The sequence below is a fragment of the Serratia sp. SCBI genome, assembly GCF_000747565.1.
In the GTDB taxonomy this organism is placed as follows: Bacteria; Pseudomonadota; Gammaproteobacteria; order Enterobacterales; family Enterobacteriaceae; genus Serratia; species Serratia ureilytica.
Genome location: NZ_CP003424.1, coordinates 2,033,921 through 2,089,289 on the forward strand (window position 1 = coordinate 2,033,921; position 55,369 = coordinate 2,089,289).

A 55,369-nucleotide genomic window follows, 5' to 3' on the forward strand; every position below is an offset into this window, starting at 1 on the left:
GCCATCGCCAGCACCGCTTTGCCGCTCAGGTTCATGAAGGTGGTCGGCACCAGCAGGCGCACGTCGTTGCCCGCCAGGTTCAAACGGGCGGTATAACCGAAGAACTTGCTCTCTTCTTTCAACTGCTGATTGTGGCGCTGGGCCAGCAGATCGACGTACCAGGCGCCGGCGTTGTGGCGCGTCTGGGCGTATTCCGCGCCCGGGTTAGCCAGGCCGACTATCAATTTAATACTGCTCACTGAGTGATTCGCTATGATCAGGGTAATGGAAAGGGAGTTAGTCTACCTGTCGGGGCGGCGAATGACAAAATCCGATCTCCGCCGTCGTCGCAGGTAACAAAGACGAATGATTCATTAGCTGAATAATTCAATTTGTCCGCTAATTTTCAGCCGTGTGTTAAGAAGTGTCAATAATTCTTTACCATTTGTGATCGCCTCCGCAATCCCCTTGCCGCAGCAAGGGCTATACTTAACTTATCAAAGTGGGTTAACAAGTTGCAGCGTTATCCCGGTTGGCACATGGCAATCATGGAGGTGGCATATGAAACGTAGAAACGCGGACAGAATGGGCAACTTTTTTATGGGGCTGGGCCTGGTCGTGATGATCGGCGGCGTCGGATACTCCATTCTTGCTGAAGTATCGCAGTTCAATTTACCGCAATTTTTCGCCCACGGCGCCATCATGAGCATCTTCGTCGGCGCGCTGTTGTGGCTGGTGGGCGCGCGTATCGGCGGCCGCGAGCAGGTGGCGGATCGCTACTGGTGGGTAAAACATTTTGATAAACGGTGCCGCAACGATCAACATCGTTCGTCGCATTGATTAAAAAAGCAGAAGGGAAGCAAGAGCAGGGCAAGGGAACATCTGCCGTGCATTAAGGTTTGAGGTCATGTCGGACTACAAGTAGAAAACCCGTTGTTGCTCGCGCACCAACGGGTTTTTCTTTTTCTGCTGTCGGGCTCGCTATCTTTCCGGCACGGTGGGCGCCGCACCGGAAAGACGACGAATCAATGCTCGAACATCGCAGAGATCGACTCTTCGTTGCTGATCCGGCGGATGGCTTCAGCCAGCATGCCGGACAGGGTCAGAGTGCGAACGTTTTTCAGTGCCTTGATTTCCGGCGACAGCGGAATGGTGTCGCAGACGATCACTTCATCAATCACCGAGTTCTTGATGTTGTCCACGGCGTTGCCGGAGAAGATCGGGTGCGTCGCGTAGGCGAATACGCGCTTGGCACCGCGTTCTTTCAACGCTTCAGCCGCTTTACACAAGGTTCCGCCGGTGTCGATCATGTCGTCGACCAGCACGCAGTCGCGGCCTGCCACGTCACCGATGATGTGCATCACCTGAGAAACGTTCGCGCGCGGGCGACGTTTGTCGATGATGGCCATGTCGGTGTCGTTCAGCAGTTTGGCGATAGCGCGGGCACGCACCACGCCGCCGATATCCGGAGAAACCACGATCGGGTTTTCCAGATTTTGCTGCAGCATGTCTTCCAGCAGGATCGGGCTGCCGAACACGTTGTCTACCGGTACGTCGAAGAAGCCTTGAATCTGCTCAGCATGCAGATCCACCGTCAGAACGCGGTCAACCCCTACGCTGGAGAGGAAATCGGCGACAACCTTGGCGGTGATTGGCACACGCGCGGAACGCACGCGGCGATCCTGGCGGGCATAGCCGAAGTAAGGGATAACGGCGGTAATACGACCTGCGGAGGCGCGACGCAGGGCGTCGACCATCACAACCAGTTCCATCAGGTTGTCGTTGGTCGGGGCACAGGTGGACTGGATGATGAAAATATCACCGCCGCGTACATTTTCGTTGATTTGCACGCTCACTTCGCCGTCGCTAAAACGACCTACAGCGGCGTCACCAAGGCTGGTGTACAAACGGTTGGCAATACGTTGTGCTAGTTCCGGGGTGGCGTTACCAGCAAAAAGCTTCATATCAGGCACGAGAAGAACCTCAGGCTTGCGTCCAGAGAAGATATTGTCATGCGACATCGCCAAGGGGCAGTCGGCGACGCCGGCGCAATATACATACGGGTATGTAAAACTAAAATTGAGACCGCAGGCAGCGCAGGGATAACAGGGCCAGGTGTGCATGACCCTGCGCAGCGAAACGTTGAGCTACGACTCAAACCGCCCGGAACGGATGCGATGTAGTGGGGAGACGTTAACGCCGCGCGCTACAAAACCACACAACCACTCCGGGGCTTGATTTAACACCTGACGGGCGGCGATTTCTGTGTCGAATTCAGCAAACACACAAGCACCTGTGCCAGTCAGGCGTGACGGGGCGTATTCTAACAGCCATGAAAGAAGCTGTTCAACCTCGCGAAAACGTTTTCTTGCGATCGGTTCGCAATCATTTGCGTACGGCGCCTGCAACAGCTCACTTAAGGAGCGAACCGGGGTGTCCCTTTTCAATTCGGCGTCGCCGAAGATAACCGGCGTCGGGATGCCGACGCCGGGATGCGCCACCAGATACCATTTTTCCTGCGGCTCGGCCGGCTGCAGGCGCTCGCCGATGCCTTCGGCGAAGGCGGCGTGGCCGCGCACGAACACCGGCACGTCGGCGCCGAGGCTGAGCCCCAGCTCTGCCAGTTGGTCGTCGCCAAGACCGCAGCGCCACAATTCGTTCAGCGCCACCAGCACGGTGGCGGCGTTGGAGGAACCGCCGCCCAAACCGCCGCCCATCGGCAGGCGTTTGTCGATGCTGATGTCGGCGCCGCGCGGCGCGGTCTGCAGGCCGCGTTCATCGCAATAGCTTTGCAGCAGGCGGGCGGCGCGCACGATCAGGTTCTGCTCGTCCGGCACGCCCTCGACCGGCGTCAGCAGGTGAATGCGGTCGTCCTGGCGTGGGTCGATGGTCAGGGTGTCGCCGTAGTCCAAAAACTGGAACAGCGTCTGCAGCAGGTGATAGCCGTCTTCACGACGGCCGGTGATGTACAGAAACAGGTTGAGTTTCGCGGGAGAGGGCCACTGGCGGATCATTTGAGCGTCCAGTTATCCATCTTCAGCTTGATGCGCTGGTCGCCCTGCTGCAGCTCCAGGCGGTTCGGCAGCGTCGGCTGCACCTCGTTGCTGTAGCCCTGGTAATCCACTTTCCAGGTCTGGCCGCCTTGCTGGTAGGTCAGTTTGCTCAGACGATATTGGTCATCCAGCGCAAAATCGCTGGCTTCGCCCGGCAGGCCGAGCATCCACTGGCGCAGGTTGTTCAGCGGGATCGCCATGCCGGTCAGCTTGCGGATCATCTCTTCCGGGTTGTCGCTGACATAGCGTTTGCCCTGGTTGTCGGTCAGCTGCACCACGTTTTTCTGCACGTTGAGATCCATTTCCGTACTGCCCAGCGGGTTGGTCAGCAGCAGGCGGTAGCGCTCCGGCGAGAACTGCTGCCAGAAGAAGCGGGCGTAGACTTTTTTCTGATCAGACAAGTAGGCGAAGGAGCCGCGGGTCTGATAGGTGCTGAGCTGTTGCACCGCCTGCTCATGGGCGCGCCACTGCGGTGAGGTTGGGCTGGTGGCCGGGCCGGTCGGCTTGGTGGTGGTACAGGCGGCCAGCACCAGGCTGGCCAGCGGGATCAGACGGAGCAAACTAACTTTGCGTATTGGCATAACTTTCTCTTGTCCTTTTGTCCTTGCGGGCATGCGCGACGAAACCCGGATTCAGCGCTCACGCTAACGGGGCGGCGGCGACGCGTCAATTTTTTGCTGCATCGCGTTGAATCTTGCCGTTTTTGCCGGCGCAATGCCAACCCGGCGTGCGCGTCGGGGTCGCCATTAAGATTAACACAATCGGCTGAAGGCGGGGGAGGCGCGCCCGATAAGCGGTGCCGGAGTTGCGCAAACGCCGCCGTTGCGTACGCCGAATAGCGTGCGCGTTATCGCAAACTGCGCTAAAATTTAAGCAATCAACCTACCCTGTGACTATTTATCCTGCTGTATTTATTGCTTATTCATTAATTGATGTCATCTATGACAGCGATTGAACGGAAGATGCGGTTGTTACTTTTATTGATCCCGCGCATCAAGTAGAATGCCGTTCAACGAGAACCCGTACCAAGATAAGTATTACTCGAAGCAATGACCCTGCTGGCGTTAGGTATAAATCACAAAACCGCTCCGGTTTCTCTGCGTGAAAGGGTGACCTTCTCGCCAGAGTCCATCGATGAGGCGCTAACCAGCTTGCTCCAACAACCGTTGGTGCAGGGCGGCGTCGTGTTGTCCACCTGCAACCGCACCGAGCTGTACCTCAGCGTAGAGCAACAGGAACACATGCACGAGCAGCTGGTCGCCTGGCTGTGCGCGTATCACAACCTGCGCCCGGAAGAGGTGAAGAAAAGCCTGTACTGGCATCAGGGCAACGACGCGGTTAGCCATCTGATGCGGGTGGCCAGCGGGTTGGACTCTCTGGTGCTGGGCGAACCGCAGATCCTCGGCCAGGTGAAAAAGGCCTTCGCCGAGTCGCAACGCGGCCAGTCGCTGTCCGGCGAGCTGGAGCGGCTGTTCCAGAAATCCTTCTCCGTCGCCAAGCGCGTGCGCACCGAAACCGAAATCGGCGCCAGCGCGGTCTCCGTGGCTTTCGCCGCCTGTACCCTGGCGCGGCAGATCTTCGAATCGCTGGCCGATCTCAACGTATTGCTGGTGGGCGCCGGTGAAACCATCGAGCTGGTGGCGCGCCACCTGCGCGAACACAAAGTGCGGCACATGATCATCGCCAACCGCACCCGCGAGCGCGCGCAGCTGCTGGCGGACGAGGTCGGCGCTGAGGTGATCACCCTGCCGGAGATCGACGAACGCCTGGCGGACGCCGACATCATCATCAGTTCCACCGCCAGCCCGCTGCCGATCATCGGCAAGGGGATGGTGGAGCGCGCGCTGAAGGCGCGCCGCAACCAGCCGATGCTGCTGGTGGATATCGCCGTACCGCGCGATATCGAGCCGGAGGTCGGCAAACTGGCCAACGCCTATCTGTACAGCGTGGACGATCTGCACGCCATCATTCAAAGCAACCTGGCGCAGCGCAAAGCGGCGGCGGTGCAGGCGGAGTCGATCGTGCAGCAGGAAAGCACCAACTTCATGGCCTGGCTGCGTTCGCAGGGCGCGGTGGAAACCATCCGCGACTACCGTTCGCAGGCCGACCAGATCCGCGCAGAAATGGAGGCCAAAGCGCTGGCCGCCATCGCGCAGGGCGCCAACGTGGAGCAGGTTATTCACGAGCTGGCCCATAAACTGACCAACCGTCTTATTCATGCCCCCACCAAATCCCTCCAGCAGGCCGCCGGCGACGGCGACGTGGAGCGGTTGCAGTTATTACGCGACAGCCTCGGGCTGGATCAGCATTAGTTTTCTCTATTAACAGGGTTTATTACCACGCATGAAGCCTTCTATTGTTGCCAAACTGGAAGCGTTACAAGAGCGCCATGAAGAAGTGCAGGCGCTGCTCGGCGATGCCGGCGTCATCGCCGACCAAGACCGGTTCCGCGCGCTGTCGCGAGAATACGCGCAGCTGACCGACGTCAGCCGCTGCTTCCTGGAATGGCGTCAGGTGCAGGAGGATCTGGAGACGGCGGAAACGATGCTGGACGATCCGGAGATGCGCGAGATGGCGCAGGAAGAGCTGAAACAGGCGCGGGCGAGCAGCGAAGAGCTGGAACAGCAGCTGCAGGTGTTGCTGCTGCCGAAAGATCCGGATGATGAGCGCAGCTGCTTCCTCGAAGTGCGCGCCGGCACCGGCGGCGATGAGGCGGCGATCTTCGCCGGCGATCTGTTCCGCATGTACAGCCGTTACGCCGAAGGCCGCCGCTGGCGCGTCGAGGTGATGAGCGCCAATGAAGGCGAGCACGGCGGCTTCAAAGAAGTGATCGCCAAAGTTTCCGGCGACGGCGTGTACGGCCAGCTGAAGTTTGAATCCGGCGGCCATCGCGTGCAGCGCGTGCCGGAAACCGAATCCCAGGGGCGCATCCACACCTCCGCCTGCACCGTGGCGGTGATGCCGGAAGTGCCGGAAGCCGAGCTGCCGGACATCAACCCGGGCGATCTGAAAATCGACACCTTCCGCTCTTCCGGCGCCGGCGGCCAGCACGTTAACACCACCGACTCGGCGATCCGCATTACCCACCTGCCGACCGGCATCGTGGTGGAGTGTCAGGACGAACGTTCACAGCACAAAAACAAAGCCAAGGCGATGTCGGTGCTGGGCGCGCGCATTCGCGCCGCCGAGATGGCCAAGCGCCAGCAGGCCGAGGCGTCCACTCGCCGCAACCTGCTGGGCAGCGGCGATCGTTCCGATCGCAACCGCACCTACAACTTCCCGCAGGGGCGGGTGACCGACCACCGCATCAACCTGACGCTTTACCGCCTGGACGAAGTGATGGAAGGCAAACTGGACATGCTGATCCAGCCGATTGTGCAGGAGTATCAGGCCGATCAGCTGGCTGCGCTGTCCGCCGAGCAAGAGTGATGGATTATCAACACTGGCTGAAAGCCGCCGCCGCGCGTTTGACCCACAGCGACAGCGCCCGGCGCGACGCGGAAATCCTGTTGGGTTTCGTGACCGGCAAGGCCAGAACCTTCCTGATGGCGTTCGGGGAAACCCAGCTGACGCCGCCGCAGCAACAGCAGCTGGAGACGCTGCTGGCGCGCCGCGAACGCGGTGAGCCGGTGGCCTATCTGGTGGGCGAGCGCGAGTTTTGGTCGCTGCCGCTGTCGGTCTCGCCCGCGACGCTGATCCCGCGCCCGGATACCGAATGCCTGGTGGAACTGGCGCTGGCGCGCCTGCCGCCGCACCCCTGCCACTTCCTCGATCTCGGCACCGGCACCGGCGCCATCGCGCTGGCGCTGGCCAGCGAGCGCCCGGATTGTTCGGCAATCGGCGTCGATGTGCAGCCGGACGCGGTCGCGCTGGCGCAGCACAATGCGCACAAGCTGAAGATCGACAACGTTCGATTTTTACAGGGCAGCTGGTTTGCGCCCGTGGCCGGGCAACGCTTTGCGCTGATCGCCAGCAATCCGCCCTATATCGACGCCGCCGATCCGCATTTGTCGCAGGGCGACGTGCGCTTCGAGCCGGGCAGCGCGCTGGTGGCCGCCGAGCACGGGCTGGCCGATCTGGCCGCCATCGTGCGCCAGGCGCCGCACTATCTGCAGCCACAGGGCTGGCTGCTGTTGGAACATGGTTGGCAGCAGGGTGAGAGCGTGCGCGCGCTGCTGCAGGCCGCCGGATTTTCCGCTGTCGCCACCCACCGTGATTACGGCGACAACGATCGTGTGACGCTCGGCCAATGGCCGGGATAAGCGCCCCTCATAATAACGACGTCCGGGCCATCTAAGGGAGCATCATGACTGCATACACCGCGTTGAAACATTTCCATTTGCTGACGGTCGCCATCAGTATTACCTTGTTTGTGCTGCGTTTTTACTGGCAGTGGCGCCGCTCGCCGATCGTGGGGCGCCGCTGGGTCAAGATAGCGCCGCACCTGAACGATACGCTGCTGTTCGTCAGCGGCATCGCGCTGGTGGTGACGTTCGGGTTTTATCCGCTGCTGGGTATGGACTCATGGCTGACCGAGAAGCTGTTTGGCGTTATTATCTATATCCTGCTTGGCTACGTCGCATTGGGCAAGAAGACCAAAAGTCAGCGGCTGCGAACCGTGGCGTTCGTGCTGGCGTTGGGCTGTCTGTATCTGATAATTAAACTTGCCACGACGAAAATACCGTTTCTGATGGGATACCTATGAGTAGCATTGCTGATTTTGAATTTAACACCTCGCCGCTGAGCGAAGGGGTGATCCTGGTGTCGCAGTCGGTAAGGCGTGATTTCCCTGCCGCCGACGTGGAGCGCAAGCTGCAACAGCTGGTGGACGAAGCGCGCGCGGCGGTGCCGGCCGACATCACACAGGAGCAGCAACTGGATGCGCTCATCGAACTGTTCTACAAAACCTGGGGATTCGGCGGCGCCAGCGGCGTCTATCGCCTGTCGGACGCCATCTGGCTGGATAAGGTGCTGGAGGGGCGGCAGGGCACGCCGGTTTCGCTCGGCACCATCTTCCTGCATATCGCCAACGCGCTGGATTTGCCGCTGCTGCCGGTGATTTTCCCCACTCAGCTGATCCTGCGCGCCGATTGGCTGGATGAAGAGCTGTGGCTGATCAACCCGCTGAACGGCGAAACCCTGAGCGAACACCAGCTGGAAGTGTGGATCAAGGGCAACCTGGGACTGGGCGCCGAGCTGGAAGACGACGATCTCGACGAATCCGAGAACATCATGGTGGTGCGCAAGATGCTGGATACGCTGAAGGCCGCCCTGATGGAAGAAAAGCAGTTGGAAATGGCGCTGCGCACCAGCGAAACGGTGCTGTGCTTCGATCCGGAAGATCCGTACGAGATCCGCGATCGCGGGCTGATTTACGCCCAGCTGGAGTGCAACCATATCGCGATTTCCGATCTCAACTATTTTGTCGAGCAGTGTCCTGAAGACCCGGTCAGCGAAGTGATCAAAGTGCAGATCCATTCGATTGAGCCGAAACAGGTGACGCTGCATTAATTCAATGACTCCGTGCAGTTTGCAAGGCGACGGTTACAACCTTAACAAAGGCGAAAGCATGAAACAGAAAGTGGTTAGCATTGGCGACATCGACGTAGCAAACGACCTGCCGTTTGTGCTGTTTGGCGGTATGAACGTGCTGGAATCGCGCGATCTGGCGATGAGCATCTGCGAGCACTACGTCACCGTGACGCAAAAACTGGGCATTCCTTACGTTTTCAAAGCCTCTTTCGACAAAGCCAACCGTTCTTCCATCCACTCGTACCGCGGTCCGGGCCTGGAAGAAGGGATGAAGATCTTCGAAGAGCTGAAGAAAACCTTCGGCGTGAAAATCATCACCGACGTTCACGAAGCGGCGCAGGCGCAGCCGGTTTCCGAAGTGGTTGACGTGATCCAACTGCCGGCCTTCCTGGCGCGTCAGACCGATCTGGTGGAAGCGATGGCGAAAACCGGCGCGGTAATCAACGTCAAGAAGCCACAGTTCGTCAGCCCGGGACAGATGGGCAACATCGTCGACAAATTCAAAGAAGGCGGCAACGACCAGGTGATCCTGTGCGATCGCGGCAGCAACTTTGGTTATGACAACCTGGTGGTCGACATGCTGGGCATCAACGTGATGAAGAACGTGACCGGCGGCCATCCGGTAATCTTCGACGTGACCCACGCGCTGCAGACCCGCGATCCGTTCGGCGCCGCGTCCGGCGGCCGTCGCGCTCAGGTGGCCGAGCTGGCGCGCGCCGGCATGGCGGTTGGCCTGGCAGGGCTGTTCCTCGAAGCGCACCCGGATCCGAACAACGCCAAGTGCGACGGCCCGTCCGCGCTGCCGCTGGACAAGCTGGAGCCGTTCCTGGCGCAGATGAAAGCCATCGACGACCTGGTGAAGAGCTTCCCGGAGCTGGATACCAGCAACTAAGCGCTCATCGCCAAAAAAAAGCCCGACGAGTCGGGCTTTTTTACGTTTAGGCGCCGGTGTCCGCCAGCGCTTCCGGCAGCGTCGGGTAGAACTGCAGCCGGCCCTCGATCGGCTGCACCCGCGCGCGCGCCAGGGTTTTCAGCGGCTGGAACGGCACGTCGGTGATCACCAGCTTTTTATCCGCCGGCAGCACGTCGATAAAGCGACGCAGGGCGCTCAGGCCGCCGGCGTCGAGCACCGGCACCGCATCCCATTGCAGCACGATCGTCCGATAGCCCTCGCTGCGCGCCAACAGTTCGGTAAAGATGCGCTCGGCGGCTGCGAAGAACAGCGGGCCGTTCACTCGCAGCACCAGGCGGCCATCGTCGGCGCTCAGTTCGCTCAGCCGCGTCATGCGGGCGATACGGCGCATAAACAGCAGCGACGCCAGCACGATGCCCACGGTAATGGCGATCACCATGTCGAACAGCACCGTCAGCGACATGCACAGCAGCAGCACCAAAATATCGTCCTTCGGCGCCCGGCGCAGCAGGTAAACCACCTTGTGGGCCTCACTCATGTTCCAGGCGACCATCAACAGCAGCGCCGCCATCGCCGCCAGTGGCAGATAAGAGAGCCACGGCGCCAGGACCAGCAGTGCCAGCAGCACCAGCAGCGCGTGGATGATGGCGGATACCGGCGAGGTGGCGCCGGCGCGCACGTTGGCGGCCGAACGGGCAATCGCGGCGGTCGCGGTGATGCCGCCGAAGAACGGCGCGATGATGTTGCCCGCGCCCTGGCCGATCAGTTCGCTGTTCGAGTTATGCTTCTTGCCGGTCATGCCGTCGAGCACCACCGCGCACAGCAGCGATTCAATCGCCCCGAGCATCGCCATCGAAAACGCCGCCGGCAGCAGGGCGGAGACGGTTTGCCAACTGAGGCTGAACGGTTGCCCGCCGCCGCCCGGCAGATCCCAGGGCAGCAGCAGCTGCGGCAAGATAGGCGGGATGCCCTGGCCGCTGCTGCCGTCGGCCAGCAGGTAGCTGAAACGGGAGCCGATGGTCGCCACCGGGTGGTCAAACAGCGTCAGCAGCCCCATCAGCGCAGTGCCCGCCAGCAGCGCCGGCAGGTGGCCGGGCACGCGCAGGCCGAGTTTGGGCCAGAAGATCAGGAGCAAGAGCGTCACCGCGCCGATCAGGGTATCGCCGAGATCCAACGTCGGCAGCGCCTGCAGCAGGGCGTACAGCTTGCCGACGTAGTTTTCCGGCGTGTGCGCCAGCTGCAAACCGAAAAAGTCCTTAATCTGCATGGTGGCGATGGTGATGGCGATACCGGAGGTAAAACCGAGCGTCACCGGCAGCGGAATGTACTCGATCAGCCGGCCAAAGCGCGCCAGCCCCATCAGCAGCAGAAATACCCCGGAGATCAACGTGGCGACCAGCAGGCCGGCCAGGCCGAACTGCTGCGAGACCGGATAGAGGATCACCACGAAGGCGGCGGTGGGGCCGGAGACGCTGTAGCGCGAACCGCCGCTGACGGCGATGACGATGCCGGCGATGGCGGCGGTATACAGGCCATACTGCGGCGGCACGCCGCTGGCGATCGCCAGCGCCATCGCCAGCGGAATGGCGATAATGCCGACCGTCACCCCGGCGATGGCGTCTTTCAGCAACCGCGCCAGGCTATAAGGTTCCCGCCAGCAGGCGTCTATCAGCGCGCTGAAGGGGCGAATTTTGTTTATTTCATGGGTTTTCATCTACGGTGCGTACCAAATCTTCAAAAGTGAAAGGAATGGCGGGCCCGATGAGGTCCGTCTTGTCACGTGACAGATACCATACGCCTTTTGCTCAGCGGATTACCAGACCTGTATCAATTTGGCGCAGGAAATCAGAGAGTCGCCGTTTTATCCGGCGCTAAATGCCGCTGATGAGTAAGTCAGCCGCAGAATCTGCGGCTGAAAAGGAAGTGAACAATCAAGATTTTGACGGTTAACGCGGGGTGGGCAGGGATAAGCCGAGAAAATGGGCTAAAGTGCTCACCAGCAGCTGATGATCTTCTTTCTGCGGCGCGCCGGAAATGCTGATGCTGCCGACGCAGCCGAGGCCGGTCAGGGTGAGCGGGAAGGCGCCGCCGTGCACGGAATAGTCGCGTACGCTCAGCCCGTAACGCTCCTCCAGCGACGTTTGGCGCTGCTGCAGGCGCAGGCCGATAGCGTAAGAGCTTTTGTGAAAATGGTTCACCAGGTTGCGCTTGCGCCGCACCCAGTCGGCGATATCCGGCGTGGTGCCCGGCATGGCGTAATAAAACAGCGTTTGCCCGGCCAGCTGGATCTCGATGGCGATGCTCAGGCCGCGCCGCTCGGCGGCGGTTTTCAGCGCCGCACCCAGTTCCCAGGCGGTCGCGGCGTCAAAATGCGCAAACGCCAGCGTCGCTTCCTGTTCGCTGAGTGCGTGCAGTTCATCGTCGATATTCATGCGGTTCTCCCCAGATAACCCAAAGCACAGAGTAGCCTGAAGCGTTCGCCATGAGATAGACGGCTTAGCGATAAGATAGAACTGCTACTCTATTAATAGACCGTGTAAAATGGCCGCCGCCGAAGCGGAGACGACAGGGATGCGTTATTCAACGTCTGCATATTACCCCCTGGCGACACCGAGGAGCGCGCTGATTATTTATGACTTACATTGCGTCCATTTCTACCCTTTACAGCGACGCCTGCATCACTTACGCCACGCTGTCGATAAGCTATTTCCTGCTCAGCAAGAATGCCCCTTTTTCTTATCAATCCGCACGGTGGAAGCGCGTCGTCTTCGGCCTGCTGGCCGGCGTGGCGGTGCTGTACTTAAGCCAGGACCGCCTGGAGCTGACCGATAAGGTTCACTACAGCTTTGCGATGATCCCGATGATTTTGGTGACGTTCTTCGGCGGCGGCGTCAGCGGGCTGGTAAGCTTTCTGTTCGCTATGGCACTGACCGGCGGCTTCACTGTCGATAACCTGTTCATCGCCTCGATTGTCGCGCCGCTGCTGCTGTCGCGGGTGTGGCTGAAGAAATCCCATCGGGTGTTTTACCTGACGATCGGCGTCATCGCGCTGTATCGCATCGTTGTGGTGTGGCTGTTGGTGGACCTGAGCGGGCTGTGGCCGGATGTGTTGCTGTACCAGGCGGCTTCGGCGCTCTGTCTGGCGATTTGCTATCATGCGCTGAATTTCAAAGAGCGCCACATCTACGCCTATTTCGCGATGCGCGCGCGCGCCACGACCGACAGCGTGACCCACATCAACAACCGCGCCAGCGTCGATTATCACCTGATGCTGCAGCGCGCCGAACGTCGCCCGTGCGGGCTGATGATCCTCGATTTGGATAACTTCAAAAACATCAACGACACTTACGGTCACCCGGCCGGTGACGTGCTGCTGGCGAGCGTGGGGCGGCTGTTGCAAAACAGCGTGCGCAATGAGGACTTCGTCGGGCGCTACGGCGGCGAGGAGTTTATGGTGATCACCGCCAGCTACGATCCGCAGGTGATCGGCGGGGTGGCTGAGCGCATTCGCAGCGCGGTGGAAAGCTCGACGTTCTTGCTGAATGCGCACGACGAAGCGCACATCACAATGTCCATCGGCGTGTCGCTGTATCTGCCTGGCATGATGCTGGACAAGGCGATCGCCATGACCGACGAGGCCTTGTATGAGGCGAAGCGCAGCGGCAAAAACCGGGTGGTGACCAGCCGCGTGATGCAGCTGGCGCCGTTGGGCGCCGGATTCCCGCGCGAGTAAGCCGCCCCCGCCGCCACGGCGGGGGCGTTGGCTCAGGCCGCCAGCGTGTGTTCGCGGAACGCGTTCAGCAGCTCTTCGGTGAACGTCAGGCGTTTCTGGCGATCGGCCAGATCGAGCGTGAACTTCAGCTTGCTCGGGCCATCCAGGCGGTAAACCTGCGGATTGCCCTGCAACAGGCCGATCAGATAACCCGGGTCGACGCGGTTATTGTCGCCGAACTCGATAAAGCCGCCGCGCTCGTTGCTCTCGATGCGTTTGATCCCCAGCTTCTGCGCATGCAGCCGCAGCGCTGCGCACTGCAACAGGTTACGCGCCGCGTCCGGCAGTTGACCGAAGCGGTCGATCAGCTCGACCTTCAGCTCATCCAACTCACCGTCGTTCTTCGCGCTGGCGATGCGCTTATACAGCGACAGGCGGGTATTGACGTCGGGAATGAAATCTTCCGGCAGCAGCGCCGGCATGCGCAGCTCCACCTCGGTCTGGCTGTTGGTGAGATCTTCCAGCGACGGTTCGCGGCCGTTTTTCAACGCGTCGACGGCGCTTTCCAGCAGCTCCATGTAGAGCGAGAAGCCGACGGTGGTCATCTGGCCGCTCTGGTCTTCGCCCAGCAGCTCACCGGCGCCGCGGATCTCCAGATCGTGGGTCGCCAGCGCAAAACCGGCGCCGAGGTCTTCCAGCGAGGCGATGGCCTCGAGCCGTTTATGGGCGTCGGTGCCCATGGCTTTCGGGTTTGGCGTCAGCAGATAGGCGTAAGCCTGGTGGTGCGAACGCCCGACGCGGCCGCGCAATTGATGCAGCTGCGCCAGGCCGAAGCGATCGGCCCGCTCGATGATGATGGTGTTGGCGCTGGGAATATCGATGCCGGTTTCAATGATGGTGGTGCACACCAGCACGTTGAAGCGCTGGTGGTGGAAATCGTTCATCACCCGCTCCAGATCGCGTTCACGCATCTGGCCGTGGCCGATGGCGATGCGCGCTTCCGGCACCAGCTCAGCCAGGCGCTGCGCCGCTTTCTCGATGTTTTCCACGTCGTTGTAGAGGTAGTAAACCTGGCCGCCACGCAGCACTTCGCGCAGGATCGCCTCGCGCACCACCAGGCTGTCATATTCGCGCACGAAGGTCTTCACCGCCAGGCGTCGCGCTGGTGGGGTGGCAATGATCGACAGATCGCGCATGCCGCTCATCGCCATGTTCAACGTCCGCGGGATCGGCGTGGCGGTCAGCGTCAGGATATCGACATCGGCGCGCATCGCCTTGATGCGCTCCTTGTGGCGCACGCCAAAGCGGTGCTCTTCATCGACGATCAGCAGCCCCAAATCCTTCCAGCGCAGATCGCTCTGCAGCAGTTTGTGGGTGCCGATGATGATGTCCACTTTGCCTTCGGCCGCGTCGTCCAGCACCTGTTGCTGCTCTTTGGCGCTGCGGAAGCGCGACATCATCTCGATGCGGATCGGCCAGGTGGCGAAGCGATCGCGGAAGTTGTCGAAGTGCTGCTGCGCCAGCAGCGTCGTCGGCACCAGCACCGCCACCTGCTTGCCGTTTTCCACCGCCAGGAAGGCGGCGCGCATCGCCACTTCGGTTTTGCCGAAGCCGACGTCGCCGCACACCAGGCGGTCCATCGCCAGCGGCTGGCACATGTCGCTCAGCACCGCGTTGATCGCCTGTTCCTGATCCGGCGTGGTTTCGAACGGGAAGCTCTGGCAGAACAGCTGGTACTGCTCGCGGTTGTGTTTGAAGGCGAAACCGGCCTTGGCGGCGCGCTGGGCGTAAATATCCAGCAGCTCGGCCGCCACGTCGCGCACCCGCTCGGCGGCTTTCTGCCGCGCGCGCGTCCAGGCGTCGCCGCCCAGTTTGTGCAGCGGGGCGTTTTCGTCCGCGCCGCCGGCGTAGCGGCTGATCAGATGCAGCGATGACACCGGCACGTACAGTTTGTCCTCACCGGCATAAGACAGGATCAGGTACTCGGCCTTGATGCCGCCGGCCTCCAGCGTGGTCAGGCCGACGTAGCGGCCAACGCCGTGCTCCAGGTGCACCACCGGCTGGCCGGGATGCAGCTCCGCCAGGTTGCGGATCAGGGTATCGGTGTTGATGGTGCGCCGGTTGTCCTGCCGGCGACGGCTGACGCGCTCGCCGAGCAGATCGCTTTCGCAGATCAGCGCCCGCCGGCGCAGGCCGTCGAGGAAGCCGTGTTCGGCGGCGCCGACCATCATGTAACGGCCCGCGGTTTCCGCCTGATCGAGTCGTTGGATCAAGGCAGGCGCCAGCTTGATGCGGCCGAGCAGATCCTGCAGCGTTTCACGCCGCCCCTCGCTCTCGACGGAGAAGATCACGCTGCCGTCAAAACTTTCAATAAAGCGGCGCAGATTATCCAGCGGGGATTTATGCTGCGCCTGCACCGCCAGATCGGGCAGGGCATGGTAATCCAGATTGGTATTGCCCGCTTTGGCCGGCAGCTCATCGGTTTTCAGCGCGATGCGCGGCCAGGCTTTCAGCTCGCCGAACAGCGCATCAACGCGCAGCCACAGCGTATCCGGCGCCAGCAGCGGGCGCATCGGATCGACGCGGCGGCTTTCGAAACGCTGGTTGACGTCCTGCCAGAAGCGCTCGGCGGCGCTCTCCAGATCGCCGGTGTTGACGATCAGCGTATTGGCCGGCAGGTAGCTGAACAGCGACGGCAGCGGCTGGCTGAAGAACAGCGGCTGCCAGTATTCGATGCCGGCGGGCCAGGCGCTTTTGCTGACCTGCTGATAGATGTGCTCGGCGTCGCGACGCACCTCAAACTGCTCGCGCCACTGGCTGCGGAACAGCTCGATGGCGTTTTTGTCGGTAGGGAACTCGTGGGCCGGCAACAGATTGATGGCCTCGACTTCGCTCAGCGTGCGCTGGGTGTCGACGTCGAAGATGCGCAGGCTGTCTATCTCGTCATCGAAGAAGTCGATGCGGTAAGGCTCATCGCTGCCCATTGGATACAGGTCGAGCAGCGCGCCGCGGGTGGCGAATTCGCCGTGCTCCATTACCTGATCGACGCTGCGGTAGCCGGCTTGTTCCAGCTGCGCGCGCAGTTTGTCGCGCGACAGGCGCTGGCCTTTTTTCATCACCAGCGCATGGCCGTGCAGGAATTCGTGCGGGCAGACGCGTTGCATCAGGGTATTGACCGGCAGAATGATCACGCCGCGCGCCATGGTCGGCAGGTGATACAGGCTCGACAAACGGTCGGAGATGATTTCCTGGTGCGGCGAGAAGCTGTCGTACGGCAGGGTTTCCCAGTCGGACAGGGTGGTCACCATCTGATCGGTGAACTGTTGGATCTCGTCGCGCAGCCGCAGGGCGTTTTGCATGTCCGGCGCGATCAGCATCACCGGGCCAGGGTGACGTTCGACGATCTCGGCGCACTCCACGGCGCAGGCCGCGCCGGTCAGTTGCCCCAGCTGGCGCAGATCGCCCGCGCGATCGGGCAGAGAATAACGGGGGGATGAGGAACGGTTACGGCTATCGGAAGTGCTCATTCAGGTATCTTTAATCAATGTGTTGGATGGCGTCCCGGCACGGATAACCCAGCGCCTTTATGCTGTTTATAGTAGCCCAGCGGCCGGCAAACTGACACCGATAAAAGTGCCCTGTCTCGCAAGTTATTGGGTTGGCATTGCATGCAAGCGCGACGCCAAACAGGCGTCGCGAGGGGCGGAAACAGCGCAAGATTAGCGCTTCTGATATTCGTCAAACGACAGGTAATCCGTATTCAGGACAATCGACGCTTTGCGCGAAATGATTTTAGCCGGTATGCCTGCCACGATGCAGTTGGGCTCGATATCGCTGGTGACTACGGAGTTGGCGCCAATCGTCACATTGTCACCGATGGTGACCGGGCCAACGATTTTTGCTCCGGCGGCAATGGTGACGTTATCGCCGATAGTGGCGACGTCGTCCCGGCTTTTGAAGAGGTTGTTGCCGATGGTCACCCCTTGCAGGATGGTACAATTTTTACCAATTTTGACGTTGGGATGGATGACGATGCCACCGAAATGCGGGATAACCAGACCTTCACCGATGCTGGCCTGATGGGGAATTTCGATGCCATATTTTATTTGCAGGCGCTTCAGATTCTTTACCAGCAGGCGGAAGCAAATTCTCTCAACGATATTGCGTTTCCTGGAATGAAAATCACTGTGCAGCCTCAGCGTGAAAATATAGTTAAAGCCGATGTAGTTCTGTTGGAAAAGGGACTTGATTAGTCTTGCGACGCCGGACTTTCTGCTGGCGCGAAAGAAGTCGGCATAAATTTTATATTTTGTTTCCGTTCTCATTGATTGCCCTTGGGTTTAACCGATAACTATCATCAACTTCGTCAATGTTGGCAGATAGTAACATAGGCCGAAATCGCTGGCGATCCTGTGCGGGAGTCCCAGACTGAAACCCGTCGGATAACGGCATGTGCCAATAATGATGGAAAACGAGGGCGCGGCGGGTGCCCTGCGAGCGACAGGGGCAAATACGATTTCGCAGGCGACACTGTCATTTTCAGAAGAAACTGAGGCGGACCGGCAAAAACATTTTCGGCGACTCACCAAAACAGTCAAGGGTAAACAAGGGGTTATCCGCGATGGAAATGCCACATGCACATCGATGCAAGAATCGTAAAAATCTTTATTTTTCATTTAATTGTTTTCACGGCGACGATATAATCCGTGATCACTTTGCTTAAGCCACGGCTATCAAACGGATTTCATGTATCAACCTGTCGCGTTATTCATTGGCCTGCGCTACATGCGCGGGCGAGCCTCAGACCGCTTCGGGCGGTTTGTTTCTTGGCTTTCCACCATCGGCATTACGCTGGGGGTGATGGCGTTGGTCACCGTGCTGTCGGTGATGAACGGTTTCGAAAAGGATCTGGAGAACAACATTCTCGGCCTGATGCCGCAGGCGTTGGTCACCAGTCCGCAAGGATCGGTCAACCCGCAGCAGCTGCCGGCCTCCGAGGTGCAGAAGCTGCAGGGCGTCACGCGCGTTGCGCCGCTGACCACCGGTGACGTGGTGCTGCAAAGCGCTCGCAGCGTGGCGGTCGGCGTGATGCTCGGCGTGAATCCCGACGAGGCCGACCCGCTGACCCCGTATCTGGTCAACGTCAAGCAGCAACAGCTGCAGCCGGGCCAATACAACATCATCATCGGCGAACAGCTGGCGGGGCAACTTGGCGTCAAGCGCGGCGATTCGCTGCGCGTGATGGTGCCGAGCGCCAGCCAGTTCACGCCGATGGGCCGCATTCCCAGCCAGCGTTTGTTCACCCTCATCGGCACCTTCCACGCCAACAGCGAGGTGGACGGCTATCAGCTGTTGGTCAACCAACAGGATGCTTCGCGCCTGATGCGCTACCCGGCCGGCAACATCACCGGCTGGCGTCTGTTCCTGCAACAGCCGCTGACGGTCGATACCCTCAGCCAGCAGGCGCTGCCGGCGGGCACCGTCTGGAAAGACTGGCGCGATCGCAAGGGCGAGTTGTTCCAGGCGGTACGCATGGAGAAGAACATGATGGGGCTGTTGCTCAGCCTGATCGTGGCGGTGGCGGCGTTTAACATCATTACCTCACTCGGCCTGCTGGTGATGGAGAAGCAGGGCGAGGTCGCCATTCTGCAGACTCAAGGGCTGACTCGCCGCCAGATCATGTCGGTATTTATGGTGCAGGGCGCCAGCGCCGGCATCATCGGTTCGCTGCTCGGCACGCTGCTCGGCGTGCTGCTGGCCACCAACCTGAACAACCTGATGCCGATCCTCGGCGCATTGATCGACGGCGCTTCGCTGCCGGTGGCGGTCGATCCGCTGCAGGTGACGATCATCGCCGTGGTGGCGATGACGGTTTCCCTGTTGTCCACGCTCTATCCTTCATGGCGCGCTGCCGCCGTACAACCCGCTGAGGCTTTACGTTATGAGTAACCATCTTTTGCTGCAGTGTGACAACCTGTGCAAGACCTATCAGGAAGGCAACCTGCACACCGACGTGCTGCGCAACGTCAGCTTTGCCATGCAGCAGGGCGAGATGATGGCGATCGTCGGCAGCTCGGGTTCCGGCAAGAGCACCCTGTTGCACCTGCTGGGTGGGCTGGACTCGCCGACCTCCGGCGAAGTAATCTTCAAGGGCGAATCGCTGAACGCCATGTCTTCGGCGGCCAAGGCCGAGCTGCGCAACCGCCAGCTGGGCTTCATTTATCAGTTCCACCATCTGTTGCCGGACTTCACCGCGCTGGAAAACGCCGCCATGCCGCTCTTGATCGGCGGCGCCAAACCGGCGCAGGCGCAGGAGAAAGCGCGGGAAATGCTGGCGGCGGTAGGGCTGGAAAAGCGCAGCAAACACCGCCCGTCCGAGCTTTCCGGCGGCGAGCGTCAGCGCGTGGCGATCGCGCGCGCGCTGGTCAATAACCCGGCGCTGGTGCTGGCGGACGAACCGACCGGCAACCTCGACAAGCGCACCGCGGACAGCATCTTCGATCTGCTCGGCGAGCTGAACGTGCGTCAGGGCACCGCTTTCCTGGTGGTAACGCACGATCTGCAGCTGGCCAAGCGCCTGAGTCGCCAGCTGGAAATGGCCGACGGCCACCTGCAGGCGCAGCTGACCCTGATGGGGGCCAAGTAATGGCGGGAGCCTCACTGTCCTTCCTGACGGCCCTGCGTTTCAGCCGCGGCCGCAAACGCGGCGGCATGGTGTCGCTGATCTCGGTCATCTCCACCATTGGCATCGCGCTGGGGGTGGCGGTGCTGATCGTCGGTCTGAGCGCGATGAACGGCTTTGAGCGCGAGCTGAAGAACCGCATTCTGGCGGTGGTGCCGCACGGCGAGCTCGAGCCGGTCAATCAGCCGTTCAGCGGCTGGCCGTCGATTCTGCAGCGGGTGGAAAAGGTGCCGGGCATCTTGGCCGCCGCGCCGTACATCAACTTTACCGGCCTGATGGAAAACGGCGCGCAGCTGCGCGCGGTGGAAGTCAAAGGCGTGGATCCGCAGCAGGAGAGCCGACTGAGCGCGCTGCCGCAGTATGTGCAGGGCGACGCCTGGGCCAACTTCAAGCCCGGCGAGCAGCAGGTGATCCTCGGCAAGGGCGTGGCCGACGCGCTGGGCGTCAAGCAGGGCGCCTATGTCACGGTGATGATCCCCAACAGCGACCCTGAGATGAAGCTGCTGCAGCCGAAGCGTATTCGCCTGCACGTGACCGGCATTTTGCAGCTCAGCGGCCAGCTCGATCACAGCCTGGCGCTGGTGCCGCTGGCCGATGCGCAGCAGTATCTCGACATGGGTGACAGCGTCACGGGCATCGCTCTCAAGATGAACGACGTGTTCGCCGCCAACAAGCTGGTGCGCGACGCCGGCGAAGTGACCAACGCTTACATCTACATCAAGAGCTGGATCGGCAAGTACGGCTACATGTACCGCGACATCCAGATGATCCGCGCCATCATGTACCTGGCGATGGTGCTGGTGATCGGCGTGGCCTGCTTCAACATCGTCTCCACGCTGGTGATGGCGGTGAAAGACAAAAGCGCCGACATCGCGGTGCTGCGCACCCTGGGCGCCAAAGACGGCTTTATCCGCGCCATTTTCATCTGGTATGGGCTGCTGGCCGGGTTGCTGGGCAGCCTGAGCGGCGTGGTGATCGGGGTGATCGCCTCGCTGCAGCTGACCAACATCATCCGGGGCATCGAGAAATTGGTCGGTCACTCCTTCCTGTCGGGCGATATTTACTTCATCGACTTCCTGCCTTCCGAGCTGCACTGGCTGGACGTGCTGATCGTGCTGGCGACCGCTATCGTGCTGAGTCTGTTGGCCAGTTGGTATCCGGCGAGGCGCGCCAGCCGCATCGATCCGGCGCGGGTGCTGAGCGGACAATAAAACCCACGGGGAGGCAGCGATGCCGCCCCGTTTTTTTAGCCTGGGGATGGGTTATGTACTACGGTTTCGATATGGGCGGCACCAAGATTGAGTTGGGGGTGTTCGACGACAGCCTGCAGCGCATTTGGCAAAAGCGGGTGCCGACGCCGTGCGACGATTATCGGCAACTGCTGGCTACGCTGTGCGAGCTGACCCTCGAGGCGGATGCGTTTTGTGGCCTGCGCGGCAGCGTCGGCATCGGCATTCCGGGCCTGCCCAACGACGATGACGGCACGCTGTTTACCGCCAATGTGCCGGCGGCGATGGGGCGGCCGCTGCCGCGCGATCTGGCGGCGCTGATCGGGCGCGAGGTGCGGGTCGATAACGACGCCAACTGCTTTGCGCTGTCGGAGGCCTGGGACGACGAGTTCCGCCGCTACCCGACGGTGCTGGGCATCATCCTAGGCACCGGCGTAGGCGGCGGCCTGATCGTCGAGGGCAAGACGATGCCCGGGCGCAACTATATCGCCGGCGAGTTCGGCCATTTGCGCCTGCCGGTGGACGCGCTCGAGGTGCTGGGGCGTGATGTGCCTCGCGTCGCCTGCGGGTGCGGCCATCAGGGTTGCATTGAAAATTACATATCGGGCCGCGGTTTCGAATGGATGTACGCCCATTTTTATGGCCGGCGCTTGCCCGCCACCGAGATCATTGCGCATTATCAGGCGGGTGAGCCGCAGGCCGTGGCGCATGTCGATCGCTTTATGGACGTGCTGGCGATCTGCCTGGGTAACCTGCTGACGGTGCTGGATCCGCACCTGGTGGTGATCGGCGGCGGGCTGTCGAACTTCGACGCCATTTACCAGGCGTTGCCGCAGCGGCTGCCGGCGCACCTGCTGCGGGTGGCTCGGCTGCCGCGCATCGAGAAGGCGCGCTATGGCGACGCCGGCGGCGTGCGCGGCGCAGCGTTCCTCAATTTGGCTCGCCCAACGTAATGGGCGTTGCGGCCAGGCGTGAATGTATACAGCCAACAACGCCGCAACGTTCAGTAAGAAGGGTAAACAGGGAAAAGTAAGGAGAGAGTTAATGCACACTCGCCATCGGCTGTGTCAGTTTCGCAAGAGTAAGCATGTGCTGCATCAGCGCTTTCGTTCACGCATTTTTCACCGTGACACCATGGCGGCGGCCGAGCTGAAAAAGCCGTTTGTGGTGGTGTTGACCGGGGCCGGCATTTCGGCCGAGTCGGGCATTCGCACCTTCCGCGCCGCGGATGGGCTGTGGGAAGAGCACCGGGTGGAGGACGTCGCCACGCCGGAAGGTTTTCAGCGCGATCCGGCGCTGGTGCATGCGTTTTACAACGAACGCCGCCGCCAGCTGCAGACCGAGGACATTGCCCCGAACGCCGCGCACCGCGCGCTGGCGGATCTGGAAGAGTGGCTGGGGGACAACTTCCTGCTGGTCACGCAAAACATCGATAACCTGCATGAGCGCGCCGGCAGCAAGCGGGTGCTGCACATGCACGGCGAATTGCTGAAGGTGCGCTGCACCCAGTCGGGCCAGGTGTTCGAGTGGCCCGGCGATCTCAGCGTCGACGAGCGTTGCCACTGCTGCCAGTTCCCGGCGCCGCTGCGGCCGCACGTGGTGTGGTTCGGCGAGATGCCGCTGGGCATGGACGACATCTACCAGGCGCTGAGCAAAGCCGATTTCTTCGTCGCCATCGGCACCTCCGGCCACGTCTATCCGGCGGCCGGGTTCGTGCATGAGGCGCGGCTGGGCGGCGCCTACGCGATGGAGCTGAACCTGGAGCCGAGTCAGGTGGAAAGCCAGTTCGACGAGAAACACTACGGTCTGGCCAGCGAAGTGGTGCCGCGTTTTGTGCACAAATTCCTGGTGGGCAAGGTGGCGCGGGCCGATAAGCCCTAAAGACATCAGGGCGCAATGCGCGCCCTGATGGGATGGCGGGGCGCGTTAGCGCCCGGCTTTCAGCTTTTGGAAGTAGCTTTCGTACAGCGTGCTGGCGTCGCCGACGTCGTTTTGCCACTCGCCGTGCTCAATCACCGTCTTATCCGGGTAGAGAGACGGATCGTTGGCGATCTCCGGCGACAGCAGCTTCTTCGCCGCCAGGTTCGGCGTCGGGTAACCGATGGTTTCCGCCACCTGCACCGCGATTTCCGGCCGCAGCAGGAAGTCGATCAGCTTCAGCGCCCCCTCGACGTTGCGCGCGTTGGCCGGAATGGCCAGGCTGTCCATCCAGAAGATCCCGCCTTCCTTCGGCCAGACGATCTCCAGCGGCGTGCCGGCCTGGCGCGCCACGAAGGCCGAACCGTTCCACACCATGCCGACGTTGACTTCCCCTTCCATAAACGGGTTGCCCGGGTTGTCGGAGTTGAAGGCCAGCACGTTCGGCATCAATTTCTGTAGTTCGCGGTAGGCGGCTTCAATCTCTTTCGGATCGGTGGTGTTGCCCGAATAACCCAGCTTGAGCAGCGCCATCTGGAACACTTCACGCGCATCGTCGGTCAGCAGCAGGCGGCCTTTGTACTGCGGCTGCCACAGATCGGCCCAGGAGGTGACGGTGGACGGATCCTGCGCGTCGCTGTTAACGCCGATGGCGGTGGCGCCCCAGATGTAAGGGATGGAGTAGTCGTTGTTGGGATCGAACGGCTTGTTCAGCAGGGTAGGATCGAGATCCTTGAAGTGGCTGAGCTTGCTCTTGTCGATTTTTTGCAGCATGCCTTCCTTGCTCATCTTGGCGATGAAGTAAGTGGAAGGCACCACCAGATCGTACGCGCCGTCCTTGTAGGTCTTCAGCTTGGCGTACATGCTTTCGTTGGATTCATAGGTGGAATAAATCACCTTGATGCCGGTTTCTTTGGTGAACTGCTCCAGCAGACCCGGCGGGACGTATTCAGTCCAGTTATAGAAATACAGCGTTTTGCCGTCAGAGGCGTTTGCAGAGCAGAAACTCAGCGCCATCATCCCGGCTGCGAGCAGATGTGACCACTTTTTCATGCAGCGTATCCTTCAGCAGTAGTGAGCCGAACCCGTATGAGCCGCCGTTTTCGGCCGCGCCATACCCCAGAAAGGGCCATTATAGGGGCCGGGGCGGGGTGGGTAAAGGCGGTTATCCCAGCGGCAAATCAGCGGGTTAACCGAGTCAGGGCCATCACCAAAGGCCGCTTTCATATCATTGTGGTCAATGAAAGAGACGGGCGCCGCAGCGCCCGGCGGGAAGGATTACTCGGCCTTGGGCGAGCGATCGCGCATCACCCACTGGCTGGCGATCACCAGCGTCAGCGACAGCAGCAGCAAAATGGTGGCCAGCGCGTTAACCTCCGGCGAGACGCCGACTTTCACCATCGAATAGATCTTCAGCGGCAAAATCTCGTAGCTCGGCCCGGTGACGAAGGAGGAGACGACCACGTCGTCCATCGACAGGGTGAAGCTCAGCAGCCAACCGGCCGCCACCGCCGGCATCGCCAGCGGCAGAATGATTTTGCGCAGGATGGTGAACTCGCTTGCGCCGAGATCGCGCGCGGCTTCCAGCATCTTCACGTCGAAGCCTTTTAGGCGCGCGTAGACGGTCACGACCACGAACGGCAGGCAGAAGGTGATGTGCGAGAACAGCAGCGACCAGAAGCCGAGCGAAATGCCCAGCAACATGAACAGCACCAGCAGCGAGATGGCCATCACGATGTCCGGCGACATCATCACCACAAACAGCATGCCGCCGACGAACGGTTTGCCGCGGAAGCGGTAGCGGTACAGCGCCACCGCGGTCAGCGAGCCGATCAGCGTGGCGAAGGTGGCGGAGAGCACCGCCATGGTCAGCGAGTGGCCCGCCGCCTGCAACAGACTGTCGTTGTTGAGCAGCGTGCTGTACCACTTGGTGGTGAACCCTTGCCAGTTGATGCCAAAGCGCGAGGCATTGAAGGAGTTGACGATCAGGATGACGATCGGGATATACAGATAGGCGTATACCAGCGTCATAAAGCCGCCGCGCAGCAGACGTCCGATCATGCCAGATCCTCCTTCTTGTTCAGCAGGCGGGCGGCCCGGTAATAGACCAGCAGCAACAGCCCCATCACCAGCGTCAGGCAGATGCTGGTGGCCGCGCCGAACGGCCAGTCGCGGATATTGAGGAACTGGCTTTTAATCACGTTGCCGATCAGCAGGTTTTTGGCGCCGCCCATCAGATCGGCGACGAAGAACAGCCCCATCGCCGGCAGCACCACCAGCAGGCAGCCGGCGATAATGCCCGGCATGGTCAGCGGCACAATGATGCGGATAAAGGTTTGGAGCTTGCTGGCGCCGAGATCGCGCGCCGCCTCCAGGCAGGATTTATCGAGCTTTTCGATGCTGGAATAGAGCGGCATCACCATAAACGGCAGCAGGATATACACCAGGCCGAGGATCACCGCTTCCGAGGTGTACATGATGCGCAGCGGCTTGTCGATGACGCCGATCCACAGCAGCGCGTCGTTGAGGTAGCCGCGGGTGCTGAGAAACAACTTCAGGCCGTAGATGCGGATCAGCGAGTTGGTCCAGAAGGGCACGATCAGCAGAAACAGCAGCAGCGGCCGCACCTTCTGCGGCAAGCGCGCCAGAATAAAGGCGAACGGATAGCCGATCACCAGGCAGCACAGGGTGGCGATCAGCGCCATGTTCAGCGAGTGCAGCAGCACCTGGGCATACAGCGGATCGAACAAGCGCCGGTAGTTATCCAGCGTGAACACCATCTGTACCAGGTTGGCGTCATCACGGGTCAGGAAGCTGGCGCCGATGATCATCAGGTTCGGCATGAACACGAACAGCAACAGCCAGGCGACGACGCCGACGATCACCACATTCTGGAAGACTTTACGCGATTTCTTCATCGGCCAGCACCACCTCCCAGCTTTCGACCCAGGTCACCGCCATCTTCTGATTGAGCGAGTGATCGACGTCCGGATCGTCTTCGTTGAAGAACTCGCTGACCATCACCGTTTTGCCGTTCTCCAGCTCGACCACCGATTCCAGCGTCATGCCTTTGTAGTTGCGCTCACGCACGTAACCGATCAGCCCGTCGTGCTGCGCGCTGTCGTTCACTTCTTCCACCCGCAGATCCTCCGGGCGCAGCAGCACCTTCAGCTTTTGGCCCGGTTCTACCGGCAGATCGGCATAGATGTCGCACTCGCGGCCTTCCACGTTGGCGCGCACCCGCTGCGGATCGAGGCGTTGCAGGACCACCGCGTCGAAAATGTTGATCTCGCCGATGAAGCTGGCGACGAACAGGTTTTTCGGCTCTTCATAGATCTCACGCGGCGTGCCGTCTTGCTCGATGCGGCCTTCGCGCATCACCACGATGCGATCCGACATGGTCAACGCTTCTTCCTGATCGTGGGTGACGAACACGAAGGTGATGCCCAGCTTGCGCTGCAGCGCTTTCAGTTCGTTCTGCATCTGCTTGCGCAGCTTGTAGTCCAGCGCCGACAGCGATTCGTCCAGCAGCAGCACTTTCGGCTTGTTGACCACCGCGCGGGCGATGGCCACACGCTGCTGTTGGCCACCGGAGAGCTGGCCCGGCCGCCGCTTGGCGAAGGCATCCAGCTGCACCATGCGCAGCGCCTCTTCGACGCGCGGCGTCAGTTCGGCCGCCGGCACCTTTTGCATGCGCAGGCCGAAGGCGACGTTGTCGAACACCGACATGTGCGGAAACAGGGCATAGCTCTGAAACACGGTGTTGACGTGGCGATGCTCGGCCGCAATGGCGGTGATGTCCTGGCCGTCGAGCGCGATGCGGCCCCGATCGGCGTCTTCCAGACCGGCAATCAGACGCAGCACCGTGGTTTTGCCACAGCCGGAGGGGCCAAGAATGGTGAGGAATTCGCCGTGATTAATCGTCAGATCCAGATCGGCAATGATGGTTTTGCCATCGAACGCTTTGCTCAGGGCATGCAGTTCAACAAGGGCTGCTCGAGAGGATGTCTCAGTCATTTATCGTCTTACTCTATCCCGTGGGCTAATGCAGATAGAACCGCAACTGGAAAAGACTGCCGGAGCTTGCGGGCATGCCCGCGATTCAAAAGAAGCTCAAACCAGTTGCGCCAATGGAAATTTTTCGAGCGCGCATGATAGACGCTGAATGCCGGAATTGAAAGCCGATCCGGCCCAGATGCCGCGTTTTTCATCATGATAGCGACAAATGACCCTGTGATGACAGCGTTATTTCCCTCTGAAATCATCACAAAGATTAATGATATTGGCGAATTCTGGTTAAAAATGACCTGACGCAATATTTGATCCTGATCGGTTCAGCATAATGAAACGCGATATTCTGAGGGGCCGCTACCATGGATAAATTACTTGACCGCTTTTTCAACTACGTCTCTTTCGACACCCAGTCCAAAGCGAACGTAAAGCATGTGCCGAGCACCGACGGGCAGTTGAAGCTGGCGCGTGCGTTGCAGCAGGAAATGATCGCGCTCGGCTTCGAGCGGGTGTCGCTCAGCGAGCACGGCTGCGTGATGGGCACCTGGCCGGGCAACGTCGCCTGGCCGGTGCCGGCGGTCGGTTTTATCGCCCATCTGGATACTTCGCCGGATTTCAGCGGCAAACACGTCAATCCGCAGATCGTCGAGAACTATCGCGGCGGCGATATTGCGCTCGGTATTGGCGATGAAGTGCTGTCGCCGGTGATGTTCCCGATCCTGCACCAGATGTTGGGGCAGACCCTGATCACCACCGACGGCAAAACGCTGCTGGGCGCCGACGACAAGGCCGGCATTGCCGAGATCCTCACCGCCATGGCGCGCCTGCGCGCGCGCAAAATCCCGCACGGCGACATCCGCGTGGCCTTCACCCCGGATGAAGAGGTGGGCAAGGGGGCGCAGCTGTTCGACGTGGCGGCCTTCAATGCCGAATGGGCTTACACGGTGGACGGCGGCGGCGTCGGTGAGCTGGAGTGCGAAAACTTCAATGCCGCCTCGGTGACGATCAAAATCCTCGGCAACAGCGTGCACCCCGGCAGCGCCAAGGGCGTGATGGTCAACGCGCTGTCGCTGGCTACCCGCATTCATCAGGCGCTGCCGGCGGACGAAACGCCGGAGACCACCGAGGGTTACCAGGGCTTTTACCACCTCAGCAGCATCAAGGGCAGCGTGGAACGCGCCGAAATGCACTACATCCTGCGCGACTTCGAGCGCGAGGGATTCGAGGCGCGCAAACGCAAGATGGTGGAGATCGCCCGCGAGGTCGGCAAAGGCCTGCCGCGCGATTGTTATATTGAAGTCAGCATCGAAGACAGTTATTACAACATGCGCGAACAGGTGGCGGAGCATCCGCACGCGATCGCGCTGGCGCAGCAGGCGATGCGCGACTGCGACATCGAACCGGTGATGAAACCGATCCGCGGCGGCACCGACGGCGCGCAGCTGTCGTTCCGCGGCCTGCCGTGCCCGAACCTGTTCACCGGCGGCTACAACTACCACGGCAAGCACGAATTCGTGACGCTGGAGGGCATGGAGCAAGCGGTAGCGGTGATTATGCGCATCGCGGCGCTGGCCGCCGAGCGGGCGCGGTAAACACCTTCGTTCCCCGGCCGGCTTGCGCCGGCCCGCATTCCCTTTTCTGATACGCCCGGCGGGCTCTGCCTGCCCGCCGTTCTCTTCTTCTGCTCTCTTTATGACTCCCAGTCTCATGGTTGTTTCGTTCACCACACAACCCGCGGTGAGGGAATCCCATTATCCTTCGAGATAAAGTGCTGTTTATGCATACAGTATTGCTGTGTGCTTAACCGGTTTTACAGCTTCGGTGCGGTGAGCCCAGTGGCCAGGGGATGCTGGGGGAATGAGCGCTGTTAACCGCCATCAAACAGGACGTAAGAGGGTAACAATCATGGCAGAAGAAAAGAAAAAATGCTCAGGTGATTAACGGCGTTAACGACGATATTGCCGAACTGAAGTCGCTGTCTACGCTGCGCCAGCGCGTGGTCAGCGACGGTGAAATCGTCTCCAAATCGGCCAACGGTTTTCGGCTGGCAAATGGCAATACCGGCGTGATGCTGCGCAACGACGGCGAAGCTTTTTACTTACTGACAACCCCTGCCGGGCAAGCTCAAAACGGACAATGGAACACCTTGCGTCCTTTCGCTTTCAGCTTGGCTTCCGGCAGGGTTGCACTCGGTAACGGCGTTGATATTTCCGGTGGAGCGATGGTATCGCATAACGCGGGCATTCGGGCGGTGATAACTGGGCCAGCGCCGCTGATCAATGGGCAAATGTACTCTGCGCCTCCGGTATATACCGATTTCACCAGCGGCAACAAAACCACCACCATGATGATGGGCTCACGGGTTGTCGCCGGTAAAGAAGACTACGGTTTGCTTTCGTACCGCGATTGGCAAGGGAACTGGAACGAGCTGCAAGTGAGATCGAATAGCGAGCTTTCTGTCGGGCAGTTGGTAAAGCGTAACGCCAATGGTTGGATCGTGGCCGCAGGTAACTTCGACACTAATAATAATGCCGATCGTATTACCAACGCGATGCGTATACAGGGCAAGGGCGATCTGTTTGCCGACTTTTATCATTATGAACGCATCGGTCAGCACCACTTTGTGGGGCTGCACGTGGCTAACGGCGGGGCGCAAGGATGGTATGAATTCCGCAACGACGGCCACGCCTACGCCAACGGCGCATGGCACAGCAGCTCCGATGCCCGCATGAAAACGGACATCACCCAAATTGACGGCGCATTGGACAAGCTGGCTGGTATCGGCGGCTACACCTATCTCAAACAGGGCGTGCCGGAAGCCGGGGTGATCGCTCAGGAAGTGGAGAACGTGTTGCCGCAGTCGGTCACCCAAACCGAATTGAAGCTCAACGACGGCAGCGTGCTCAAGGATGCCCGGGGCATCAATATCAACGGTGTGGTGGCGCTGCTGGTTGAGGCGCTGAAGGAAGAGCGCTCACTTCGAGATGCCGAGCGCGAAGCATTTGAAGCTCGATTGGTTGCTTTGGAAAAAGCGATTGTGAACGCCTGATTAATAAAATTTTTGTAGGTTGTGCAGAGTATTAATCGATGGTGCTGCTGGTAATAAGCACTTAAGAATTTACTCTGCTGCCGAATAACGAAATAAAGGACTGACACATGAGTGGCGGAGATGGAAAAGACAGCCGTGGCCCAACTGGCGGTGTTAAAGGTGGGGCTTCAGATCAGGGGCCCAATGTAGGGCACGGTGGATCTATGGATATAAATATTCCTGGCATGGGGGATGTGCATATCGATGGAGTACACGGTTTAAATCCCGGTAAAGATAATAGTACCAACTGGGATGGTGGTAATGGGAACGGTAATGGTGGCAGGGACAGTAGCAGCAGTGGAGATTCCCAAGGAGCGGCAATACGGCGACAGGTTAACGCTATCAAAAATGACCCTAAAGTTAGTAATATACTGAAGGAGTTACAAAAAAAAGTACGTACGGTTACAACTTATGCAAAGGTAGCGTTGAAAAGTGTTGAGGCTGACGGAAAAATACAGGTGCAAGTTGGTGAAATTCGTACAGCCGATGAAGCCGCCGTCAGCAAGGCTATTTCCTCTGTCCCACAAGTTAAAAATGTACTTGGCGTGGGGTTGCCTGCTCAAGGCGGAATCGTGTTCGCTGGCAATATCGATACCAATCATAGAATCGGTAATTATCAGAGCGTACCCAACGGCAACAATAACGGCAACAATTCTGCCGCAGAGGATAAGGCGCCATTAGCCACCTATTCCGAGGTGCTTAATGGAACAATTCCTCCGGGTTTCTGGCTTGATAATAATAGGGTGATGACCGAAGTTACGGAACAGTATGAGATCAACGGCGGCGGAAAAGGGAGCGATCGCACAGGCTACCGGCAACGTAATGTCGAAGTGCCTTCTTTAACCTCAGCCTATCAACAATTTAAACAGGTAGAACGAGAAGTGGCCGAAGAGGCTCGTAGAGCCGAGGAAGCCCGTAAAGCTGAAGAAACTCGCAAGGCCGAGGAAGCCCGTAAAGCCGAAGAAGCACGTAAAGCTGAAGAAGCCCGCAAGGCGGAAGTCGCCAGAAAAGCGTTGTTCGCCAAAGCGGGGATTCTGGATGCACCGGCCTACTCTCCGGAAAAGCTAAAAGCGGCCAATGCGGCGTTGTCCGCCGCAGGCGCCATGGTGCTTAACCGTGCGCCTGCGATGCTGCAGACGTCGATGGTAGGGCAAGGTGTGATGACGACCACAAGCGAACTGGCCGGCTGGGCAGCGAGTGCGTCGTGGCGGGCGGCCTCCGAAGTCGGCAGTATACGCGCTGGCACCGCGGTCGCCGCCGGATCGGTGCTGGGGGCTTTTGCCCTCGGCTTTTACCCGACGGAGGCCGGAGCCGGGAGTGCCCAGGTGCCCGGGCGGGATGTCAATCTGTTTGCCCTTCAGGCGAGCCTGGCGGCGGCGGGCAGGGCGACCATCCAGCCCGGCATGACCTCGGTCGATTTGCCGGTGCGCGGATTTATCACCACTGACGATGACGGGAGACAGAGCGTTAACTTCGTCAGAACGGGCGTCGGCGGTGTATCGCCGAGTGTGCCGGTATTCAGACCTGTTCGCGATGAGCTGACGGGGCTGGACAAAATCACGCTGCCGGCGGTGGCGGGCGCGCCGGCCAGAACGATACTGATCAACCCGGTGCCGACCGGGCCGGCAGCGCCGGCGCATACCGGCAACGGCTCACCGGGGCCTAAGTCGCCAGTGCATACCGGCACCGGCATCAGGCAGGCGGACAGCATCGTGGTCACCACCTTCCCGGCGGATGTGGTGCAGGATCTGCAAGACTTTATCCTGTGGCAGCCGGATGCGCTGGAAACCGGAGTTGAAGCTGTCTATGTGATGGTGCGCAGTCCGAGATATACTCCGGGTAAAGTGAGCGGCAAAGGACAGCAAGTGGGAGACGGCTGGTTGAATTCAGCAGGTCAGGAACTGGGTTCCCCGGTTCCCCGTCAGATTGCGGACAAACTGCGTGGGCGGGAGTTTGCGAGCTTTGACGCGTTTCGTAAGGCGTTCTGGACTGAGGTGGGGAAAGATCCTGAGCTGAGCAAACAATTTATTCCAGCTAATAAAAAAACGAATGAGCCAAGGGTTGGCTCCACGTGCTAGAAATAAAGATACTGTTGGGGGGCGGCGTTCATTCGAACTTCATCATGATAAACTAATCAGTCAGGATGGTGGAGTCTATGATATGGACAATCTCCGTGTGCTTACACCTAAACACCATATTGACATTCATAGAGGTAAATAGTAATGGAACTGAAAAAAAACATCAGTGATTACACTGAAATTGAATTCAAAAAACTCATTGAAGCAATCATTAATTGTGACGGAGATGAGAAAACTCAAGATAACAACCTCGAGAGTTTTATCAATATTACTGAGCACCCTAGTGGTTCAGATCTAATTTATTATCCAGAAGGAAATAATAATGGAAGCCCTGAAGCCGTTATCGAAGAAATTAAGGAGTGGCGAACCAAAAATGGCAAGCCTTGCTTCAAACAAGGGTAACTACGTTTAATCATCTTATGATTAATAAATGGTGATGAGCATTTCATCTGCGTCCAGCAAACTAGCGTTTTTTGGGCGTTTTTTTCGCATTTCAATCAACTAATCTAGTTATCAGAAGGTGTTACGTAGTTTGAGTTAAACTCCGGGTAAAGTGAGCGCCAGAGGGCAGTAAGGGGGGCCGCTGGTTGCATAAAGCGGATCTGGAACTGGTTTCTCTTGTTCCAAGCCAAATCGCCAGTGCATACCGGCACCGGCATCAGGCAGGCGGACAGCATCGTGGTCATCACCTTCCCGGCGGATGTGGTGCAGGATCTGCAAGACTTTATCCTGTGGCAGCCGGATGCGCTGGAAACCGGAGTTGAAGCTGTCTATGTGATGGTCAGTGATCCGCTGGACTCGGGGTGTTTTACGCGTCAGCAACTGGATAAAAAGTACAAGCACGCGAGTGACTTTGGTGTTGCGGACACTAGAAAAAACAGAGAGACTCTGACTCAATATCGCGATGCGCTAGAGGCCCATTTGAATGATAAAGATACGGTAGAGAGAGGGACTTACATAAGAGAAAAAGACTCCAAAGTCTTTTTTAACTCAAGGACCAATAATGTTGTTGTAATTAGACGTGATGGATATTTCTCGACGGGAATGAAATTAAGCCCTGGGACGCCACAGTATAAAAACCATATGGAAAAAGGAGTACTGTTATGAGTATGAAGTTGATTGAAATCGCGCAGGCATTACTCGACTCTAAATTAACCGCTGATGAGTATGAGTCACAGTATCTTAATGTGTGGAGGAAAGAGCGCGATGACGGGACATTAAGAAATGATAGTAATGATGTTGGGTATTGTGCAGCAGAGCTTTTCAGCTTGGCGGATTGCTATACATCTTCCCCAAATCGGGATGGTAGCGATTTGGATGAGAATGAACTCAAGATAGAGGTAAAGAAAACGCTCGAGAAGTATAATTTTCTCAAAAAAGAGTAAGTTCTATATGTTTTATAAATGAATACGCACACTCTGCCATCACGACGATGATAAAGAGGGGGGGCTTCGCACCCAGTAAAGAAAATTTACTGGGTGTTTTTACCTACTCATGTTTGCTTATGGTGAGCATCAGTATTGTAGTCAGATATTCTAATATTGCTGATTTAGATGTGTCGAGACGTTTGCTTATCTGGAAATCTGCTGCGATAGATGCTGTCAGGCCGGAAAGAATGCCCTTTTAACATAGCGCATTTTTTTGCACTAATACCCCCAGTGCATACTGGGGAGGTAGTGACATCACATATCGATAAGGTACAGCGATGCAGACGGCCAGCATCACCTGGTTATTCACACGATGGAGGTTTTTGGGGATACACTTGGCCTTACTTATAACCACTCGAATTTAATGGGGTGGTTAACCGCCTGCTATACAAAATGCAGTAACCAGGTCTGCAACGCTCCACTCTTTGGTATCTGATACCTGGCCATCGCCTATTTCGATTAGGCGCAATTCGCCATTGGCATTTTTGGCGATATCGATCGAATAAAAAGGCGTTTTAATACGCGATGCGATCTGATGAACGATGTCAGGTATTTCACCATCGGCGGAAAAAACCTGGCCGTTAAGCGAAAAGTATCGGCGCTCACTGTCGTCAAACAAGTTTTCAAAGCGTCTTAAGCTAACGCCGCCTTCAAGCTCCCCTCTGTAATGCATAATCAGTTTAAGAATCTCTCTGATTTCAGCGGCATTGTGAGCTACCGAGCCTCGGGATGTGGTCAGCGATTTCACATAATCCTTAACAAAGTAGGCGGGCCAACAAAGTTGGGTGACCAGAGTGTCGAAATCTGTATCAGCCGTGGTGAGCACGGTCTCTGCGGTATATGACTTACATGGCTCATACCAGCCGGTTATATGGTGATTACGCAAATACTCATCCGGGGACTCAAGCATTTCCCCTCCATTAGCCGTTACCGCACGGTGCAACTGGCGATATTCCTCTGCATTCAACATCCAACCACGCCAGATTACCGGTACGCCTGGTTCAAAGCGGCCCGAAAAACGGGTTTTTCCTAATGCTGCGGCTTCTGAGGAAAGTAGAAAACAGCGTATTCCTCTATCTTTGGCGCAGGTAAACTCTTCGGCAAAATTTTCATCCGGTCTGCCTTGGTTTGAATAATCATCAGGATAAATAATTTGCATGGATAACACCTTGTATTAATTAGTATTGTAAGTAATTCAGTGAATGGCCTTAAAAATAACGTCAGTGGGACTGAGAAGCAATGGTTTGTTTGATTTCATGTGGTATGCATTACTTTCAAAATAATAATGATAGGAGCATTCGTGTGGTGGATAAATTGAGGTCTCGATAGAAACGTATTGTTGAGGGCGGGCCAGCTTTTTCCACCCTAAAGAAAAGGCCCGCATAAGCGGGCCGGTAGACATGTTCAACAGAGGCCACCGCCCCGAGAACTCAGTCGTTAAAGTACCAATAGCCGCTGTTGACCAGCGCGGTCAGCAGCGCCAGGAATGACGGGTCGTCCACCGCGTCGCCGAGCAGGGCGGCGTCGACGCTGAAGTGCTGGCACAGGGCGTCTGCGGCCTGCAGCTGGTCGGTGTCGATCAGTTCGCCGTTGACGAAGCAGCGATCGCCGACGCGCAGCACGCGCAACCCGCCCAGGCGCTGCAGCGCTTCACCCTGTTGCAGCAGTTCGTAGATTTCCCCGGCCTGATACGGCGGCTCCGGCGGCGCCAGATCCAGCTCGTGGCGCGATTGGGAGATAAACTCGCCGAACCAGTGCTGGAAGTGTTCCGGCTGTTGCACCAGATCCAGCATCATCTGCCGTAAGGCGTCCACTTCCTGCGGCAGGATCTCCGCCGGGTGTTCGCGCAGTTTAACGTCCGGATCGCCGTAGCGTTTGCTGCCCAGCTCGCGCGCCAGCACGTAATCGGCGAAGCCGCTCACCAGCTCGCGGCCGTTCGGCGCGCGGAAGCCCACCGAGTAGTTGAGCGCGTTTTCCAGCGCGTAGCCTTCATGCGGGAAGCCCGGCGGAATGTAGAGAATGTCGCCCGGCTCCATCTCTTCGTCGATGATGGCGTCGAACGGCTCTACCTGCAGCAGATCCGGATGCGGGCAGTGCTGTTTCAGCGGCGTTTTTTCCCCGACTCGCCAGCGGCGGCGGCCAGTGCCCTGAATGATGAACACGTCGTACTGATCGAGGTGCGGGCCGACGCCGCCGCCCGGCACCGAGAAGGAGATCATCAGGTCATCCATCCGCCAGTCCGGCAGTTGGCGGAACGGGCGCATCAGCGCTGCGGAAGGCTCATGCCAGTGGTCCACCGCCTGCACCAGCAGCGACCAGTTGTTTTCGCTCAGGTGATCGAAGCTCTCGAAGGGGCCGTGCGCGACCTGCCAACGGCCGTCCTGGTGGCTGACCAGGCGGCTGTCCACTTCGTTTTCCATCGCCAGCCCGGCCAGCTCATCCGGGGAGATCGGATCGATAAAGTTTTTGAAGCCGCGCTTCAGAATCACCGGACGTTTTTGCCAATAACGTTGCAAAAAATCGTTCCAGTCCAGGTCTAATTGATAATCCATGTTCTATTCCAGGAGAGAGGAGTGAGCCTGAGTGCGATTATAACGGAAGTTTGGCCCCGTGGATCGGGGCCGCAGAGGCATAATTTACTCGTTGTGGTGGGTGTCGTGCTGGCGGGCGAAGGTAACCTGCATGCGCGCGCCGCCGAGCGGGCTGTCGCTGATGACGATTTCGCCGTCGTATTGCTCGATGATCTCCGCCGCCACCGACAGGCCAAGGCCCTGGCCGGGACGCAGAGTATCCACCCGCTGGCCGCGCTGGAAGATCAGCTGGCGCTTGCTTTCCGGGATGCCCGGGCCGTCGTCGTCGATGACGAGGATGAGGTTTTTATCGGAATGCAGCGAGGTGATTTCCACGAACTCGAGGCAGTATTTGCAGGCGTTTTCCAACACGTTGCCCATCACTTCCATAAAGTCGTTCTTCTCGCCCATAAAGGTCACTTCCGGCGAGATGTCCAGCGTGATCACCACCCCTTTGCGCTGGTAAACCTTGTTCAGCGCCACCACCAGGCTGTCGAGCAGCGCCGGCACCGAGTGGATCTCGCGCGTCAGCACCGTCTGGCCGGAGTTGATGCTGGCCCGATGCAGGTAGTAACCGATCTGCTGAGAGATGCGCCCGATCTGATCCAGCATGATCGGCTCGGCTTCTTCGATGGTGGTCTGCTTACCGCTGCGCAGCGAGCGCAGGGTGCTTTGCAGCACCGCCAGCGGCGTTTTCAGGCTGTGGGTCAGATCCGACAGGGTGGTGCGGTATTTGGTGTAGCGCTGGCGTTCGTTGCGCACCAGAATGTTCAAATTGCGCACCAGGCCGCGCAGTTCGCTGGGCGGGTTCTCATCCAACTGATCGCGTTCGCCGTTCTCCAGCTCGCCCACCTGATTGACCAGCGCCTTGATCGGCCGCAGGCTCCAGTAAGCCGCCAGCCACAGCAGCGGCACCACCAGCAGCAGGTTGGCCAGCAGCACGTAGCTGAACCACTCCCACACCACGTCTGAGCGCTGCAGCTCCTGCGGAATGCTGTCGACCACCACGATGGTCAACGCCGGCAGCCGCGCCGTGGCGGCATAGGTATTGACCGCCACCGAGTGCGTCAGCGCGTTCTGATCGGTATCGTCATAATTCTTCAGCTGATCCTGCGCTTTGGGGTTGTCCCCCAGCACTTCGCTACTGATGCGGGTATCGGTGTCAATTTCGTAGAAGCCGGACTCCTCCAGCCATTCCTTGTTGATCAGCTTCTCCAGCTCCGGCACCTTGCGCTGGCTCCACAGCAGGTTGCCTTTATCGTCGTAGATAAACACCAGCGTGGGAAAATTGAGATCGATATCGGGAGGAATGGCGATGGTGAGCTTGTTGTCTTTCCACTGCGCCAGGCTGAAGAACAGGTTGCTTTCGCCGCGCAGCAGGCGGAAGGCGGTCTTGTCGAAGCTGACGATGTAGCCGACGACCGCCACCAAACCGTAAGAAAGCGACAGCGCCAGGATCACCCCGGCGGTCGCCATCAGGAAGCGGGCGCGCAGCGAAAACGGTTTTTTTATTCTTGTTGAACATCATGTTCACTTCGCGTCAAAACGATAGCCCTGGCCACGTACCGTGGTGATCACTTCATGCGGGTATTCCGCCTGCACCTTCTTGCGCAAGCGGCCCATCAGCACGTCGATGGTGTGGCTTTCGCGCAGTTCGGCGTCCGGGTAAAGCTGCAGCATCAACGAATCCTTGCTCACCACCTTGCCGGCGTTGCGGATCAGGGTCTCGATGATGGTGTATTCAAAGGCGGTCAACTTGATCTGTTGATCGTTGACGCTCAGTTCGCGGCGCGACAGATCGATCTGGAACGGCGGCAGCACGATCACCTGCGATGCCAGGCCGCTGTTGCGGCGCATCAGCGCCTGCATGCGGGCGATCACTTCTTCCAGGTGGAACGGCTTGGTGACATAGTCGTCGGCGCCGGCTTCCAGCACCGCCACTTTGTCCTGCCAGCTTTCGCGGGCGGTCAGCACCAGGATCGGCAGCTTGGTCTGGTGCGCGCGCCAACGGCGGATCAGGCTCAGGCCGTCTTCGCCCGGCAGGCCGAGATCGACGATGGCGATATCCGGCGCATGCTCCTGCAGGAAATAATCGGCTTCCTTGGCGTCTTCAGCCGCATCGACCTGATGGCCCATCTCGCGCATCTGAACGGAAAGGTGGTGGCGCAGCAAACCATTATCTTCAACAACCAGTACTCGCATGGCGAACTCCTGTGACTGTGCGGGTGAATGTCCTGTCACCCACGCGATAAAAGGGAACACGCTCTGCGGCGTGTCAGGGGATAACGCGGCCACCTGAACCATTTTGGCAAAAAATGCTGAGGTTATGGTAGGTATAACCCGCCCGGCCCGCAAGAGAGCCGAAGCAATGTATTAAAATAAGCGTTATCAATTTGTTCGCCGACATTATCGACAAGCTCTGATAAACGTCGGATAAACAGCGGCGGGGCAACGTTAAACGCAACTTAAACGCGTCGGGCATTGCCGCGAAAGGAAAGTGTGAACCGGAGCGCTTGATAAGCTTTAAAGGTACTAATAAGGTATTATTGAGGTATCGGCATATTTTCTCAGGAGCGATGGATGAAGCAATTAACCCAGGCAGAACGCATAGCGGGCGCATTTTACGGACAGATGCTGGGCGACGCGCTCGGCATGCCTTCCGAGCTGTGGCCGCGCGAGCGGGTTAAGCGCCACTTCGGCTGGATAGACGGCTTCCTCGATGGGCCGGCGGAGAACTCGGCCGCCTGTTACTTCAAGGCCGGGCAATATACCGACGATACCTCGATGGCGTTGGCGCTGGCCGATGCGCTGCTGGAAGCGGAAGGCGAGGTGGTGCCAGAACTGATCGCCCGCAACGTGATCCGATGGGTGGACAGTTTTGACGCCTTCAACAAGAACATTCTCGGCCCCAGTTCCAAACTGGCGTTGAGCGAGCAGAAAGCGGGCACGCCGATCGCCGCGTTGGAAAACAACGGCATCACCAACGGCGCGGCGATGCGCATTTCGCCTTTGGGTTGCGTGCTGCCGTCTGCGTCGCTGGAGGGGTTCTGTCAGCAGGTGTGGCTGGCCTCCAGCCCGACGCACAAATCCGACATCGCCGTCGCCGGTGCCGTGGCGATCGCCTGGGCGGTTTCGCGTGCGGTGGAGGGGGCGGACTGGGCCTCGATTCGTCTGGCGTTGCCGGGCGTAGCGGAGTATGCCCAGCGCCGTCAGGTGACGACGTTCAGCCCTTCGCTGGCGGCGCGTATCGAGTTGGCGTTTCAGGTGGTGGATGAGGCGGCCGATCCCGAACAGGCATCCGAGCGGATATATCAACTGATTGGCGCCGGGGTGAGCACCATCGAGTCGGTGCCGGCGGCGTTGGCGATGGTGCAGTTGGCGCAAACCGATCCTACCCGTTGCGCCGTGCTGTGCGCCAACCTGGGGGGCGATACCGACACCATCGGCGCGATGGCCACCGCTGTCTGCGGCGCGCTGCACGGCGCCGAAGCGATGGATCCTGCGCTGCTGGCGCAGTTGCAGCGGGTGAATCCACTGGACGTCGAGGCGTATGCCCAGGCGTTCGTGCGTTTTCGCCGCCGTCGGCAGGGCGAGGCGTAACGGATCAGCTTTCGCTGGTAAATTCGTACATGTCGCTGCGGCAGAAGCTTTCGCTGTATTCGATAGGCTTCTTGCGGTGGTCGAACAGCGTCTGGCGCACGATCAGCAGCGGCATCGGTTCTGATAATTGCAGCGCCCGGCGGATGTCGTCATCGGCCATGGCCGCGCTGACCTGGCTGCGCAGCGATCCCATCTCCACGTTACTTCGGCGGAAGTAGTCATAGAGCGAAATGCCAATCTCGTCGACGTTGGCAATCGCCGCCGCCACCACGTAGGACACCGCCACCGACATCGGCTGCCGATCGAGAAAGTGAATGCGTTTGAGTTGATAGATCGGCGTTCCGGTCGCCAGCTGGAGCTTTTCCGCCAGTTCGGCGCTGGCCGGCACCCGTTCGCGGCTGAGCCATTGCGTGTCCGGCCGGCGCCCTTGTTGCATCACCTCGCGCGAGAACCCTTTGACGTCCGCTAATGAATAGCGCAGCTTCGGCGCGGCCCGTTGCGCCTGGATGAAAGTGCCGTAACCGCGTGAACGGCCGATGATGCCGTCTTGCTCGAGACAGGCCAGCGCTTTGCGCACCGTGATGCGCGAGATGCCGAGCCGTTCGGTAAACAGACGCTCGCTGGGCAGGAAATCCCCCGCGTTCAGCAATCCTTGCTCGATGGCCTGGCGCACCGAGGCGTTAAAGCGCAAATACAGCGGCATCGCGCCCGCGCTGGCCAGATCCTGCAGCAGTTTTTCCAGCAGACGCTGGTTGGTCTCCTTGCTCATAGCCGACGGAAATCCTGTAGCCTCAATGCAATGGCTTATTTAAGGGGATTTCGCCGGGCAGCGCAACTGCCGCCGCCGAGAGGATGAAATAAGGTAGAGTAGTGTGCAATCGCCCCGAGTTTGGAGAAACAGACAGCCCATGAGTGACCACCCATCCTGCGCGGACGACGCGGCAATCCTGGCGGCCTTCACCCAGCAGCGTCAGCAGGGGCTGACCCGACGTTCGGCGCTGCATCAGGCCCTGTTGCGGCTCATCACCGCCGGGGAACTGCCGTGGCGGGCGAAGCTGCCGCCAAGCCGCGCATTGGCGCCCCGGCTGGGAGTGGCGCGCGATACGGTGGAGCAGACCTACGCGCGGCTGGAGGCGGAGGGATACATCAGCCGGGCGGTGGGGCGCGGCAGCTATGTTCGCTATCGCTGCGATACGCTGCTCGGCCGTGAACTGCTGGCGACGCAGGCGGGCCAGGAGGCGCGGCTGGCGGAACGCGAGCTAAGCGATCGCGGCCGGGCGTTGCTGGCGGTCAGCCATACGCCGCACACCAGCCGTCAGGCGTCGCTGACGCCCTCGCTGGCTGATCTGCGGGCGTTTCCCATCGATTCGTGGCTGCAGTGGGAAAAGCAGGCGCTGCGGCGGCACGGCGAGCGGCTGTTGGGGTATACCGATCCGCAGGGCTTGCCGGAGCTGCGTGCGGAGATCGCGCACTATTTGCAGCGGGAGCGGGGCGTCAAGGCGACGGCGGAGCAGGTGATCGTGGTCACCAGCTCTCAGCAGGCGCTGGCGCTGTGCACGCAGGTGCTGTTCGATCCCGGCGATGCGGTATTCGTCGAAGAGCCGGGTTACCAGGGGGCGAAAAAACTGGTGCAGTCGGCGGGGCTGCAGGCGCGGCCGATCGGCATCGATGAGCAAGGGCTGGACGTCGGGCAACTGATGCAGGCTTCGGGCGGCGGGCGGGGCGTTTACATCACGCCGTCCCATCATTACCCGCTGGGATACTCGCTGAGCCTCGAGCGGCGCCTGGCGCTGTTGCAGTGGGCCCAGCGCCGGCGGGCCTGGATCATCGAAGACGATTACGACGCCGAGTTCAACTACGATCGACAAACCAAGGCGGCGCTACAGGGGCTGGACAGCGGCGGGCGCACGCTGTATATCGGCACCTTCAGCAAGACGCTGTTTCCGGGGCTGCGCATCGGTTTCATGATCGCGCCGCCGCAGCTGGTGCGGCCATTGGTCGCCGCCAGGCAGTTTCAGGACGGCTACACGTCAGCACTGGCGCAGATGACGCTGTTCCACTGCCTGCACGAGGGCGGCTACGCCGAGCATCTGCGCAATATGCGCACGCTGTACAAGGCGAGGCTGGACGTCCTGTACGACGCGGTACATCGCCATCTCGCGCCCTGGACGCGCCCGGCCTTGCCGCAGGGTGGCCTGCAGCTGGTTTGCCCGCTGGCGGATGCGGCGACGGAGCGGCGGCTGGTGGCGGCGGCGGCCGAGCGGGGAATACGATTGTACGGCCTGGCGGATTTCTACACCGGCGCGCCGCAGCGCGGGGCGCTGGTGCTCGGTTTCTCGGCCTATGCGCCGGACGAGATCGTGCGCTTTATCGCCACGCTGGCGCAGGTGTTCAACGCGCTGCCGCGGGAAAACGGCGGTTAAAATTGGTCTGCTCGGCGTTTTGAATTGGTCCGTATTACACCGTCGCTGCGCGGTGTATCCTGCCGCTATTCGGTTATTTCCCTAATGGAAATAATATCTTAACCCCGTGAGGCGCTATGAACCCATCAAATCGTGAAGTGACTATCCGCAGAATCAATGGCGACGACAGAGCGCAATGGCTGGCGTTGTGGCAGGGCTATCTCGACTTCTACCGCGCCGACGTGGCGCCGCAGGTGACCGATCGCACCTTCGAACGGTTGGGGCAGGATGAACAGGTGTACGGGCTGGTGGCGGAGGATGCCGACGGCCGGCTGCTGGGGCTGATGAACCTGGTATTCCATCCGTCCACCTGGAGTGCGGTGGGCTATTGTTATATCGAAGATCTTTATGTGTCGCCGCAGGCGCGCGGCCATAAAGTGTCGGAAAAACTGTTCGAACAGGCGTATCGGCTGGCGGAGGCGCGCGGCAGCGATCGGGTCTATTGGATGACTCAGGAGTACAACGCGCCGGCGCGTTCGCTGTACGACAAAATCGGCAGAAGAAGTTCGTTTATCGTTTATACCCGTTAACCGCAGGAGGCGCGTATGGCAATGAATCGTTATGGTCAGCCGATTGGCGAACCGATGCCGGATTGGCAGCCGGCTCGCCGCCCGGGCGGCGCAACGCTCGGCGGGCGTTTCTGTTCACTGGCGCCGCTCGAGCCGCAGCGGGATTACGCCGCGCTGTACGATGCTTTCCAGCTGGCGCCGGACGGCCGCGACTGGACCTATCTGTCTATCGAACGGCCCGATACGCCGGCGGCGATGCTGCAGCATCTGGAGACGCTGCAGGCCAACCCGGGGCTGGTCAATCTGACGGTGTTCGACGCCGCCAGCGACGCGCCGATGGGGACGGTGGCGCTGATGCGCATCGACGAGGCCAACGGCGTGCTGGAGATCGGCCACGTCAGCTGGTCGCCGTTGATGAAACAGCGCTCCAGCGCCACCGAAGCCATCGCGCTGCTGCTGCGCTACGCCTTTGATACGCTGGGCTACCGCCGCTGCGAATGGAAGTGCGACAGCCACAACGCGCCGTCGCGCCAGGCCGCGCTGCGCTTTGGTTTCCGTTACGAGGGCAACTTCCGCTTTGCGGTGATCGTCAAGGGGCGCAGCCGGGATACCGACTGGTTCGCCGTCACCGCCGACCGTTGGCCGACGGTGCGGCAGGCGCTGGCGCGTTGGCTGAGTGCCGAGAACTTCGATGCGCAGGGGCGCCAGATAGCCCGGCTGCAGGTGTTGCGCGGCGAATAATAAGCAACAAGGCGGCCCGCGGGCCGCCTTGTCGTTGTGGGTCTAACGCGCTTACTTCAGCTCGTCGACCAGGGTGGTGGCGCGGCCGATGTAGTTGGCCGGGGTCATCGCCTTCAGACGGGTTTTCTCTTCTTCCGGCAGCGCCAGACCGTCGATGAACGCCTGCATGCCGGCGGCGTCCACGCGCTTGCCGCGGGTCAGCTCTTTCAGCTTCTCGTAAGGTTTCTCGATGCCGTAACGGCGCATCACGGTCTGGATCGGTTCGGCCAGCACTTCCCAGTTGTGATCCAGTTCGTCCAGCAGGTGCGCCTGGTTCACTTCCAGCTTGCTGATGCCCTTCAGGGTGGCCTGATAGGCGATCAGCGCATAGCCCAGGCCCACGCCCAGGTTACGCAGCACGGTGGAATCGGTCAGGTCGCGCTGCCAGCGGGAGACCGGCAGTTTGCCCGCCAGGTGGCCCAGCACGGCGTTGGCCAGGCCCAGGTTGCCTTCGGAGTTTTCGAAGTCGATCGGGTTGACCTTGTGCGGCATGGTGGAGGAGCCGATTTCCCCGGCGATGGTCTTCTGCTTGAAGTGGTTCAGGGCGATGTAGCCCCAGATGTCGCGGTCGAAGTCGATCAGAATGGTGTTGAAACGCGCTACGCAGTCGAACAGCTCGGCGATGTAGTCATGCGGTTCGATCTGGGTGGTGTACGGGTTCCAGGTGATGCCGAGCGAGGTCACGAACGCTTCGCTGAACTGATGCCAGTCCACTTCCGGGTAGGCGACGATGTGGGCGTTGTAGTTGCCGACCGCGCCGTTGATTTTACCCATGATCTCCACACGCTCCAGCTGGCGGTACTGGCGCTCCATGCGGTAAGCCACGTTGGCGAACTCTTTGCCGACGGTCGACGGCGTAGCCGGCTGGCCGTGGGTGCGCGACAGCAGCGGGATATCGCGGAATTCCAGCGCCAGCCCTTTCAGCGCATCGATGATTTTACGCCAGTAAGGCAGCACCACGTCCTGACGAGCGCTTTGCAGCATCAGCGCGTGCGACAGGTTGTTGATGTCTTCGGAGGTGCAGGCGAAGTGAATGAACTCGGACACCGCGTGCAGCGCAGGCACCGCCGCCACTTTTTCCTTCAGGAAATACTCGACCGCTTTCACGTCGTGGTTGGTGGTGCGCTCGATGGTTTTGATGCGCTGAGCGTCTTCTTCGTTGAATTCAGCGACGATTTTGTCGAGGAAAGCGTTTGCGTCGGCGTCAAAAGCGGGAACTTCCTTGATTTCTGCGCAGGCGGCCAGTTTTTGCAGCCAACGTACTTCAACCTGTACGCGGAATTTCAGCAGACCGTATTCGCTGAAAATGGGGCGCAGTGCGCTGACTTTATCACCGTAGCGTCCATCAACGGGGGAAACGGCGGTCAGTGAGGATAATTCCATCGGTAGCAACTCCTGGGATCGATTAACAATGAGCAACGATATTTTGCGCCTGCTTGAACAGACGATTACGGGAAAACATTAACTGCAGGCGGCTGCCGCCGACCTGTTGCCACAGCACGGCGGCGCGAATGCCGGCCAGCAGCGTGGCGCGAACTTTGGCCTGCACCTGCGGGTTCTGCAAGATTGCCGGTGAGCCGGTCACCTGGATGCGCGGCCCGAGCGGGCTGACCACGTCGACATAAATGCCGGCCAGCGCGCTGATGATGGTGTCCGACTCAAGATCGAAGTGCGCCAGCTGGCGCTCGAGCTGGCCGAGGCGTTCGCCGAGCGTGTTCATCGCCTGTTTGTTGGCGTTGAGCTTACGCTCCAGCACCATCAGGCTGATGGTGTAGCGGGTCAGTTCCGCGCCCGGCCCTTTGTTGTTGGCGTTAAGCACGCCCATCAGGGTTTCGAGGCCGACCATCAAATTGCGCTCCTCGCCGCCGAACACCGCCAGCGTAGAGGGTGGGTCCATCTGCAGCAGGCTTTTCAGCGAGGTGTGAAACGCTTCGCGGTCGCATTGCCCTTCATGGGCCAATTGCTGAACCAAACGCGCCGACTGGCTGATACCCGCCATGGCCAGCGTGATGTCATAATAATTCTTCGCCACGATGACTCCTGTAAACGCGGTGAACGGTACATGGCTTACTGTATAAGGTTGTGCGTATCGCCAGGGTAACGGCGGCGGCCGCGAACGGTAACGATCGGGCGTGGCTGTAACAACGATGACAACGAATGCCGCGGATCATGCCATAAAATTGAGGGTAAACCCAGCGTCTAATACGCCTGTGGCGAGGCGGATGCGCCGTGCGGCGCAGAACTGCGCAAATAGACGGCGAAAATCGCCGGTGGCGCGGCACGAACTTATTGTTGCGGCGGCAAATAAAGTGCGGCGGCTGCATCTATACTGCCAACGTGACCCCTCAAATAAAGACCTTTATATGCACGTAAAAAACAAGCAGCCGCTGCCGGCGGTGACGCTGGCGGCCATCGGCGTGGTGTACGGTGATATCGGCACCAGCCCGCTGTATACCCTGCGCGAATGCCTGACGGCGGAAGAAGGGATCACCCTGACGCCGACGTCGATCTACGGCTTTCTGTCGTTGATTTTCTGGCTGTTGACGCTGGTGGTGTCGATCAAATACGTCTGCTTCGTGATGCGCGCCGACAACGACGGTGAAGGGGGAATTCTGACGCTGATGTCGCTGGCGATCCGCAAGCTGGATGCGCGCTGGGTGCCGGCGGCGGTGCTGGTCGGGCTGGTGGGCGGCAGCTTCTTTTATGGCGATGGGGTAATTACCCCGGCCATTTCGGTGCTCTCGGCTATCGAAGGCCTGCAGATTATCGCCCCCGAGCTGGACAGCTTTATCGTGCCGCTGTCGCTGCTGGTGTTGACCGCGCTGTTCGCGATCCAGAAACACGGCACCGGCAGCGTCGGCAAACTGTTCGCCCCGGCGATGGTCATCTGGTTCCTGACGCTGGCGCTGCTGGGCATCGGTGGCATTCTGCATCACCCCGGCGTGCTGCGGGCGCTGAACCCTTACTGGGCGGTGAATTTCTTCCTCGAGTACAAGGCCGTGTCGTTCTTCGCGCTGGGCATGGTGGTGCTGTCGGTCACCGGCGCCGAAGCGCTGTACGCCGACATGGGCCACTTCGGCAAGAAACCGATCCGCCTGGCGTGGTTTACGCTGGTGGCGCCGGCGCTGGTGCTGAACTACTTCGGCCAGGGGGCGCTGCTGTTGGCCAACCCGGCGGCGATCAATAACCCGTTCTTCCTGCTGGCGCCCACCTGGGCGCTGATCCCGCTGCTGGTGATCGCCACGTTGGCGACGGTGATCGCCTCGCAGGCGGTGATCTCCGGCGTCTTCTCCCTGACGCGCCAGGCGGTGCGGCTGGGCTACCTGCCGCCGATGCGCATCATCTATACCTCCGATCAGGAGTCCGGGCAGATCTACATTCCGGTGGTGAACTGGCTGTTGTTCGCGGCGGTGTTGATCGTGATTATCAGTTTCAAACACTCCAGCAACCTGGCCTCGGCTTACGGCATCGTGGTGACCGGCACCATGCTGCTGTCGTCGATTTTGCTGAGCATCGTGGCGGTGAAAAACTGGGGCTGGCCGCGCTATCTGGGGGGGCTGATGCTGCTTGCCATGCTGTGCATCGACGTGCCGCTGTTCGGCGCCAACCTGATCAAACTGGCGACCGGCGGCTGGCTGCCGGTGGCGCTGGGGTTGATCATTCTGCTGATCATGCTGACCTGGAAGACCGAGCGCTCGCGCCTGATCCGCCGGCTGCGCGACAACCAGGAAGGGCTGACCGCGCTGATCGAGTCGCTGGAGAAGGCGCCGCCGAAGCGGGTGCCGGGCACCGCGGTGTTTATGGAGCGCACGCCGCATGCGGTGCCGCTGGTGCTGCTGCATAACCTGAAGCACAACAAGGTGTTGCATGAGCGCGTGGTGCTGCTGACTATCGTGACTACCGACATGCCGTATGTGCACAACGTGCAGCGGGTGGCGATCGAACAGCTGTCGACGAGCTTTTGGCGGGTGGTGGCGAGCTACGGCTGGCGCGAAACGCCCAACGTGACGGATATCCTTTATCGCTGCGGCCTGGAAGGGATGAGTTTCACCATGAACGAGACCTCGTTCTTCATGTCGCGCGATACGCTGGTATTGGGCAAGCGCCCCTGGTATCTGCGCGTGCGCGGCAAGGTGTTCCAGCTGTTGCAGCGCAACGCGCTGCGGGCGCCGGATCTGTTCGAAATCCCGCCAAACCGGGTGATCGAACTGGGGGCGCAGGTGGAATTCTGAATAAAAAAAACGCTGCGGTAAACGCAGCGTTTTTCTTGGGCGGCAGGCGAACTACGCCAGGCGCTGTTCGATGATGCCGCCGCCGAGGCAGATTTCGCCCTGGTAGAACACCGCCGACTGGCCGGGGGTGACGGCAGAGACCGGCTCGTCGAAACGCACTTCGATGCGTTCGTCGTCGAGCGGGGTCACGGTGCAAGGGATGTCCTGCTGGCGATAGCGGGTCTTCACCGTACAGCGGAACGGGCCGGTCAGCGGCAGGCGATCAACCCAGTGCAGCTGCTGCGCGATAAGGCCGACTGACATCAGGCGCGGGTGATCGTGCCCTTGCGCGACCACCAGCACGTTATTGGCCACGTCTTTATCCACCACGTACCACGGATCTTCGCTGCTGTCTTTCAGGCCGCCGATGCCTAACCCTTTGCGCTGGCCCAGGGTGTGATACATCAGGCCCTGGTGTTCACCGACGGTCTGGCCGTCGACGCTAACGATCGGGCCCGGCTGCGCCGGCAGGTAGCGGCCGAGGAAGTCGCGGAATTTGCGCTCGCCGATAAAGCAGATGCCGGTGGAGTCTTTCTTCTTGGCGGTGACCAGCTCCAGTTGCTCGGCGATGCGGCGCACCTCCGGCTTCTCCAGTTCCCCAACCGGGAACAGGCTTTGCGCCACCTGCTCGTGGCTCAAGGTATAGAGGAAGTAGCTCTGATCTTTGTTGCCGTCGACGCCGCGCAGCAGGCGGCTTTTGCCGTCCACGTCCTGGCGGCGCACGTAATGGCCGGTGGCGATGAAATCGGCCCCAGGTCTTCGGCGGCGAACTCCAGGAAGGCTTTGAATTTGATTTCTTTATTGCACAGGATGTCCGGGTTCGGCGTGCGGCCGGCCTTGTATTCTTCCAGGAACAGCTCAAACACGTTGTCCCAGTATTCCGCCGCAAAGTTCACCGTGTGCAGTTCGATGCCCAGCTTGTCGCAGACCGCTTGTGCGTCGGCCAGATCGGTCGCGGCGGAGCAGTACTCTTCGTCGTCGTCTTCTTCCCAGTTTTTCATGAACAGCCCAGCGACCTGATAGCCCTGTTGCTGTAACAGATAGGCGGTAACGGAAGAGTCGACGCCGCCGGACATACCGACGATTACTTTTTTCTGGCTGTTGTCTGACATGGGGATCTCACGAACTTGAACACGAACCGTGCTGATAAAAACAAGCGCAGGATTTTACCACGTTGCCCGCGCTGGCGCACTGTTCATCTTGTGCTGCCCGGCGCCCTCAATGCGGCCAGGCGAAGCTGCCGACCAGCGACAGCGGGTAGCGCTCCGGCTGCTGGTAGCTGCGAATGCTCTCGGCCACCAGCGCGGAACGCAGGTTGGGCGCCTGCAAAATCTCGTCGGCGCTCAACCACAGGCAGCGATCGATGTCGCTGTCGTGCGGCTCGGTCGGCAGCGGCTGTTCCAGCTCGATGACGAAGCAAAACCGCAGGAACGGCGTGCGATCCGGCGCAATCCATTGGTGCAGACGTAAAAACGCCTGCGGCGTGGCGCGGATGCCGGTCTCTTCCCACAGCTCGCGCTCGGCGGCCTGCACCAGCGTCTCGTCGGCTTCCAGATGGCCGGCCGGCTGGTTCCACAGCGCTTTGCCGTTGATGGTCTCTTCGACAATTAAAAATTTGCCGGCGGCGTGCACCACGCAGGCCACGGTGACGTGCGGTTTGAACATGCGGTCTCCTTACAGCGGTTTGTCGATGCGCCGATAGATATCGTCCAGCTCGGCGATGCGGGTGCGGTAGCTTTTGAGCAGACAGGCGGTGTCGCCACCGCACCGCTGGCGTTTTGCCAGCCAGGCCTGCTGGCTGTCCTGCATCGCGCCGCGCGCGCCCATGGCGAACAGGCCGCGCAGCAATTGGTATTGGGTGGCCATTTGCACATCCAAATCGTTCAGCGTGCGGTTGGCGCAGATGGCTTGCTCATCGCGGCTTGCCGCCTTGGCGCAGTCGAAGCTGGCGGCCTGGGCGGCGAACGGGGCCGCCAGAGCGGCGAGCAGCAGCGCGATCGGCGTGGATTTCATGGCGCCTCCATCAGTTATCGGTCTACAGAGAATCGATGCTTTTCCATTCACCAGGCTGCAGTGAGCCCAGCGAAAGATTACCCATACTGTAGCGAATCAGGCGCAGGGTAGGGAACCCGATATGCGCCGTCATGCGACGCACCTGGCGGTTTCGCCCTTCGAACAGGGTGATTTTCAGCCAACTGGTGGGGATGGATTTACGCTCGCGGATCGGCGGGTTGCGCGGCCATAGCCACTGCGGCTCGGCCACCAACTCAACACCGGCGGGTAGCGTCGGGCCGTCTTTCAGCGTAACGCCGCAGCGCAATGGCGCCAGATCGCTCTCCTGCGGCGCGCCCTCGACCTGCACATAGTAGATTTTGCCGGTGCGCTTGCCCGGCTGGGTGAGCTGCGCCTGCAGCTGGCCGTCGTTGGTCAGCACCAGCAGCCCTTCGCTGTCGCGATCCAGGCGCCCGGCGGCGTAAACGTCGGGGAAGGGGATGTACTCTTTCAGCGTGGCGCGGCCGGCTTCATCGGTGAACTGCGGCAGCACGTCGAATGGCTTGTTGAATAACACAATTCGACGCGGCCCCTCGGCGCGGCGGGTTTGGCGGCATTCGGCTTGCTGAATCGTTTAACGTTGTGATTTCTAACAGAGAATTTTTTCATAACAGTTGAGATTACGGATGATAAGCGCATTATAACCGAATCCGTTTCGGATTGGCGCGGACCGAATATTCAAGTAGTATCTACACGCATCTTACAAAGCATTAACAAAATTGCGCTTGAAGGAGAGGTTGATGGAAAGCAAAGTAGTTGTTCCGGCAGAAGGTAAAAAAATCACGGTTGACGCCCAGGGTAAACTGGTTGTTCCTCATAACCCGATCATCCCGTTCATCGAAGGCGACGGCATCGGCGTTGACGTGACTCCTGCCATGATCCACGTGGTTGATGCGGCCGTTAAAAAGGCTTACCACGGCGAACGTAAAATCTCCTGGATGGAAATCTACACCGGCGAAAAATCTACCCACGTTTACGGTAAAGACGTGTGGCTGCCGGACGAAACTCTGGACCTGATCCGCGACTACCGCGTCGCCATCAAAGGCCCCCTGACCACCCCGGTCGGCGGCGGCATCCGTTCTCTGAACGTGGCCCTGCGCCAGCAGCTGGACCTGTACGTGTGCCTGCGCCCGGTGCGTTACTACCAGGGCACCCCAAGCCCGGTGAAACAGCCTGAGCTGACCGACATGGTGATCTTCCGCGAAAACGCCGAAGACATCTACGCCGGCATCGAGTGGAAAGCCGGCTCCGCCGAAGCGGACAAAGTGATCAAATTCCTGCGTGACGAAATGGGCGTGAAGAAAATCCGCTTCCCGGAGCAGTGCGGTATCGGCGTGAAGCCATGCTCTGAAGAAGGGACCAAGCGTCTGGTGCGCGCGGCGATCGAATACGCCATCACCAACGACCGCGACTCCGTGACCCTGGTTCACAAAGGCAACATCATGAAGTTCACCGAAGGTGCCTTCAAGGATTGGGGCTATGAGCTGGCGCGCGAAGAGTTCGGCGGCGAGCTGATCGACGGCGGCCCATGGCTGAAGATCAAGAACCCGAACACCGGCAAAGAGATCGTGGTTAAAGACGTGATCGCCGACGCCTTCCTGCAGCAAATCCTGCTGCGCCCGGCGGAATACGACGTGATCGCCTGTATGAACCTGAACGGCGACTACATCTCCGACGCCCTGGCGGCCCAGGTAGGCGGTATCGGCATCGCGCCGGGCGCCAACATTGGCTCTGACTGCGCGCTGTTCGAAGCGACTCACGGCACCGCGCCGAAGTACGCCGGCCAGGACAAAGTGAACCCAGGCTCCATCATCCTGTCCGCAGAGATGATGCTGCGCCACATGGGCTGGTTCGAAGCGGCTGACCTGATCGTTAAAGGCATGGAAGGCGCCATCGCCGCCAAGACCGTGACCTATGACTTCGAACGCCTGATGGAAGGCGCTAAGCTGCTGAAATGTTCAGAGTTTGGCGACGCTATCGTTAAACACATGTAAGTGTGTTTGCGTTTGAATGAGAGCGGGAGCCTAAGGGCTCCCGTTTTTTATTGTTCAAATGAGCAAGCGATTTTAAGCGTTAGCCGATTCACGCACGACCAGCACCGGGCAATTGGCGTGGCGCACCACCGCGGTGGCATTCGAGCCGAGGAGGTAAGTCATTGCAGAAGGGCGGTTGGAACCCATCACAATAATCTCCGCGTTAAGCGCATCGGCGAGTTCCAGGATCTGATCTTTGGGATCGCCGACGGCGACATGCGTGGTCACTCGATCCTCGGGAACGCTGAATTGTTTTGCCGCTTTCGCCAGCCCCTCGGTCGCTATCGCAATGGTTTCATCTTTGGTTTCCACCGCCGCCGTGGCGGCAAAGCCGAAGGCCGCGTAGGTGGCGCGCGACGGGATCACCGCCAGGAAATGGACGTGGGAGTCTTCGAGCCTGGCGAGCGCGTTGACATGCGGGATGACCTGCTGTGTTAATTCCGGCTCGGTAATATCCACGGGAACCAAAATAGTTTTGTACATACTCCCTCCTTATCGTTTTAAAAAACTCCACTTATCGGATTATAGCCGTTCGACGCCGGGAAAGGGGAGATCCGTATGGCAAACCTGGCAACGTTGTCTGCTGAAATGTCAGGCGTTTATCGACGTTATCGTTAAACGCCAATGGGCGCGCTTACTGTTTGAATAGAAAGGGAGCCATCGGCTCCCTTTGTTTTAGCAGGCTCAGATTATCGGAACCTTAATGAGGGATTTCCGACACCTCTTTGACTTCCGTCTTGTTGATTTGCTGTTTGACGCCATTGGCGTCGGTATACCCGATCAACCCGGCAGAAGTCTCTTTCGGTTTGCCGTCACTGATGATCGTTCGGCCATCGTGGGTATGAATAGCGTAGCTGGTGCGTGTGCAGCCTGACAGTGCAGCGATGGCAACCAGCGCGATCGCGGGAAGAACAAGCGCTTTTTTCATTTGAAGCTCCTTTTAGTTATTCAACTCACTCATGTTTGCAATCTGGTCTCGATTGATCTGTTCCGTTTTGCCCGTTTCAGCATTTCGATAGGAGACCAATCCGGTATCTTTATCGATCTGGGGCTTGCCGTCGGTAATAATGGTTTTGCCGTCCGTCGTTTTGATCGCCTGATTGGAAGCGCAGCCCACCAGGGACATCAATGCTGTTGCCGCCAGCAGCGCGGCAAAGGGGCGTTTGCTTTTCATACCTACCATCTTGGTTACTTAAACAAATTTAATATCAGGAAAGTAAGTATAGGCAGATTTTCCAGATTGCCAGGGTTGAAAGCGCTTCTAATGGGATAAAAAATTAAGAATAACTTAATTTATTGATGGAGTGATTACTCGTTCGGATAACAAGGTTATCGATAGGTCAGGGTTTTCAGCTGTACGCCCCGCCTGGGGAGCTATGGCTTCATGTCATCATCGGCCCTCGATTCTCCGCATGCCGATGCTTGATACTCGCAATGTCTCTGGCGGTTTGGCGTTAATTCTGTATAAGTATGCGCCGGGGATCTTGTCGAATACCACGTTGATTTCAGCTGACTATCATCCATAAGGACAGGGATATGAAAATCACGCATTCAGGCTATAAAACCGGCGCCGCCACATTATTGGCGGCGATGCTCGCGCTGGCATTAACGGGGTGTGCCAAGAGCACCGCCCCCAGCCAAACCGATCCGGTGAATAAAGAGGTTGACGATCTTTTCGCCAACCTTGGCAACCCAAAGGCGCCGGGAAAAGAGGAATTACATTACCTGTCTCAGGTGCAAGCGGAGATCCAACGCCATTTTAAAGACGCCGAAACCTACTCAGGCAGAAGTTGTACATTAAGCATCAAGCTGGCGCCGGATGGCCTGCTGATCAGCATTCGGGCTGATCAAGGGGATCCGGAACTTTGCCAGGCCGCGATAAAGGCAATCGTCAATGCACGTTTGCCTAAACCGCCAACGGCCGCGGTTTACGAAGCGGTCAAAAGCAGCACGTTGGAATTTCGCCCGCAGTGAAAATAAACGGCACTGCGATGCCAGACAATTAAACCAAAGTCACAGGCCGTATTTTCATGCGGCCTGTGAGTATTGGGTTGTGCAATATTTCGTATAGCGCTTCCTCATGCTAAAGCCCGTTTTTTCGGCATTATTTCACGGCATGTGGCGCCACTCTCTACCGATACATCATCGCGCTCACGCGCTCGCTTCGGTCTTTAAAACCGTTGCTGCGCATCGTTACCACATAGTAGCGATAGTGGTGTTTCTGTGCGTATTCGCGCACCAGATCTTCGGCGAACAGGCCGCTGAAGGTGACGGTGGTGACGAACGTCAGCCCTTTCACTTCGTAGGTGCCGATCTCTTGCGGGGTGCCGATATACGGCGGCGGGAACACGGTTTTGTGGAACTGGCAGCCGGCCAGCAGCAGGGTAAACAGCAGGGCGGCGGAGATTTGCGGTATGCTCATCGGGAAATGCTTTCCTTCCTTGGCGTGTGTTTTGGTAACTCTATAATAGGATTACAAAATTCGACCGGGATGTAAAAACTATCCCGCCGCGGTTGCCGTTTCGTTGATGCGGTATCTCCGTTATCCATCAGAACGAGGATTAAAACATGTTTGTTCGCCAGGCCACCGACAGCGATGCCGCAGCCCTGATCGCCCTCGACAGCGTCGCCGAATACGAGCCGCAGCGCGCGGCGCAGATCCGCGCCTGGTGCGGGCAGGGCGTCTGTTATCTTGCCGAGGAGCAGGGCATGGCGATGGGATACGGTGTGCTGCACTATCACTTCTTCGGCTGCGGCTTTGTGGAGATGCTGATGGTCGGCGAGCGCTATCGCCGCCGGGGCGTCGGGCAGGCGCTGATTGCGGCGCTTAAGTTGCACTGCCGGCACCCGAAGCTGTTCACCTCCACCAATCACTCCAACCTGCCGATGCAGCGGCTGCTGTTGAACGCCGGGTTTGTCGCCAGCGGCCAAATTGACAATCTCGATGACGGCGATCCGGAGCAGGTCTTTTTTACCCCGCTGCGCTAATACAGCCGGACATCCACCGCCTGCTGTTGCAGCCAGGTGCTGACGTAGCCATAAGCGGCATAGAAGGCCAGCAGCGCGAAGATCAGCACGGAAAGCGAGGCCAAAAATTTGACGTCGCCCTGCTTCGAAAACTGATAAGCGCAAGAGATAAAGGCCAGCAGGCACAGCAGGGTGAAGGCGATGGCCAGCGTGGCGTAGAGAATAAGCATAACGAAACCCGTTCTTCCTTGTGAGCGCGGCAAGGATACCACAGACAAAAAAGGGGCCCAAACGGGCCCCGGTGCGATACGGCGCGAGAGGTTTACTCCGCCGCGTCGGGATGATTCTTGCCTTCTTCGATGAATTCTTCGTCGATCTCTTCGATGTTTTCCTTGCTGTCGCGGCCGGACAGGATGTTCCAGCAGGCGATGAACAGCGCGGCGATCAATGGCCCGATGACGAAGCCGTTAATGCCGTAAATCTCCATGCCACCCAGGGTGGAGA

Annotated in this window: 55 protein-coding genes and 3 pseudogenes (2 of these 58 cut by a window edge); 28 read left to right on the forward strand and 30 right to left on the reverse strand. The window is 59.4% G+C overall.

Annotation, left to right across the window (positions count from 1 at the left end; genetic code table 11):
* Positions 1-239, reverse strand: partial view of an aminoacyl-tRNA hydrolase gene (gene pth / locus SERRSCBI_RS09505; protein ID WP_033652046.1) — the 5' portion only. 352 nt of this gene lie to the left of the window's left edge; the window shows 239 of its 591 coding nt (coding positions 1-239); it begins with the start codon at positions 237-239; its stop codon lies beyond the left edge, outside the window.
* 301 nt (positions 240-540) lie between these two features.
* On the opposite strand from pth, the gene ychH reads away from it, so the two are divergent.
* The gene (ychH, locus tag SERRSCBI_RS09510; RefSeq protein ID WP_033642754.1) at positions 541-819 is read left to right on the forward strand and encodes a stress-induced protein YchH; all 279 of its coding nucleotides are present in this window, start codon (positions 541-543) and stop codon (positions 817-819) included.
* 185 nt (positions 820-1,004) lie between these two features.
* Here ychH and prs read toward each other — a convergent pair whose 3' ends face one another.
* From prs to lolB, 3 genes are all read right to left on the reverse strand, one after another.
* Positions 1,005-1,952 (reverse strand): ribose-phosphate diphosphokinase, encoded by a 948-nt coding sequence (prs, locus tag SERRSCBI_RS09515; protein ID WP_004941061.1) that lies wholly within the window; start codon positions 1,950-1,952, stop codon positions 1,005-1,007.
* 174 nt (positions 1,953-2,126) lie between these two features.
* Positions 2,127-2,993 carry a 4-(cytidine 5'-diphospho)-2-C-methyl-D-erythritol kinase gene (ispE, locus tag SERRSCBI_RS09520; protein ID WP_042784254.1) on the reverse strand — a complete coding sequence of 289 codons (867 nt, stop codon included), beginning with the start codon at positions 2,991-2,993 and terminating at the stop codon, positions 2,127-2,129.
* Positions 2,990-3,613 carry a lipoprotein insertase outer membrane protein LolB gene (gene lolB, locus SERRSCBI_RS09525; RefSeq protein WP_025302493.1) on the reverse strand — a complete coding sequence of 208 codons (624 nt, stop codon included), beginning with the start codon at positions 3,611-3,613 and terminating at the stop codon, positions 2,990-2,992. Before lolB ends, ispE begins: the two co-directional genes overlap by 4 nt.
* Positions 3,614-4,081: 468 nt before the next feature.
* On the opposite strand from lolB, the gene hemA reads away from it, so the two are divergent.
* Genes hemA through kdsA form a run of 6 tightly spaced genes read left to right on the forward strand, consistent with a single transcriptional unit; the run spans position 4,082 to position 9,456 of the window.
* Positions 4,082-5,344: a glutamyl-tRNA reductase gene (hemA, locus tag SERRSCBI_RS09530; RefSeq protein ID WP_019454778.1), complete on the forward strand. Its 1,263-nt coding sequence runs from the start codon at positions 4,082-4,084 to the stop codon at positions 5,342-5,344.
* A gap of 31 nt (positions 5,345-5,375) precedes the next feature.
* A complete protein-coding gene (prfA, locus tag SERRSCBI_RS09535; protein WP_042784257.1) occupies positions 5,376-6,461 on the forward strand; it encodes a peptide chain release factor 1 in 1,086 nt (361 codons plus the stop codon).
* A complete protein-coding gene (prmC, locus tag SERRSCBI_RS09540; RefSeq protein ID WP_042784258.1) occupies positions 6,461-7,294 on the forward strand; it encodes a peptide chain release factor N(5)-glutamine methyltransferase in 834 nt (277 codons plus the stop codon). Before prfA ends, prmC begins: the two co-directional genes overlap by 1 nt.
* Positions 7,295-7,338: 44 nt before the next feature.
* The gene (locus SERRSCBI_RS09545; RefSeq protein WP_033642758.1) at positions 7,339-7,737 is read left to right on the forward strand and encodes a SirB2 family protein; all 399 of its coding nucleotides are present in this window, start codon (positions 7,339-7,341) and stop codon (positions 7,735-7,737) included.
* Positions 7,734-8,543: an invasion regulator SirB1 gene (sirB1, locus tag SERRSCBI_RS09550; protein WP_033642759.1), complete on the forward strand. Its 810-nt coding sequence runs from the start codon at positions 7,734-7,736 to the stop codon at positions 8,541-8,543. Before SERRSCBI_RS09545 ends, sirB1 begins: the two co-directional genes overlap by 4 nt.
* Before the next feature lie 58 nt (positions 8,544-8,601).
* Positions 8,602-9,456, forward strand: coding sequence for a 3-deoxy-8-phosphooctulonate synthase (gene kdsA, locus SERRSCBI_RS09555; RefSeq protein WP_004941087.1), 855 nt, complete (start codon positions 8,602-8,604; stop codon positions 9,454-9,456).
* 46 nt (positions 9,457-9,502) lie between these two features.
* Here the strand turns inward: kdsA and dauA are convergent, their stop codons facing one another.
* The gene (dauA, locus tag SERRSCBI_RS09560) at positions 9,503-11,191 is read right to left on the reverse strand and encodes a C4-dicarboxylic acid transporter DauA (RefSeq protein WP_042784260.1); all 1,689 of its coding nucleotides are present in this window, start codon (positions 11,189-11,191) and stop codon (positions 9,503-9,505) included.
* A gap of 232 nt (positions 11,192-11,423) precedes the next feature.
* Positions 11,424-11,909 carry a heme-degrading domain-containing protein gene (locus SERRSCBI_RS09565; RefSeq protein WP_042784262.1) on the reverse strand — a complete coding sequence of 162 codons (486 nt, stop codon included), beginning with the start codon at positions 11,907-11,909 and terminating at the stop codon, positions 11,424-11,426.
* 200 nt (positions 11,910-12,109) lie between these two features.
* Between SERRSCBI_RS09565 and SERRSCBI_RS09570 the strand changes: the two genes are divergently transcribed.
* Complete coding sequence (locus SERRSCBI_RS09570; protein WP_042784263.1) at positions 12,110-13,210, forward strand: GGDEF domain-containing protein; 1,101 nt, start codon at positions 12,110-12,112, stop codon at positions 13,208-13,210.
* 32 nt (positions 13,211-13,242) lie between these two features.
* Here SERRSCBI_RS09570 and mfd read toward each other — a convergent pair whose 3' ends face one another.
* Complete coding sequence (gene mfd, locus SERRSCBI_RS09575) at positions 13,243-16,716, reverse strand: transcription-repair coupling factor (protein ID WP_042784264.1); 3,474 nt, start codon at positions 16,714-16,716, stop codon at positions 13,243-13,245.
* Positions 16,717-16,908: 192 nt separating this feature from the next.
* Positions 16,909-17,514, reverse strand: a complete 606-nt coding sequence (locus SERRSCBI_RS09580) for a serine O-acetyltransferase (RefSeq protein WP_025302502.1) — start codon at positions 17,512-17,514, stop codon at positions 16,909-16,911.
* A 136-nt stretch (positions 17,515-17,650) separates the two neighbouring features.
* Between SERRSCBI_RS09580 and SERRSCBI_RS24700 the strand changes: the two genes are divergently transcribed.
* From SERRSCBI_RS24700 to cobB, 6 genes are all read left to right on the forward strand, one after another.
* Positions 17,651-17,848: a hypothetical protein gene (locus tag SERRSCBI_RS24700; RefSeq protein ID WP_156965094.1), complete on the forward strand. Its 198-nt coding sequence runs from the start codon at positions 17,651-17,653 to the stop codon at positions 17,846-17,848.
* Between the two features lie 87 nt (positions 17,849-17,935).
* Complete coding sequence (lolC, locus tag SERRSCBI_RS09585) at positions 17,936-19,138, forward strand: lipoprotein-releasing ABC transporter permease subunit LolC (RefSeq protein ID WP_042784265.1); 1,203 nt, start codon at positions 17,936-17,938, stop codon at positions 19,136-19,138.
* Entirely contained in the window at positions 19,131-19,835 is a 705-nt protein-coding gene (gene lolD / locus SERRSCBI_RS09590) for a lipoprotein-releasing ABC transporter ATP-binding protein LolD (protein WP_042784266.1), read from the forward strand. The genes lolC and lolD overlap by 8 nt, the downstream gene beginning before the upstream one ends.
* On the forward strand, positions 19,835-21,082 hold the full coding sequence (lolE, locus tag SERRSCBI_RS09595; RefSeq protein WP_004941124.1) for a lipoprotein-releasing ABC transporter permease subunit LolE: 1,248 nt from the start codon (positions 19,835-19,837) through the stop codon (positions 21,080-21,082). The genes lolD and lolE overlap by 1 nt, the downstream gene beginning before the upstream one ends.
* Before the next feature lie 53 nt (positions 21,083-21,135).
* Positions 21,136-22,053 carry an N-acetylglucosamine kinase gene (gene nagK / locus SERRSCBI_RS09600; RefSeq protein ID WP_042784267.1) on the forward strand — a complete coding sequence of 306 codons (918 nt, stop codon included), beginning with the start codon at positions 21,136-21,138 and terminating at the stop codon, positions 22,051-22,053.
* A 91-nt stretch (positions 22,054-22,144) separates the two neighbouring features.
* Positions 22,145-22,981 carry a Sir2 family NAD+-dependent deacetylase gene (gene cobB, locus SERRSCBI_RS09605; protein ID WP_042784268.1) on the forward strand — a complete coding sequence of 279 codons (837 nt, stop codon included), beginning with the start codon at positions 22,145-22,147 and terminating at the stop codon, positions 22,979-22,981.
* A 45-nt stretch (positions 22,982-23,026) separates the two neighbouring features.
* On the opposite strand, the gene potD is transcribed toward cobB, so the two are convergent.
* The 5 genes from potD to SERRSCBI_RS24705 all read right to left on the reverse strand — a co-directional run bounded on the left by potD (position 23,027) and on the right by SERRSCBI_RS24705 (position 27,333).
* The gene (potD, locus tag SERRSCBI_RS09610) at positions 23,027-24,070 is read right to left on the reverse strand and encodes a spermidine/putrescine ABC transporter substrate-binding protein PotD (protein WP_033642768.1); all 1,044 of its coding nucleotides are present in this window, start codon (positions 24,068-24,070) and stop codon (positions 23,027-23,029) included.
* A gap of 225 nt (positions 24,071-24,295) precedes the next feature.
* Positions 24,296-25,078 carry a spermidine/putrescine ABC transporter permease PotC gene (gene potC, locus SERRSCBI_RS09615; RefSeq protein WP_033642769.1) on the reverse strand — a complete coding sequence of 261 codons (783 nt, stop codon included), beginning with the start codon at positions 25,076-25,078 and terminating at the stop codon, positions 24,296-24,298.
* Positions 25,075-25,935: a spermidine/putrescine ABC transporter permease PotB gene (gene potB, locus SERRSCBI_RS09620; protein ID WP_033642771.1), complete on the reverse strand. Its 861-nt coding sequence runs from the start codon at positions 25,933-25,935 to the stop codon at positions 25,075-25,077. The genes potC and potB overlap by 4 nt, the downstream gene beginning before the upstream one ends.
* The gene (gene potA, locus SERRSCBI_RS09625; RefSeq protein ID WP_042784270.1) at positions 25,919-27,034 is read right to left on the reverse strand and encodes a spermidine/putrescine ABC transporter ATP-binding protein PotA; all 1,116 of its coding nucleotides are present in this window, start codon (positions 27,032-27,034) and stop codon (positions 25,919-25,921) included. Before potA ends, potB begins: the two co-directional genes overlap by 17 nt.
* Positions 27,035-27,042: 8 nt before the next feature.
* Positions 27,043-27,333: a hypothetical protein gene (locus tag SERRSCBI_RS24705; RefSeq protein WP_127897190.1), complete on the reverse strand. Its 291-nt coding sequence runs from the start codon at positions 27,331-27,333 to the stop codon at positions 27,043-27,045.
* A 57-nt stretch (positions 27,334-27,390) separates the two neighbouring features.
* On the opposite strand from SERRSCBI_RS24705, the gene pepT reads away from it, so the two are divergent.
* The 6 genes and pseudogenes from pepT to SERRSCBI_RS09655 all read left to right on the forward strand — a co-directional run bounded on the left by pepT (position 27,391) and on the right by SERRSCBI_RS09655 (position 33,579).
* Entirely contained in the window at positions 27,391-28,620 is a 1,230-nt protein-coding gene (gene pepT, locus SERRSCBI_RS09630; RefSeq protein ID WP_033642773.1) for a peptidase T, read from the forward strand.
* 341 nt (positions 28,621-28,961) lie between these two features.
* Positions 28,962-30,077, forward strand: a complete 1,116-nt coding sequence (locus SERRSCBI_RS09635; RefSeq protein WP_042784271.1) for a tail fiber domain-containing protein — start codon at positions 28,962-28,964, stop codon at positions 30,075-30,077.
* A 107-nt stretch (positions 30,078-30,184) separates the two neighbouring features.
* Positions 30,185-32,336: pseudogene (locus SERRSCBI_RS09640) on the forward strand (S-type pyocin domain-containing protein).
* A gap of 2 nt (positions 32,337-32,338) precedes the next feature.
* Entirely contained in the window at positions 32,339-32,596 is a 258-nt protein-coding gene (locus SERRSCBI_RS09645; protein WP_042784274.1) for a bacteriocin immunity protein, read from the forward strand.
* Between the two features lie 216 nt (positions 32,597-32,812).
* Positions 32,813-33,301, forward strand: a complete 489-nt coding sequence (locus SERRSCBI_RS09650; RefSeq protein ID WP_232230761.1) for a colicin D domain-containing protein — start codon at positions 32,813-32,815, stop codon at positions 33,299-33,301.
* Positions 33,298-33,579 (forward strand): colicin immunity domain-containing protein, encoded by a 282-nt coding sequence (locus SERRSCBI_RS09655; protein WP_033640608.1) that lies wholly within the window; start codon positions 33,298-33,300, stop codon positions 33,577-33,579. The genes SERRSCBI_RS09650 and SERRSCBI_RS09655 overlap by 4 nt, the downstream gene beginning before the upstream one ends.
* Positions 33,580-33,994: 415 nt before the next feature.
* Here the strand turns inward: SERRSCBI_RS09655 and SERRSCBI_RS09660 are convergent, their stop codons facing one another.
* The 4 genes from SERRSCBI_RS09660 to phoP form a co-directional block, all read right to left on the reverse strand.
* Positions 33,995-34,780, reverse strand: coding sequence for an ATP-grasp domain-containing protein (locus SERRSCBI_RS09660; RefSeq protein ID WP_049866674.1), 786 nt, complete (start codon positions 34,778-34,780; stop codon positions 33,995-33,997).
* Positions 34,781-35,051: 271 nt separating this feature from the next.
* Positions 35,052-36,173, reverse strand: coding sequence for a cupin domain-containing protein (locus tag SERRSCBI_RS09665; protein ID WP_004941161.1), 1,122 nt, complete (start codon positions 36,171-36,173; stop codon positions 35,052-35,054).
* 84 nt (positions 36,174-36,257) lie between these two features.
* Positions 36,258-37,667, reverse strand: coding sequence for a two-component system sensor histidine kinase PhoQ (gene phoQ / locus SERRSCBI_RS09670; protein ID WP_049866675.1), 1,410 nt, complete (start codon positions 37,665-37,667; stop codon positions 36,258-36,260).
* 54 nt (positions 37,668-37,721) lie between these two features.
* Positions 37,722-38,393, reverse strand: a complete 672-nt coding sequence (gene phoP / locus SERRSCBI_RS09675; RefSeq protein WP_004941169.1) for a two-component system response regulator PhoP — start codon at positions 38,391-38,393, stop codon at positions 37,722-37,724.
* 378 nt (positions 38,394-38,771) lie between these two features.
* Between phoP and SERRSCBI_RS09680 the strand changes: the two genes are divergently transcribed.
* Positions 38,772-39,791, forward strand: coding sequence for an ADP-ribosylglycohydrolase family protein (locus SERRSCBI_RS09680; protein ID WP_042784277.1), 1,020 nt, complete (start codon positions 38,772-38,774; stop codon positions 39,789-39,791).
* 4 nt (positions 39,792-39,795) lie between these two features.
* Here the strand turns inward: SERRSCBI_RS09680 and SERRSCBI_RS09685 are convergent, their stop codons facing one another.
* A complete protein-coding gene (locus SERRSCBI_RS09685) occupies positions 39,796-40,560 on the reverse strand; it encodes a GntR family transcriptional regulator (protein WP_042784278.1) in 765 nt (254 codons plus the stop codon).
* Positions 40,561-40,699: 139 nt separating this feature from the next.
* On the opposite strand from SERRSCBI_RS09685, the gene SERRSCBI_RS09690 reads away from it, so the two are divergent.
* The 3 genes from SERRSCBI_RS09690 to SERRSCBI_RS09700 all read left to right on the forward strand — a co-directional run bounded on the left by SERRSCBI_RS09690 (position 40,700) and on the right by SERRSCBI_RS09700 (position 43,503).
* Entirely contained in the window at positions 40,700-42,214 is a 1,515-nt protein-coding gene (locus SERRSCBI_RS09690; RefSeq protein ID WP_042784280.1) for a PLP-dependent aminotransferase family protein, read from the forward strand.
* Between the two features lie 116 nt (positions 42,215-42,330).
* Entirely contained in the window at positions 42,331-42,783 is a 453-nt protein-coding gene (locus SERRSCBI_RS09695) for a GNAT family N-acetyltransferase (RefSeq protein WP_033652064.1), read from the forward strand.
* 15 nt (positions 42,784-42,798) lie between these two features.
* Positions 42,799-43,503, forward strand: a complete 705-nt coding sequence (locus tag SERRSCBI_RS09700; RefSeq protein WP_042784281.1) for a GNAT family N-acetyltransferase — start codon at positions 42,799-42,801, stop codon at positions 43,501-43,503.
* A gap of 51 nt (positions 43,504-43,554) precedes the next feature.
* Here the strand turns inward: SERRSCBI_RS09700 and purB are convergent, their stop codons facing one another.
* Both purB and hflD read right to left on the reverse strand, forming a co-directional pair.
* Positions 43,555-44,925: an adenylosuccinate lyase gene (gene purB, locus SERRSCBI_RS09705; RefSeq protein WP_042784282.1), complete on the reverse strand. Its 1,371-nt coding sequence runs from the start codon at positions 44,923-44,925 to the stop codon at positions 43,555-43,557.
* 22 nt (positions 44,926-44,947) lie between these two features.
* Complete coding sequence (gene hflD, locus SERRSCBI_RS09710) at positions 44,948-45,574, reverse strand: high frequency lysogenization protein HflD (protein WP_033642780.1); 627 nt, start codon at positions 45,572-45,574, stop codon at positions 44,948-44,950.
* A 331-nt stretch (positions 45,575-45,905) separates the two neighbouring features.
* Here hflD and kup point away from each other — a divergent pair, with 331 nt between their 5' ends.
* Entirely contained in the window at positions 45,906-47,774 is a 1,869-nt protein-coding gene (gene kup, locus SERRSCBI_RS09715; RefSeq protein ID WP_033642781.1) for a low affinity potassium transporter Kup, read from the forward strand.
* Positions 47,775-47,825: 51 nt separating this feature from the next.
* On the opposite strand, the pseudogene mnmA reads toward kup, so the two are convergent.
* From mnmA to rluE, 4 genes and pseudogenes are all read right to left on the reverse strand, one after another.
* A pseudogene (gene mnmA / locus SERRSCBI_RS09720) lies at positions 47,826-48,925 on the reverse strand (tRNA 2-thiouridine(34) synthase MnmA).
* 106 nt (positions 48,926-49,031) lie between these two features.
* Complete coding sequence (locus SERRSCBI_RS09725; protein WP_004941205.1) at positions 49,032-49,478, reverse strand: NUDIX hydrolase; 447 nt, start codon at positions 49,476-49,478, stop codon at positions 49,032-49,034.
* A gap of 9 nt (positions 49,479-49,487) precedes the next feature.
* Positions 49,488-49,826, reverse strand: coding sequence for a lysozyme inhibitor LprI family protein (locus tag SERRSCBI_RS09730; protein ID WP_033652068.1), 339 nt, complete (start codon positions 49,824-49,826; stop codon positions 49,488-49,490).
* Positions 49,827-49,848: 22 nt separating this feature from the next.
* Positions 49,849-50,474: pseudogene (gene rluE / locus SERRSCBI_RS09735) on the reverse strand (23S rRNA pseudouridine(2457) synthase RluE).
* A 131-nt stretch (positions 50,475-50,605) separates the two neighbouring features.
* Between rluE and icd the strand changes: the two are divergent.
* On the forward strand, positions 50,606-51,859 hold the full coding sequence (gene icd / locus SERRSCBI_RS09740) for an NADP-dependent isocitrate dehydrogenase (protein WP_015377612.1): 1,254 nt from the start codon (positions 50,606-50,608) through the stop codon (positions 51,857-51,859).
* 72 nt (positions 51,860-51,931) lie between these two features.
* On the opposite strand, the gene uspF is transcribed toward icd, so the two are convergent.
* From uspF to SERRSCBI_RS09755, 3 genes are all read right to left on the reverse strand, one after another.
* Positions 51,932-52,381, reverse strand: coding sequence for a universal stress protein UspF (uspF, locus tag SERRSCBI_RS09745; protein WP_042784284.1), 450 nt, complete (start codon positions 52,379-52,381; stop codon positions 51,932-51,934).
* 217 nt (positions 52,382-52,598) lie between these two features.
* Positions 52,599-52,826, reverse strand: coding sequence for a YgdI/YgdR family lipoprotein (locus SERRSCBI_RS09750; RefSeq protein WP_019454813.1), 228 nt, complete (start codon positions 52,824-52,826; stop codon positions 52,599-52,601).
* A gap of 12 nt (positions 52,827-52,838) precedes the next feature.
* Positions 52,839-53,072 (reverse strand): YgdI/YgdR family lipoprotein, encoded by a 234-nt coding sequence (locus SERRSCBI_RS09755; RefSeq protein ID WP_042784285.1) that lies wholly within the window; start codon positions 53,070-53,072, stop codon positions 52,839-52,841.
* Positions 53,073-53,434: 362 nt separating this feature from the next.
* On the opposite strand from SERRSCBI_RS09755, the gene tolA reads away from it, so the two are divergent.
* On the forward strand, positions 53,435-53,872 hold the full coding sequence (gene tolA / locus SERRSCBI_RS09760; protein WP_042784286.1) for a cell envelope integrity protein TolA: 438 nt from the start codon (positions 53,435-53,437) through the stop codon (positions 53,870-53,872).
* Positions 53,873-54,029: 157 nt separating this feature from the next.
* Here tolA and SERRSCBI_RS09765 read toward each other — a convergent pair whose 3' ends face one another.
* On the reverse strand, positions 54,030-54,320 hold the full coding sequence (locus tag SERRSCBI_RS09765) for a hypothetical protein (protein WP_042784287.1): 291 nt from the start codon (positions 54,318-54,320) through the stop codon (positions 54,030-54,032).
* 146 nt (positions 54,321-54,466) lie between these two features.
* Between SERRSCBI_RS09765 and SERRSCBI_RS09770 the strand changes: the two genes are divergently transcribed.
* Complete coding sequence (locus SERRSCBI_RS09770) at positions 54,467-54,886, forward strand: GNAT family N-acetyltransferase (protein ID WP_042784288.1); 420 nt, start codon at positions 54,467-54,469, stop codon at positions 54,884-54,886.
* Here the strand turns inward: SERRSCBI_RS09770 and SERRSCBI_RS09775 are convergent.
* Together SERRSCBI_RS09775 and SERRSCBI_RS09780 are read right to left on the reverse strand one after the other, a co-directional pair.
* Positions 54,883-55,095: a hypothetical protein gene (locus tag SERRSCBI_RS09775; protein ID WP_042784289.1), complete on the reverse strand. Its 213-nt coding sequence runs from the start codon at positions 55,093-55,095 to the stop codon at positions 54,883-54,885. The two genes, SERRSCBI_RS09770 and SERRSCBI_RS09775, sit on opposite strands and share 4 nt — an antisense overlap.
* Before the next feature lie 92 nt (positions 55,096-55,187).
* Positions 55,188-55,369, reverse strand: partial view of an AI-2E family transporter gene (locus SERRSCBI_RS09780; protein WP_042784291.1) — the 3' end only. The gene runs 934 nt beyond the window's last position; only the last 182 of its 1,116 coding nucleotides appear in the window; its start codon lies beyond the right edge, outside the window; it ends in the stop codon at positions 55,188-55,190.

What these genes read in the sequence shown, in the direction of transcription:
- SERRSCBI_RS09770 (WP_042784288.1), top strand. Translation starts at nt 54,467, where the DNA reads ATGTTTGTTCGCCAGGCCACCGACAGCGATGCCGCAGCCCTGATCGCC.
- potA (WP_042784270.1), bottom strand. Translation starts at nt 27,034, where the DNA reads ATGACTGAGACATCCTCTCGAGCAGCCCTTGTTGAACTGCATGCCCTG.
- sirB1 (WP_033642759.1), top strand. Translation starts at nt 7,734, where the DNA reads ATGAGTAGCATTGCTGATTTTGAATTTAACACCTCGCCGCTGAGCGAA.
- lolB (WP_025302493.1), bottom strand. Translation starts at nt 3,613, where the DNA reads ATGCCAATACGCAAAGTTAGTTTGCTCCGTCTGATCCCGCTGGCCAGC.
- dauA (WP_042784260.1), bottom strand. Translation starts at nt 11,191, where the DNA reads ATGAAAACCCATGAAATAAACAAAATTCGCCCCTTCAGCGCGCTGATA.
- potB (WP_033642771.1), bottom strand. Translation starts at nt 25,935, where the DNA reads ATGAAGAAATCGCGTAAAGTCTTCCAGAATGTGGTGATCGTCGGCGTC.
- kdsA (WP_004941087.1), top strand. Translation starts at nt 8,602, where the DNA reads ATGAAACAGAAAGTGGTTAGCATTGGCGACATCGACGTAGCAAACGAC.
- cobB (WP_042784268.1), top strand. Translation starts at nt 22,145, where the DNA reads ATGCACACTCGCCATCGGCTGTGTCAGTTTCGCAAGAGTAAGCATGTG.
- SERRSCBI_RS09545 (WP_033642758.1), top strand. Translation starts at nt 7,339, where the DNA reads ATGACTGCATACACCGCGTTGAAACATTTCCATTTGCTGACGGTCGCC.
- SERRSCBI_RS09565 (WP_042784262.1), bottom strand. Translation starts at nt 11,909, where the DNA reads ATGAATATCGACGATGAACTGCACGCACTCAGCGAACAGGAAGCGACG.
- SERRSCBI_RS09725 (WP_004941205.1), bottom strand. Translation starts at nt 49,478, where the DNA reads ATGTTCAAACCGCACGTCACCGTGGCCTGCGTGGTGCACGCCGCCGGC.
- SERRSCBI_RS09645 (WP_042784274.1), top strand. Translation starts at nt 32,339, where the DNA reads ATGGAACTGAAAAAAAACATCAGTGATTACACTGAAATTGAATTCAAA.
- SERRSCBI_RS09700 (WP_042784281.1), top strand. Translation starts at nt 42,799, where the DNA reads ATGGCAATGAATCGTTATGGTCAGCCGATTGGCGAACCGATGCCGGAT.
- phoP (WP_004941169.1), bottom strand. Translation starts at nt 38,393, where the DNA reads ATGCGAGTACTGGTTGTTGAAGATAATGGTTTGCTGCGCCACCACCTT.
- potD (WP_033642768.1), bottom strand. Translation starts at nt 24,070, where the DNA reads ATGAAAAAGTGGTCACATCTGCTCGCAGCCGGGATGATGGCGCTGAGT.
- SERRSCBI_RS09660 (WP_049866674.1), bottom strand. Translation starts at nt 34,780, where the DNA reads ATGCAAATTATTTATCCTGATGATTATTCAAACCAAGGCAGACCGGAT.
- SERRSCBI_RS09775 (WP_042784289.1), bottom strand. Translation starts at nt 55,095, where the DNA reads ATGCTTATTCTCTACGCCACGCTGGCCATCGCCTTCACCCTGCTGTGC.
- SERRSCBI_RS09680 (WP_042784277.1), top strand. Translation starts at nt 38,772, where the DNA reads ATGAAGCAATTAACCCAGGCAGAACGCATAGCGGGCGCATTTTACGGA.
- mfd (WP_042784264.1), bottom strand. Translation starts at nt 16,716, where the DNA reads ATGAGCACTTCCGATAGCCGTAACCGTTCCTCATCCCCCCGTTATTCT.
- prmC (WP_042784258.1), top strand. Translation starts at nt 6,461, where the DNA reads ATGGATTATCAACACTGGCTGAAAGCCGCCGCCGCGCGTTTGACCCAC.
- lolE (WP_004941124.1), top strand. Translation starts at nt 19,835, where the DNA reads ATGGCGGGAGCCTCACTGTCCTTCCTGACGGCCCTGCGTTTCAGCCGC.
- SERRSCBI_RS09755 (WP_042784285.1), bottom strand. Translation starts at nt 53,072, where the DNA reads ATGAAAAGCAAACGCCCCTTTGCCGCGCTGCTGGCGGCAACAGCATTG.
- SERRSCBI_RS09730 (WP_033652068.1), bottom strand. Translation starts at nt 49,826, where the DNA reads ATGAAATCCACGCCGATCGCGCTGCTGCTCGCCGCTCTGGCGGCCCCG.
- uspF (WP_042784284.1), bottom strand. Translation starts at nt 52,381, where the DNA reads ATGTACAAAACTATTTTGGTTCCCGTGGATATTACCGAGCCGGAATTA.
- SERRSCBI_RS09580 (WP_025302502.1), bottom strand. Translation starts at nt 17,514, where the DNA reads ATGAGAACGGAAACAAAATATAAAATTTATGCCGACTTCTTTCGCGCC.
- SERRSCBI_RS09685 (WP_042784278.1), bottom strand. Translation starts at nt 40,560, where the DNA reads ATGAGCAAGGAGACCAACCAGCGTCTGCTGGAAAAACTGCTGCAGGAT.
- hemA (WP_019454778.1), top strand. Translation starts at nt 4,082, where the DNA reads ATGACCCTGCTGGCGTTAGGTATAAATCACAAAACCGCTCCGGTTTCT.
- purB (WP_042784282.1), bottom strand. Translation starts at nt 44,925, where the DNA reads ATGGAATTATCCTCACTGACCGCCGTTTCCCCCGTTGATGGACGCTAC.
- prfA (WP_042784257.1), top strand. Translation starts at nt 5,376, where the DNA reads ATGAAGCCTTCTATTGTTGCCAAACTGGAAGCGTTACAAGAGCGCCAT.
- ispE (WP_042784254.1), bottom strand. Translation starts at nt 2,993, where the DNA reads ATGATCCGCCAGTGGCCCTCTCCCGCGAAACTCAACCTGTTTCTGTAC.
- potC (WP_033642769.1), bottom strand. Translation starts at nt 25,078, where the DNA reads ATGATCGGACGTCTGCTGCGCGGCGGCTTTATGACGCTGGTATACGCC.
- SERRSCBI_RS09695 (WP_033652064.1), top strand. Translation starts at nt 42,331, where the DNA reads ATGAACCCATCAAATCGTGAAGTGACTATCCGCAGAATCAATGGCGAC.
- SERRSCBI_RS24700 (WP_156965094.1), top strand. Translation starts at nt 17,651, where the DNA reads ATGATGGAAAACGAGGGCGCGGCGGGTGCCCTGCGAGCGACAGGGGCA.
- phoQ (WP_049866675.1), bottom strand. Translation starts at nt 37,667, where the DNA reads ATGGCGACCGCCGGGGTGATCCTGGCGCTGTCGCTTTCTTACGGTTTG.
- ychH (WP_033642754.1), top strand. Translation starts at nt 541, where the DNA reads ATGAAACGTAGAAACGCGGACAGAATGGGCAACTTTTTTATGGGGCTG.
- nagK (WP_042784267.1), top strand. Translation starts at nt 21,136, where the DNA reads ATGTACTACGGTTTCGATATGGGCGGCACCAAGATTGAGTTGGGGGTG.
- SERRSCBI_RS09665 (WP_004941161.1), bottom strand. Translation starts at nt 36,173, where the DNA reads ATGGATTATCAATTAGACCTGGACTGGAACGATTTTTTGCAACGTTAT.
- SERRSCBI_RS09655 (WP_033640608.1), top strand. Translation starts at nt 33,298, where the DNA reads ATGAGTATGAAGTTGATTGAAATCGCGCAGGCATTACTCGACTCTAAA.
- SERRSCBI_RS09750 (WP_019454813.1), bottom strand. Translation starts at nt 52,826, where the DNA reads ATGAAAAAAGCGCTTGTTCTTCCCGCGATCGCGCTGGTTGCCATCGCT.
- pepT (WP_033642773.1), top strand. Translation starts at nt 27,391, where the DNA reads ATGGATAAATTACTTGACCGCTTTTTCAACTACGTCTCTTTCGACACC.
- icd (WP_015377612.1), top strand. Translation starts at nt 50,606, where the DNA reads ATGGAAAGCAAAGTAGTTGTTCCGGCAGAAGGTAAAAAAATCACGGTT.
- SERRSCBI_RS09765 (WP_042784287.1), bottom strand. Translation starts at nt 54,320, where the DNA reads ATGAGCATACCGCAAATCTCCGCCGCCCTGCTGTTTACCCTGCTGCTG.
- SERRSCBI_RS09690 (WP_042784280.1), top strand. Translation starts at nt 40,700, where the DNA reads ATGAGTGACCACCCATCCTGCGCGGACGACGCGGCAATCCTGGCGGCC.
- tolA (WP_042784286.1), top strand. Translation starts at nt 53,435, where the DNA reads ATGAAAATCACGCATTCAGGCTATAAAACCGGCGCCGCCACATTATTG.
- lolC (WP_042784265.1), top strand. Translation starts at nt 17,936, where the DNA reads ATGTATCAACCTGTCGCGTTATTCATTGGCCTGCGCTACATGCGCGGG.
- lolD (WP_042784266.1), top strand. Translation starts at nt 19,131, where the DNA reads ATGAGTAACCATCTTTTGCTGCAGTGTGACAACCTGTGCAAGACCTAT.
- SERRSCBI_RS09570 (WP_042784263.1), top strand. Translation starts at nt 12,110, where the DNA reads ATGACTTACATTGCGTCCATTTCTACCCTTTACAGCGACGCCTGCATC.
- kup (WP_033642781.1), top strand. Translation starts at nt 45,906, where the DNA reads ATGCACGTAAAAAACAAGCAGCCGCTGCCGGCGGTGACGCTGGCGGCC.